47 protein-coding genes (1 of these 47 running past the window's edge) are annotated in these 57,671 nt (G+C 68.4%); 26 read left to right on the forward strand and 21 right to left on the reverse strand.

Annotated elements, in window-relative coordinates:
* Positions 1 to 169: 169 nt before the first annotated feature.
* On the reverse strand, positions 170 to 853 hold the full coding sequence (locus tag WT97_RS29730; protein WP_059501050.1) for a DedA family protein: 684 nt from the start codon (positions 851 to 853) through the stop codon (positions 170 to 172).
* Between the two features lie 183 nt (positions 854 to 1,036).
* Between WT97_RS29730 and mutL the strand changes: the two genes are divergently transcribed.
* Together mutL and miaA are read left to right on the forward strand one after the other, a co-directional pair.
* Positions 1,037 to 3,022, forward strand: coding sequence for a DNA mismatch repair endonuclease MutL (mutL, locus tag WT97_RS29735; protein WP_060354926.1), 1,986 nt, complete (start codon positions 1,037 to 1,039; stop codon positions 3,020 to 3,022).
* On the forward strand, positions 3,019 to 3,993 hold the full coding sequence (miaA, locus tag WT97_RS29740) for a tRNA (adenosine(37)-N6)-dimethylallyltransferase MiaA (protein ID WP_060354927.1): 975 nt from the start codon (positions 3,019 to 3,021) through the stop codon (positions 3,991 to 3,993). Before mutL ends, miaA begins: the two co-directional genes overlap by 4 nt.
* 5 nt (positions 3,994 to 3,998) lie before the next feature.
* Here miaA and tetR read toward each other — a convergent pair whose 3' ends face one another.
* A complete protein-coding gene (gene tetR, locus WT97_RS29745) occupies positions 3,999 to 4,631 on the reverse strand; it encodes a tetracycline resistance transcriptional repressor TetR (protein ID WP_060354928.1) in 633 nt (210 codons plus the stop codon).
* A gap of 62 nt (positions 4,632 to 4,693) precedes the next feature.
* Here tetR and tet point away from each other — a divergent pair, with 62 nt between their 5' ends.
* Positions 4,694 to 5,881 (forward strand): Tet(A)/Tet(B)/Tet(C) family tetracycline efflux MFS transporter, encoded by a 1,188-nt coding sequence (tet, locus tag WT97_RS29750; protein WP_082751510.1) that lies wholly within the window; start codon positions 4,694 to 4,696, stop codon positions 5,879 to 5,881.
* Between the two features lie 28 nt (positions 5,882 to 5,909).
* Here tet and WT97_RS29755 read toward each other — a convergent pair whose 3' ends face one another.
* Positions 5,910 to 6,305: an SgcJ/EcaC family oxidoreductase gene (locus WT97_RS29755; RefSeq protein ID WP_060354966.1), complete on the reverse strand. Its 396-nt coding sequence runs from the start codon at positions 6,303 to 6,305 to the stop codon at positions 5,910 to 5,912.
* A 112-nt stretch (positions 6,306 to 6,417) separates the two neighbouring features.
* Positions 6,418 to 7,473 (reverse strand): phosphoribosylformylglycinamidine cyclo-ligase, encoded by a 1,056-nt coding sequence (purM, locus tag WT97_RS29760; RefSeq protein WP_059501045.1) that lies wholly within the window; start codon positions 7,471 to 7,473, stop codon positions 6,418 to 6,420.
* A gap of 250 nt (positions 7,474 to 7,723) precedes the next feature.
* Between purM and hda the strand changes: the two genes are divergently transcribed.
* Genes hda through panB form a run of 6 tightly spaced genes read left to right on the forward strand, consistent with a single transcriptional unit; the run spans position 7,724 to position 12,808 of the window.
* Positions 7,724 to 8,458: a DnaA regulatory inactivator Hda gene (gene hda / locus WT97_RS29765; RefSeq protein WP_034206485.1), complete on the forward strand. Its 735-nt coding sequence runs from the start codon at positions 7,724 to 7,726 to the stop codon at positions 8,456 to 8,458.
* 11 nt (positions 8,459 to 8,469) lie between these two features.
* The gene (locus WT97_RS29770) at positions 8,470 to 9,147 is read left to right on the forward strand and encodes an HAD family phosphatase (RefSeq protein WP_060354929.1); all 678 of its coding nucleotides are present in this window, start codon (positions 8,470 to 8,472) and stop codon (positions 9,145 to 9,147) included.
* A 5-nt stretch (positions 9,148 to 9,152) separates the two neighbouring features.
* Positions 9,153 to 10,688, forward strand: a complete 1,536-nt coding sequence (gene pcnB, locus WT97_RS29775; protein ID WP_060354930.1) for a polynucleotide adenylyltransferase PcnB — start codon at positions 9,153 to 9,155, stop codon at positions 10,686 to 10,688.
* Between the two features lie 35 nt (positions 10,689 to 10,723).
* Complete coding sequence (gene folK / locus WT97_RS29780) at positions 10,724 to 11,266, forward strand: 2-amino-4-hydroxy-6-hydroxymethyldihydropteridine diphosphokinase (RefSeq protein ID WP_006476832.1); 543 nt, start codon at positions 10,724 to 10,726, stop codon at positions 11,264 to 11,266.
* Positions 11,263 to 11,949: a deoxynucleoside kinase gene (locus tag WT97_RS29785; protein WP_059501043.1), complete on the forward strand. Its 687-nt coding sequence runs from the start codon at positions 11,263 to 11,265 to the stop codon at positions 11,947 to 11,949. The genes folK and WT97_RS29785 overlap by 4 nt, the downstream gene beginning before the upstream one ends.
* 43 nt (positions 11,950 to 11,992) lie before the next feature.
* On the forward strand, positions 11,993 to 12,808 hold the full coding sequence (gene panB / locus WT97_RS29790) for a 3-methyl-2-oxobutanoate hydroxymethyltransferase (protein ID WP_059501042.1): 816 nt from the start codon (positions 11,993 to 11,995) through the stop codon (positions 12,806 to 12,808).
* Positions 12,809 to 12,950: 142 nt separating this feature from the next.
* Here the strand turns inward: panB and WT97_RS29795 are convergent, their stop codons facing one another.
* From WT97_RS29795 to grpE, 5 genes are all read right to left on the reverse strand, one after another.
* On the reverse strand, positions 12,951 to 14,858 hold the full coding sequence (locus WT97_RS29795) for a chorismate-binding protein (protein WP_060354931.1): 1,908 nt from the start codon (positions 14,856 to 14,858) through the stop codon (positions 12,951 to 12,953).
* A gap of 4 nt (positions 14,859 to 14,862) precedes the next feature.
* The gene (gene dnaJ / locus WT97_RS29800) at positions 14,863 to 15,999 is read right to left on the reverse strand and encodes a molecular chaperone DnaJ (protein WP_034206478.1); all 1,137 of its coding nucleotides are present in this window, start codon (positions 15,997 to 15,999) and stop codon (positions 14,863 to 14,865) included.
* A 253-nt stretch (positions 16,000 to 16,252) separates the two neighbouring features.
* Positions 16,253 to 18,205: a molecular chaperone DnaK gene (dnaK, locus tag WT97_RS29805; protein ID WP_059501040.1), complete on the reverse strand. Its 1,953-nt coding sequence runs from the start codon at positions 18,203 to 18,205 to the stop codon at positions 16,253 to 16,255.
* A gap of 148 nt (positions 18,206 to 18,353) precedes the next feature.
* Positions 18,354 to 18,794: a thioredoxin family protein gene (locus WT97_RS29810; protein WP_060354932.1), complete on the reverse strand. Its 441-nt coding sequence runs from the start codon at positions 18,792 to 18,794 to the stop codon at positions 18,354 to 18,356.
* Positions 18,795 to 18,804: 10 nt separating this feature from the next.
* Complete coding sequence (gene grpE / locus WT97_RS29815) at positions 18,805 to 19,350, reverse strand: nucleotide exchange factor GrpE (RefSeq protein ID WP_034206475.1); 546 nt, start codon at positions 19,348 to 19,350, stop codon at positions 18,805 to 18,807.
* A 352-nt stretch (positions 19,351 to 19,702) separates the two neighbouring features.
* Between grpE and WT97_RS34720 the strand changes: the two genes are divergently transcribed.
* Positions 19,703 to 19,864 carry a hypothetical protein gene (locus WT97_RS34720; RefSeq protein WP_006476841.1) on the forward strand — a complete coding sequence of 54 codons (162 nt, stop codon included), beginning with the start codon at positions 19,703 to 19,705 and terminating at the stop codon, positions 19,862 to 19,864.
* Here WT97_RS34720 and WT97_RS29820 read toward each other — a convergent pair.
* The 3 genes from WT97_RS29820 to hrcA form a co-directional block, all read right to left on the reverse strand.
* Complete coding sequence (locus WT97_RS29820; protein ID WP_034206474.1) at positions 19,836 to 20,243, reverse strand: RNA-binding S4 domain-containing protein; 408 nt, start codon at positions 20,241 to 20,243, stop codon at positions 19,836 to 19,838. The two genes, WT97_RS34720 and WT97_RS29820, sit on opposite strands and share 29 nt — an antisense overlap.
* An 89-nt stretch (positions 20,244 to 20,332) precedes the next feature.
* On the reverse strand, positions 20,333 to 21,397 hold the full coding sequence (gene hemH / locus WT97_RS29825) for a ferrochelatase (protein WP_059791790.1): 1,065 nt from the start codon (positions 21,395 to 21,397) through the stop codon (positions 20,333 to 20,335).
* Positions 21,398 to 21,532: 135 nt separating this feature from the next.
* The gene (gene hrcA / locus WT97_RS29830) at positions 21,533 to 22,555 is read right to left on the reverse strand and encodes a heat-inducible transcriptional repressor HrcA (RefSeq protein WP_011544637.1); all 1,023 of its coding nucleotides are present in this window, start codon (positions 22,553 to 22,555) and stop codon (positions 21,533 to 21,535) included.
* 131 nt (positions 22,556 to 22,686) lie between these two features.
* Here hrcA and WT97_RS29835 point away from each other — a divergent pair, with 131 nt between their 5' ends.
* Both WT97_RS29835 and recN read left to right on the forward strand, forming a co-directional pair.
* On the forward strand, positions 22,687 to 23,589 hold the full coding sequence (locus tag WT97_RS29835; RefSeq protein ID WP_034206472.1) for an NAD kinase: 903 nt from the start codon (positions 22,687 to 22,689) through the stop codon (positions 23,587 to 23,589).
* Between the two features lie 19 nt (positions 23,590 to 23,608).
* Complete coding sequence (recN, locus tag WT97_RS29840) at positions 23,609 to 25,258, forward strand: DNA repair protein RecN (RefSeq protein ID WP_059501037.1); 1,650 nt, start codon at positions 23,609 to 23,611, stop codon at positions 25,256 to 25,258.
* A gap of 93 nt (positions 25,259 to 25,351) precedes the next feature.
* Here recN and glnE read toward each other — a convergent pair whose 3' ends face one another.
* Positions 25,352 to 28,153 (reverse strand): bifunctional [glutamate--ammonia ligase]-adenylyl-L-tyrosine phosphorylase/[glutamate--ammonia-ligase] adenylyltransferase, encoded by a 2,802-nt coding sequence (gene glnE, locus WT97_RS29845; RefSeq protein ID WP_060035438.1) that lies wholly within the window; start codon positions 28,151 to 28,153, stop codon positions 25,352 to 25,354.
* Positions 28,154 to 28,382: 229 nt separating this feature from the next.
* On the opposite strand from glnE, the gene WT97_RS29850 reads away from it, so the two are divergent.
* The 4 genes from WT97_RS29850 to aroG all read left to right on the forward strand — a co-directional run bounded on the left by WT97_RS29850 (position 28,383) and on the right by aroG (position 36,496).
* Complete coding sequence (locus WT97_RS29850; RefSeq protein WP_060354933.1) at positions 28,383 to 32,582, forward strand: YhdP family protein; 4,200 nt, start codon at positions 28,383 to 28,385, stop codon at positions 32,580 to 32,582.
* A gap of 62 nt (positions 32,583 to 32,644) precedes the next feature.
* Positions 32,645 to 33,472 carry a carbon-nitrogen hydrolase family protein gene (locus WT97_RS29855; protein ID WP_060354934.1) on the forward strand — a complete coding sequence of 276 codons (828 nt, stop codon included), beginning with the start codon at positions 32,645 to 32,647 and terminating at the stop codon, positions 33,470 to 33,472.
* Between the two features lie 85 nt (positions 33,473 to 33,557).
* Positions 33,558 to 35,024, forward strand: coding sequence for a metalloprotease TldD (gene tldD / locus WT97_RS29860; protein WP_059791796.1), 1,467 nt, complete (start codon positions 33,558 to 33,560; stop codon positions 35,022 to 35,024).
* Between the two features lie 398 nt (positions 35,025 to 35,422).
* Positions 35,423 to 36,496, forward strand: coding sequence for a 3-deoxy-7-phosphoheptulonate synthase AroG (aroG, locus tag WT97_RS29865; protein ID WP_034206466.1), 1,074 nt, complete (start codon positions 35,423 to 35,425; stop codon positions 36,494 to 36,496).
* Between the two features lie 126 nt (positions 36,497 to 36,622).
* Here aroG and hmpA read toward each other — a convergent pair whose 3' ends face one another.
* Complete coding sequence (gene hmpA / locus WT97_RS29870; RefSeq protein WP_060354935.1) at positions 36,623 to 37,831, reverse strand: NO-inducible flavohemoprotein; 1,209 nt, start codon at positions 37,829 to 37,831, stop codon at positions 36,623 to 36,625.
* Between the two features lie 93 nt (positions 37,832 to 37,924).
* Entirely contained in the window at positions 37,925 to 38,476 is a 552-nt protein-coding gene (locus WT97_RS29875) for a cob(I)yrinic acid a,c-diamide adenosyltransferase (RefSeq protein ID WP_059501031.1), read from the reverse strand.
* Between the two features lie 136 nt (positions 38,477 to 38,612).
* On the opposite strand from WT97_RS29875, the gene WT97_RS29880 reads away from it, so the two are divergent.
* The 6 genes from WT97_RS29880 (at position 38,613) to proC (ending at position 45,722) form a co-directional block, all read left to right on the forward strand.
* Positions 38,613 to 40,022, forward strand: coding sequence for an FAD-binding oxidoreductase (locus WT97_RS29880; protein ID WP_060354936.1), 1,410 nt, complete (start codon positions 38,613 to 38,615; stop codon positions 40,020 to 40,022).
* A 38-nt stretch (positions 40,023 to 40,060) separates the two neighbouring features.
* Positions 40,061 to 41,554 (forward strand): FAD-linked oxidase C-terminal domain-containing protein, encoded by a 1,494-nt coding sequence (locus WT97_RS29885; protein WP_034206461.1) that lies wholly within the window; start codon positions 40,061 to 40,063, stop codon positions 41,552 to 41,554.
* 152 nt (positions 41,555 to 41,706) lie between these two features.
* Complete coding sequence (gene glcE, locus WT97_RS29890) at positions 41,707 to 42,795, forward strand: glycolate oxidase subunit GlcE (RefSeq protein WP_059501028.1); 1,089 nt, start codon at positions 41,707 to 41,709, stop codon at positions 42,793 to 42,795.
* A gap of 7 nt (positions 42,796 to 42,802) precedes the next feature.
* Positions 42,803 to 44,029 (forward strand): glycolate oxidase subunit GlcF, encoded by a 1,227-nt coding sequence (gene glcF, locus WT97_RS29895; protein ID WP_034206459.1) that lies wholly within the window; start codon positions 42,803 to 42,805, stop codon positions 44,027 to 44,029.
* Between the two features lie 128 nt (positions 44,030 to 44,157).
* The gene (locus WT97_RS29900) at positions 44,158 to 44,856 is read left to right on the forward strand and encodes a YggS family pyridoxal phosphate-dependent enzyme (protein ID WP_060354937.1); all 699 of its coding nucleotides are present in this window, start codon (positions 44,158 to 44,160) and stop codon (positions 44,854 to 44,856) included.
* A gap of 53 nt (positions 44,857 to 44,909) precedes the next feature.
* Positions 44,910 to 45,722, forward strand: a complete 813-nt coding sequence (proC, locus tag WT97_RS29905; RefSeq protein ID WP_060354938.1) for a pyrroline-5-carboxylate reductase — start codon at positions 44,910 to 44,912, stop codon at positions 45,720 to 45,722.
* Positions 45,723 to 45,831: 109 nt separating this feature from the next.
* On the opposite strand, the gene ubiA is transcribed toward proC, so the two are convergent.
* The 6 genes from ubiA to recG form a co-directional block, all read right to left on the reverse strand.
* Positions 45,832 to 46,695, reverse strand: a complete 864-nt coding sequence (gene ubiA, locus WT97_RS29910) for a 4-hydroxybenzoate octaprenyltransferase (RefSeq protein ID WP_060354939.1) — start codon at positions 46,693 to 46,695, stop codon at positions 45,832 to 45,834.
* Positions 46,696 to 46,901: 206 nt separating this feature from the next.
* Positions 46,902 to 47,390, reverse strand: coding sequence for a non-specific DNA-binding protein DpsA (dpsA, locus tag WT97_RS29915; protein ID WP_034206455.1), 489 nt, complete (start codon positions 47,388 to 47,390; stop codon positions 46,902 to 46,904).
* A 120-nt stretch (positions 47,391 to 47,510) separates the two neighbouring features.
* Positions 47,511 to 47,681 carry a hypothetical protein gene (locus WT97_RS34725; protein ID WP_179949373.1) on the reverse strand — a complete coding sequence of 57 codons (171 nt, stop codon included), beginning with the start codon at positions 47,679 to 47,681 and terminating at the stop codon, positions 47,511 to 47,513.
* 110 nt (positions 47,682 to 47,791) lie between these two features.
* Entirely contained in the window at positions 47,792 to 49,978 is a 2,187-nt protein-coding gene (gene katG, locus WT97_RS29925; RefSeq protein ID WP_059791805.1) for a catalase/peroxidase HPI, read from the reverse strand.
* A gap of 625 nt (positions 49,979 to 50,603) precedes the next feature.
* On the reverse strand, positions 50,604 to 51,563 hold the full coding sequence (locus WT97_RS29930; protein WP_006754461.1) for a LysR substrate-binding domain-containing protein: 960 nt from the start codon (positions 51,561 to 51,563) through the stop codon (positions 50,604 to 50,606).
* A 126-nt stretch (positions 51,564 to 51,689) separates the two neighbouring features.
* Positions 51,690 to 53,999, reverse strand: coding sequence for an ATP-dependent DNA helicase RecG (gene recG, locus WT97_RS29935; RefSeq protein ID WP_060354940.1), 2,310 nt, complete (start codon positions 53,997 to 53,999; stop codon positions 51,690 to 51,692).
* 167 nt (positions 54,000 to 54,166) lie between these two features.
* On the opposite strand from recG, the gene queA reads away from it, so the two are divergent.
* From queA to secD, 4 genes are all read left to right on the forward strand, one after another.
* Positions 54,167 to 55,234 (forward strand): tRNA preQ1(34) S-adenosylmethionine ribosyltransferase-isomerase QueA, encoded by a 1,068-nt coding sequence (gene queA / locus WT97_RS29940; RefSeq protein ID WP_059501021.1) that lies wholly within the window; start codon positions 54,167 to 54,169, stop codon positions 55,232 to 55,234.
* A 188-nt stretch (positions 55,235 to 55,422) separates the two neighbouring features.
* The gene (gene tgt / locus WT97_RS29945; RefSeq protein WP_059791811.1) at positions 55,423 to 56,628 is read left to right on the forward strand and encodes a tRNA guanosine(34) transglycosylase Tgt; all 1,206 of its coding nucleotides are present in this window, start codon (positions 55,423 to 55,425) and stop codon (positions 56,626 to 56,628) included.
* A gap of 257 nt (positions 56,629 to 56,885) precedes the next feature.
* Positions 56,886 to 57,209: a preprotein translocase subunit YajC gene (yajC, locus tag WT97_RS29950; RefSeq protein ID WP_006476868.1), complete on the forward strand. Its 324-nt coding sequence runs from the start codon at positions 56,886 to 56,888 to the stop codon at positions 57,207 to 57,209.
* A gap of 105 nt (positions 57,210 to 57,314) precedes the next feature.
* A protein-coding gene (gene secD, locus WT97_RS29955) for a protein translocase subunit SecD (protein WP_059501019.1) crosses the window boundary here: on the forward strand, positions 57,315 to 57,671 show its beginning. 1,665 nt of this gene lie beyond the right edge of the window; only the first 357 of its 2,022 coding nucleotides appear in the window; it begins with the start codon at positions 57,315 to 57,317; its stop codon lies off the right edge, out of view.

Below are 57,671 nucleotides of genomic sequence, written 5' to 3' on the forward strand. Positions count from 1 at the left end.
TTCGGCCTACGGCCGAAGGCTCATGAAAGACCGAACACTAACGCTCGGCACTGTCCAAGAAATCCAAGCGGTTCACAAGCCCTTGGGCGCCTAGTGTTTAACCGTCCAACTTTGCGGGGTCAGTTCATCGCACGCTTTTTCATTTCCCCGAAGAGGAACGAACCCGCGTTCAGCGCCCACCCGCCTTCGGCACGTTATCCGACTGCTTCCCGCGCACGAGCTTCCACACCGCGCCGAGCGCGACCGGCACGATCGCCGCGCCAATCCCGACCAGCACGATCACGTTCAGGTACTGGCGAATGAACGGGATGTTGCCGAAGAAATAGCCGAGCAGCACGAGCAGCAGCACCCACACCAGCGCGCCGATCACGTTGAACAACTGGAAGCGCGCGGCGCTCATCGACGACGCGCCCGCGACGAACGGCGCGAACGTGCGCACGACCGGAATGAAGCGGGCGAGCACGATCGTCTTGCCGCCGTGCTTGTCGTAGAACGAGTGGGTCTTCTGCAGCGCGGCGCGATCGAGGAATCGCTCGAGCACCGGAATATGCGTATTGAACACCTTCGGGCCGATCCAGCGGCCGATCAGGTAGTTCACGGTGTTGCCGGAAATCGCCGCGACGAGCAGCAGCACGATCAGCAGGCCGACGTTCATTTCGCCCGTCGCCGCGAACGCGCCGCCGATGAACAGCAGCGAATCGCCGGGCAGGAACGGGAACACGACGAGCCCCGTCTCGCAGAACACGATCAGAAACAGGACGAGATAGACCCACGCGCCGTACTGCCGGATGAAATCGCCGAGGAAAGCGTCGATATGCAGGACAAGGTTGACGAAATGCAGCAGCGTATCCAAATGCGATTCCTCGAAGGCGATGGGGCCGGAACGGCCGGAACAGGCCAGGGATGGCCGAGGCGCCCGCCAGCCAAGGCGGCGCGCGCAACTGGGTGATGATACCGAAACTACCTTAAGGCTCCGTGAAAAAACGTAACGGCCGGCCGCCCCGGCACGCGTTCGCCGCCTCGCTATAATTCGGCCATGTCCGATATCACCGAAACGGCCGCGGGCGCCGCGCCCGCCCCCGCCGCGCGCCCGCTGCGCGCGATCCAGCCCCTGCCCGACCAGCTGATCAGCCAGATCGCCGCCGGCGAGGTCGTCGAACGCCCGGCGTCGGTCGTCAAGGAACTGCTCGAGAACGCGATGGACGCCGGCGCGACGACGCTGCGCATCGTGCTGGAAGAAGGCGGCGTCAAGCGCATCTCGATCACCGACGACGGCTGCGGGATCCCGCCCGACGAACTGGCGCTCGCGCTGATGCGCCACGCGACCAGCAAGATCCGCTCGCTCGAGGAGCTCGAAGCGGTCGCGACGCTGGGCTTTCGCGGCGAAGCGCTCGCGTCGATCGCGTCGGTGGCCGAGATGTCGATCACGAGCCGGACGGCCGATGCCGCGCACGCGACGAAGATCGACGCGCAGACGGGCGTGCTGTCGCCCGCCGCCGGCTCGATCGGCACGACGATCGAGGTGCGCGAGCTGTATTTCAACACGCCCGCGCGGCGCAAGTTCCTGAAGAGCGAGCAGACGGAATTCGGCCACTGCCTGGAAATGATCCGCCGCGCGGCGCTCGCACGGCCGGACGTCGCGATCTCGGTGCTGCACAACGGCAAGGCCGTCGAGCACTGGAATGCGACCGAGCCCGCGCAGCGCGTCGCGAAGATTCTCGGCGAAAGCTTCGCGACGGCGCACCTGCCGCTCGACGAGCAGGCCGGCCCGCTCGCCGTCTACGGCTGCGCCGGCCTGCCGACCGCGAGCCGCGGGCGCGCCGACCAGCAGTATTTCTTCGTGAACGGCCGCTTCGTGCGCGACAAGCTGCTGACGCACGCGGTGCGGGCAGCCTACGAGGACGTGCTGCACGGCGACCGCTACCCGTCGTACGTGCTGTTCCTCGACCTGCCGCCCGAAGCCGTCGACGTGAACGTGCATCCGTCGAAGATCGAAGTGCGGTTCCGCGATTCTCGCTCGATCCACCAGTATGTGTTCCATGCGGTGCAGCGTGCGCTTGCCCGCCATGCGGGCGCATCGCCGGAAACCACCGCGGGCGGCCATGCCGCGCATATCGAACCCGCGCCGCGTGGGCCGGCATCGTTCCTCGATACGCCGCTCGGCCAGAGCCCGGGCGGCGCGACTGGCGGCAGCGGCGGCAGCGGATTCTCGGCGCCGTCGTCCTCGTCGTCGGCGGGTAACACGTGGATGCGCCAGGCGCGGATGACGCAGGGCACGCTGCCCGTCGCGCAGCCGCTCGCGCTCTACGACGCGCTGTTCGGCCGCAAGGACAGCGGTGCCGGCACGCCGGACGGCACGACGCTCGTGGCGCGCGATGCTGCCGACGCCCCGGCCGCGCCGCTGCCGGGCTTCACCGCGTCGCCGCTCGCGCACGACGAGCAGCCGCTCGGTTTCGCGCTCGGCCAGATCCACGGGATCTACGTGCTCGCGCAGAACGCGTACGGTCTCGTGATCGTCGACATGCACGCGGCGCACGAGCGGATCCTGTACGAGCAATTCAAGAACGCGCTCGCGGATCGCTCGGTCGCCGTGCAGTCGCTGCTGCTGCCGATCTCGATGACGGCCACGCCGGTCGAGATCGGCACGGTCGAGGAAGAGCGCGACACGCTCGAATCGCTCGGCTTCGACCTCGCGGTGCTGTCGCCGACGACGCTCGCGATCCGCGCGGTGCCGGCGCTGCTGAAGGATGCCGACCTGCAGTCGCTCGCGCGCGCGGTACTCGCCGACCTGCACGCGTTCGGCGGCTCGCGCGTGCTCACCGAGCGCCAGCACGAACTGCTCGGCACGCTCGCGTGCCATCACGCGGTACGGGCGAACCGGCGCCTGACGCTCGACGAGATGAACGCGCTGCTGCGCCAGATGGAGGCGACCGAGCGCGCGGATCAGTGCAATCACGGCCGGCCGACCTGGTATCAGCTCACGCTGAACGATCTCGACCGTCTCTTCATGCGCGGGCAATGAGCGCTTCTTCGCAGTCCCGCCCGACGACGATCGCCTGCCTGCTCGGCCCCACCGCTTCCGGCAAGACGGCCGCGGCGCTGGCGCTCGCCGCGCGCCGCCCGATCGAGATCGTCAGCGTCGATTCGGCGCTCGTCTACCGCGACATGGATATCGGCACCGCGAAACCGTCGCACGACGAGCGCGCGAGCGTGCCGCATCACCTGATCGACATCATCGACCCGGCCGACGCGTATTCGGCCGCGGAATTCCGCGCGGACACGCTGCGCCTGATCGGCGAGATCGTCGCGCGCGGCCGCACGCCGTTGCTCGCGGGCGGCACGATGCTGTACTACAAGGCGCTGACGCAAGGGCTCAACGACCTGCCGGGCGCCGACGCGGAGATCCGCGCCGCACTCGATGCCGACGCCGCGCGCGACGGCTGGCCCGCGCTGCACGCACGGCTCGCGCAGGTCGACCCCGACACGGCCGCGCGGCTCGCGCCGAACGATTCGCAGCGGATCCAGCGTGCGCTGGAAATCTTCATGCTGAGCGGGCAGCCGATGTCGGTGCTGCTCGCCGCGCCGCGCCGCACGGACGATGCGGCCGCCGCATACCGCTTCGTGCCGGTCGCGCTCGAGCCGTCGGATCGCGCGGTGCTGCACGCACGGATCGCGCAGCGCTTCGACGCGATGCTCGACGCGGGCTTCATCGACGAAGTCGAACGGCTGCGGCGCCGCGACGATCTCCATCCCGACCTGCCGTCGATGCGCTGCGTCGGCTACCGGCAGGCGTGGGAATTCCTCGACGGCGTCACCGACTACCGGACGATGCGCGACAAGGGCATCTTCGCGACACGCCAGCTGTGCAAGCGCCAGATCACGTGGCTGCGCGCGATGCCGGAGCGGATCGTGGTCGACTGCGTCGCGCCGGATTCGACGGCCCGCGCGCTCGACGCACTCGAGCGCGTCCTCGACGGCCGCTCGCCGGGCTGACGCGGTCAGTCCGCCCGCCGCGCCGCCAGGCGCGCGCGGGCGCCGTCGACGATCCACGCGATGCCGCGTTCGAACGCTTCGTCGCCGCTGCGCGCCCGCAGCGCGGCCCAGCCTTGCGCGAGCCGCGGGTACTCGGCCGCGTCCGGCAGCGGCGCATCGGCGTCGCCGTCCGGCGCCGCCTGCTCTTCCAGCACCCATCCGACCACGAAGCGGCCGATCGCGACCATCACGTCGACCGCTTCGTCCGGCGTGAACCCCGCGTCGCCGAGCAGCGCGACCTTGCGTTCGATCGAGCTGAAATGCAGGGCGCGCGGCCGCGTGCCGGCATGCAGGCGTGCGCCGTCGCGATAGGCCAGCAGCGCTCGGCGAAAACTGCGCGCATTCTCCGCGAGCCATGCATCCCATACGTCGCCCGGCTCCGGCAGCGACGCACCGTGGCGCTCCAGCATGATCGCCTCGGCCATTGCGTCGAGCAGCTCGGCCTTGTTCCTGAAATGCCAGTACAGCGTCGGCGATTGCACGCCGAGCCGCTCGGCGAGCCGTCGCGTCGACAGTCCGTCGATTCCCACCTCATCCAGCAATTCGAGCGCCGCGCGCAATACCGTGTCGCGCGTCAGCCGCGCTCCCATGTCCTTCATCTCTATCACCGATAGGGAAACTGTGAAATACTCCTCACTCTATCATCGATAGAGTAATCCTCTTGAACCCGTCCCTGATTGCCATCCTGGCTACGGTCCTGCTCGACGCGATCGGCGTCGGGATCGTGATGCCGATCCTCCCCGGGCTGCTGCGCTCGCTCGCCGGCGCGGGCAGCACCGACACCCACTACGGAATCCTGCTCGCGCTGTACGCGTTCGCGCAGTTCCTGTGTGCGCCGCTGCTCGGCGCGCTGAGCGACCGTTTCGGCCGCCGCCCGGTGCTGCTCGCATCGCTCGCGGGCGCCGCGCTCGACTATCTGCTGATGGCGCTCGCGCCGACGCTCGCGTGGCTTTACGTCGGGCGGCTGATCGCTGGCATCACCGGCGCGAACGTCGCGGTCGCGACCGCGTCCGTGACCGACGTGACGGCCGAACCGGATCGCGCCCGGCGCTTCGGCCAGCTCGGCGCGATGATGGGCATCGGCTTCATCGCCGGCCCGCTGATCGGCGGGCTGCTCGGCGTGCTGCACCTGCGTGCGCCGTTCGTCGCGGCCGCGTTGCTCAATGCGCTGAACCTCGTGCTCGTGTGGCGCGTGCTGCCGGAATCGCGGCCTGCCCGGGAAGGCCGGACGGTCGGCGCGCTGAACCCGTTCGCGAGCCTGCGCCGGCTGAGCGGCGCGCCCGCGCTCGCGCCGCTGGTCGGCATCTACGTGATCGTGGCGCTCGTGTCGCAGGTGCCCGCGACGCTGTGGATTCTGTACGGCCAGGAACATTTCGGCTGGTCGACGCCGGTCGCCGGGCTGTCGCTCGCCGGTTACGGCGCATGCCACGCGCTCGCGCAAGCGTTCGCGATCGGGCCGTTGATCGCGCGGCTCGGCGAGCGGCGCGCGCTCGCACTGGGCCTGGCAGGCGACGCGCTCGGGCTGGCGATCATCGCGTGCGCCACCGCCGCCTGGGTGCCGTTTGCGCTGCTGCCGCTGTTCGCGGCCGGCGGCATGACGCTGCCCGCGTTGCAGGCGATGCTCGCCCGGCAGGTCGACGATGCGCGCCAGGGCGAACTGCAGGGCACGCTGGCGAGCGTGGCGAGCCTGATCGGTGTCGCGGGGCCGCTGGTCGTCACCGCGACCTACGCGGCGACGCGCGCGACCTGGCCGGGGTTCGTGTGGGCTGCGGCCGCGCTGCTGTACCTGCTCGTGCCGCCGTTGCTGGCCGGCGCGCGCCCGGCGAATGCGCCGCGGGCATCCGCGTAAGCGTAAGCGCGAGCGTGCGCCGTCGCGCTCAGCTCGCGAGCGTGACGAGATTCGCGTCGCGCACGAGCTGCCAGCGGCCGTCGGCCTTGCGGAAGATCGTCAGCGTGTGGCCCGACCGGCGGATCGTCTCGCCGCCCGGCGGCGTCGCGTCGATCTCGATGAAATTGCGCATGTATGCCCAGTCGCCGATCACACGCAGCTCGTCGATCCGGTAGCGGCCGTCGATCTTCGGCGGGTGGTCCGCGCCGGCGTTCGCGTCGCGCGACGCGGCCGCGAACGCCGCCTTGTCGAACGGCGGCTTGCCGGCCACCATGAAGATCGCGTCGTCGGCGATCAGGTCGAGCACGATCGCCAGATCGCCGCGCCGGCTCGACACGAACCAGGTTTCCACGAGCTCGCGGATCGCGCGTTCATCTTCGGTCATCGTCGCCCCTCCTTCATCGGCGCGCGTCCGTACGCACGCGGCGCCCGAAAAAAAACCGCCCGGAGCGATGCCGGGCGGCTTTCCATACTGCATTCTGCGCTGCTGCCGTGCTTCAGACCACGACCGTCTGCGCCTCGCCTTCGCGGGTCGCACGCACGGTGCCGATCTTCCACACCTGTTCGCCGGCGGCGGTCAGGTCGGCGATCGCTGCGTCGGCGTCGGCCGCCGAGACGATCACGGCCATGCCGATCCCGCAGTTGAACACGCGGTGCATTTCCGCGTCGGCGACGCCGCCGTGCTCCTGCAGCCACTTGAACAGCGGCGGCAGCGGCCATGCCTGCTGGTCGAGCTCGGCGGTGAGGCCTTCGCGCAGCACGCGCGGGATGTTCTCGACGAGGCCGCCGCCCGTGATGTGCGCCATGCCCTTCACCGTCAGCTTCTGCATCAGCGCGAGCAGCGGCTTCACGTAGATGCGCGTCGGGGCCATCAGCGCGTCGGCCAGCGAGCGGCCGTGGAAATCCGCCGACAGATCGGGATTCGCGCGCTCGATGATCTTGCGCACGAGCGAGAAGCCGTTCGAGTGGATGCCGCTCGATGCGAGGCCGAGCACCACGTCGCCTTCGGCGATCGTGCTGCCGTCGATGATCTTGCTCTTCTCGACCGCGCCGACCGCGAAGCCGGCCAGGTCGTATTCGCCGTCCGGGTACATGCCCGGCATTTCGGCGGTTTCGCCGCCGATCAGCGCGCAGCCCGACAGTTCGCAGCCCTGCGCGATGCCCTTGACGACGGTCGCGGCCGTGTCGACGTCGAGCTTGCCGCACGCGAAGTAGTCGAGGAAGAACAGCGGCTCGGCGCCCTGCACGAGGATGTCGTTCACGCTCATCGCGACGAGATCCTGGCCGACGGTGTCGTGTTTGTTCAGATGAAAGGCCAGCTTGAGCTTGGTGCCCACGCCGTCGGTGCCCGAGACGAGCACGGGCTCCTTGTACTTCTTCGGCACTTCGAACAGCGCGCCGAACCCGCCGATGCCGCCGAGCACGCCGTCGCGCAAGGTTTTCTTCGCAAAAGGCTTGATCTTGTCGATGAGCGCGTCGCCTGCGTCGATGTCGACGCCTGCGTCGCGGTAGGACAGACCCTGAGCGTCGGGAGCGGATTTCGGAGGATTCATGGGGGAATGCGAGAAGGTCGGTAAAATGCGATTTTACCCGAAGCCGGCCCGTTGGCCGGAATTCCCAGCACCGAATCGTCAGGGATCGCATCTTGGTCAACACGTCCCCGTTTTCATCGCCGGGCGAAGCGCGCCGAAAGCCGCGCCGCGCCGTGCGTACGGTCGCGCGTGAAGCCAGCCGGGGCGCCTTCCCTCGCGCGTGCCCGGCGTACGGCACGCGTTTTTTCAACCGACCCGCATTGTGACTGCTGTGTCCCGTCAACTGACGCTCGATCTCGGCACGCCGCCGCCCGCCACGTTCGACAACTTCATCATGAGCGACGAGAACGACGAGCTCGTCACGCGCCTGCAGAAGCTCGATCTCGCGCTCGCGGCCGGCCCCGTGCCGGATCGGTCGTTCTATATCTGGGGCGAACCGGGCAGCGGCCGCACCCACCTGCTGCAGGCGCTCGTGAGCGACGCGTCGTACGGCTACGCGCGCTACCTGACGCCGCAGAGCCCGCTCGGCGCGTTCACGTTCGACCCGCGCATCGGCATCTACGCGATCGACGACTGCGACCGGATGAGCGACACGCAGCAGGTCGCGCTGTTCAACCTGTTCAACGAAGTGCGCGCGCACCCGTCGAGCGCGTTCGTCGCGGCGGGCCCGGCGGCGCCGCTCGCGCTCGACGTGCGCGAGGATCTGCGCACGCGGCTCGGCTGGGGGCTCGTGTTCCACCTGTCGCCGCCGTCCGACGCCGGCAAGATCGCCGTGCTCAAGCTCGCGGCGAAGGAGCGCGGAATCGCGCTCACCGACGACATCGCCGCGTACCTGCTGACCCATTTCCGCCGCGACATGCCGAGCCTGATGGCATTGCTCGACGCGCTCGACCGCTTCTCGCTCGAGCAGAAACGCGCGGTCACGCTGCCGCTGCTGCGCCGGATGCTCGCACGTCCCGGCGACGACATCGCACCACCGGGCACGGGCCCGAACCGCTTCGAGTAAAATGCGCTTCCATGACTAATCTGGCACTCTTTGACCTCGATCACACGCTGATCCCGACCGATAGCGACCACGAATGGGGTCGCTTCATGGTGAAGCTCGGCATCGTCGACGCGGAAAGCTTCTCGCGTCAGAACGATCAGTTCTTCGCTGACTACAAGGCCGGCAAGCTCGACATCCACGCGTACCTGTGCGCGATGCTCACGCCGCTCGCGAAGTATTCGCGCGCGCAGCTGGCCGAATGGCACGAGCAGTACATGCACGAGGTGATCCGCCCCGCGATGACGCCCGGCGCGCTCGAACTCGTGCGCAAGCACGTCGACGCCGGCGACCTGTGCTGCGTCGTGACGGCCACCAACGAATTCATCACGCGCCCGATCGCGACCGCGTTCGGCGTCGACACGCTGATCGCGTGCGAGGTCGAAACGACCGACGGGCATCCCGATTCGCCGTACACGGGCCGGCCGACCGGTACGCCGAGCTATCGCGAAGGCAAGATCGTGCGCACCGAAGCGTGGCTCGCGTCGCTCGGCAAACACTGGGACGACTTCGAACACAGCTATTTCTACAGCGACTCGCACAACGACATTCCGTTGCTCGAGAAAGTCACCGACCCGATCGCGACCAACCCCGACGACACGCTGCGTGCGCACGCAAGCAACCGCGGCTGGCGCATCCTGGATCTCTTCTGAACGTCGTGATCAAAAAATTCATTCGCAAGTTGCTCGGGCAGGACGAAACCGAGCAAACGCCCCCCGCCGCGGCCCCGGCCGACAAAGCGGCCCCTGCTGCCCCGCGCGCGCCGAAGGGCGCCCGCGGCGGTGCGAAGCAATCGCGCAGCAACCATGAGCCGACCGTCGTGCCGGCCAGCGTGCACGGCATCAACCCGGCGCTGATCTCGAGGAACGCGGTGCGCGTGACCGACACGCTGCAGCAGGCGGGCTTTCGCGCGTTCATCGTCGGCGGCGCGGTGCGCGACCTGCTGCTCGGCATCGCGCCGAAGGACTTCGACGTCGCGACCGACGCGACGCCGACCGAGGTGCAGCGCCTGTTCCGCCGCGCGCGCCTGATCGGCCGCCGCTTCCAGATCGTCCACGTGCAGTTCGGCCAGGAACTGATCGAGGTATCGACGTTCCGCGCGCTGGTCGACGCGCCGCCCGAGGCGGCCGCGGCCGAGCCGCCGAAGCGCCTGAAGCGCGACGAACTCGATCGCCGCACGCACGCGGTCGATGCGAGCGGCCGCGTGCTGCGCGACAACGTGTGGGGCGAGCAGCACGAGGACGCCGCGCGCCGCGACTTCACGATCAACGCGATGTACTACGACCCGTCGACGCAGACGGTGCTCGACTATCACGACGGGATGGCCGACGTACGCGCCCGCCTGTTGCGGATGATCGGCGACCCCGCCACCCGCTTCCGCGAGGATCCGGTGCGGATGCTGCGCGTCGTGCGCTTCGCGGCGAAGCTCGGTTTCGAGATCGAGCCGCATACGCGCGAGCCGATCCACGCGCTCGCCGACCTGATCAACAACGTGCCGGCCGCGCGCCTGTTCGACGAAATGCTGAAGCTGCTGCTGTCGGGGCACGCGCTCGCGTGCCTGCAGCGGCTGCGCAAGGAAGGCCTGCATCACGGGCTGCTGCCGCTGCTCGACGTCGTGCTCGAACAGCCGCAGGGCGAGAAGTTCATCACGCTCGCGCTGAACAACACCGACGCGCGGGTGCGCGCCGGCAAGCCGGTGTCGCCGGGCTTCCTGTTCGCGACGCTGCTGTGGCACGACATGCGCCAGCGCTTCGAGCAGTACACGGCCGCAGGCGAAATCCCGGTGCCGGCGCTCCATCGCGCGATGGACGACGTGCTCGACATGCAGACCGAGAAACTCGCGATCCACAAGCGTTACTCGGCCGACATGCGCGAGATCTGGGGCCTGCAGTTGCGCCTCGAGAAGCGCTCGGGCCGCAGCGCGATGCGGCTGCTGGAACACCAAAGGTTTAGAGCGGGGTATGATTTCCTCCTGTTACGCTGCGAATCCGGCGAGCTCGATGCGGAAGTCGGACAGTGGTGGACGGATTTCATCGAAGGCGACGCGGCCGCTCGCGAGGCATTGCTCACGCAGGGCGGCTCGAAGGAAAAATCGCCCCGCAAGCGGCGCCGCCGCGGCGGTGCGCGAAACCGCAATCCGGGTGAAGGCGCCGCCGCGCAGGCGCCGGATACCGCGAGCGGTTCCGACGACTGACGCATGCGCCGGCGAACGACGTAGGAAGTGATGCCATGACGGTTGCATATATCGGATTGGGGGCGAATCTCGGCGATGCGCGCCAGACCCTGAAGGACGCGGTGGTGTGCCTCGCGCAGCAGCGCACCATCTCGATCCTCGGCAAGTCGAGCCTGTATCGCACGGCGCCGTTCGAAGCCGGCGGCGACGACTACTACAACTGCGTCGTCAAGCTCGACACGACGCTGTCGGCCCGCGAGCTGCTCGCGCTCTGCCAGAAGATCGAACATCACTTCGGCCGCGAGCGCCCGTATCGCAATGCGCCGCGCACGCTCGACCTCGACATCCTGCTGTTCGGCGCCGATTCGATCGACGAACCCGACCTGATCGTCCCGCACCCGCGCCTCACCGACCGCGCATTCGCGCTCGTGCCCCTCGTCGAAATCGAGCCGGCGCTCGACATCCCCGCGCGCGGCCGTGCCGACGCCTTTCTCGCCGCGGTCGCGGATCAGCGCGTCGAAAAGGTGCAAACCTGCCAGTGCCTGATGCAAAAGGCGCTCGCTGCCGGCGAAGACGCCGACAAGACCCGCTGCCGATGAACTCGACTCCGCTGACCGTCACCGCGCCCGACCTGCGCGCCCCGCACCGCTATCTCGTGATCGAAGGCCCGATCGGCGTCGGCAAGACGACGCTCGCGCGCCTGCTCGCCGAGCGCTGGTCGATGCAGACGCTGCTCGAACGCCCGCAGGACAACCCGTTCCTCGAACGCTTCTATCGCGACACCGCACGCTACGCGCTGCCCGTCCAGCTGTCGTTCGCGCTGCAGCGCGCGCAGCAGGCGCGCGAGCTGATCGGCGCGCTCGACACGGGCCGGCCCGTGATCGCCGATTTCATGCCGCAGAAGAACGACATCTTCGCGCGGCTGAACCTGCCGGAAGACGAATGGCAGCTGTATCGCTCGGTCGCCGCGCACGTCGACGTGCCGCAGGCGCCGTCGCCCGATCTCGTCGTCTACCTGCAGGCCAGCCCCGAAGTGCTGTTCTCGCGCATCCAGAAGCGCGGGACGCCGATGGAGCTGCAGATCAGCGACGCGTACCTGCGCTCGCTCGTCGATGCGTACAACGAATTCTTCTACCACTACGACCGCACGCCGGTGCTGACGGTCGCAGCCGAACACCTGAACCCGCTGGATTCCCCCGAGGATCTCGCCCTGCTGGTCGAGCGCATCGAGACGATGCGCGGCCGCAAGGAATTCTTCGTCAAGGGCGAGACGGCGCGTTGACGCGTCCCGCCCGTCGTTCCTCCCCCATCGACCCGGATTTCCCATGACCTATCTCCAGGAATCGAGCCGGCCTGCCGTGACGGTACCCAAGCTGCAGGCAATGCGCGACGCCGGCGAGAAGATCGCGATGCTCACGTGCTACGACGCGAGCTTTTCGGCGCTGCTCGATCGCGCCGGCACCGACGTGCTGCTGATCGGCGATTCGCTCGGCAACGTACTGCAGGGCCATACGACCACGCTGCCCGTGTCGCTCGACGACATCGCTTATCACACTGCCTGTGTCGCACGTGCGCAGCCGCGTGCGCTCGTCGTCGCCGATCTGCCGTTCGGCACGTACGGGACGCCGGCCGACGCGTTCGCGAATTCCGTCAAGCTGATGCGCGCGGGCGCGCAGATGGTCAAGCTCGAGGGCGGCGAATGGCTCGCCGATACGATCCGCTTCCTCGTCGAACGCTCGGTACCCGTGTGCGCGCACCTCGGCCTCACGCCGCAGTCGGTGCATGCGTTCGGCGGCTTCAAGGTCCAGGGCAAGACCGAAGCGGGCGCCGCGCAACTGCTGCGCGATGCGCGCGCGGTCGAGGAAGCCGGTGCGCAACTCGTCGTGCTCGAAGCCGTGCCGACGCTCGTCGCATCCGAAGTCACGCACATGCTGAAGATTCCGACGATCGGCATCGGCGCGGGCGTCGACTGCTCGGGGCAGGTGCTCGTGCTGCACGACATGCTCGGCGTGTTCCCCGGCAAGCGGCCGCGTTTCGTGAAGGACTTCATGCAAGGACAGCCGAGCATTCAGGCGGCCGTCGAAGCCTACGTGAGCGCGGTGAAGGACCAGTCGTTCCCGGGCCCGGAACACTCGTTCTGACGCGTACCCGGCGGCTCGTTCGCCGGTGCCCTGCCGATAAAAAAGCGCGGCGCCCGTAAAGGGCGCCGCACTTTTTTCCGGAAGCCGCGTGGCCGATGCTCGGCGGCCGCGGCTCGGGCAAGCTACCCGAGCCGCCACCCCGTCACTTCAGCACCGCGTCGAGCGCCCCGCGCAGTGCGTTGGTCAACAGCAACGCCTGCGCGCGCGCCAGATCGTCGCGCATGACGACCCGCTCCACGGCGCCGAACGCGCGATCGTCGAGCAGCACGCCGCGCATCACGCCCGGCAGCACGCCGCTCGTCAACGGCGGCGTCACCCACTGGCCGTCGAGCTTCACGAACAGGTTCGAGCGCCCGCCTTCCGTCACCTCGCCGCGCTCGTTGACGAACAGCATGTCGAACCCGCCGAGCGCCTCCGCCGCCTGCCACGCGCGGTCGTATTCGGCACGGCGCGTGGTCTTGTGCAGCAGCAGCGCATCGCTCGCGAGGGTCGGCGCGAAGCCGTGCGCGCAGGCCAGCAGCACGCCGACCGGCCCCGCCGGCAGCGGCTTGAGCGGCGCCGCGACGATCTCGATCGTGCCTTCCTTCGCCAGCGCGAGCTTCATCCGGTACGCGCCGTCGCCGTCGAGCGCCGCGCAGCGCGCATCGATCTCGCGACGCAACGCGTCGGCATCGAAACGGAAGCCGAACGCATCCGCGCTGCGTTGCAGCCGCGCGAGATGGCGATCGAGATGGCGGATTCCGTCCGCCCGCGTCGCGGCCGTCGTTTCGAACAGCTGGAAGCCGGGGTCGGCGTCCGTCAGGAATCGCGCTTTCAATTCGCACTCCGCGTATTCATCGGCCGCGACGCTGTCGAGCACGATGCCCGCGCCGACACCCATCGTGCCGCGCCGCCGGCCGGCGGCGGCCGTTGCCGCGTCGCGCGTGGCGCTCGTCGCGGCGGGATCGGCTGCGACCGCATCGAGCGTCAGCGTCCGGATCGCGACCGACAGGCAGAAATCGCCGCACCCGGCCGCAGCGCCTGCCGACGCGGCCTCGTCCTTCGGCGCGTCGAGCCAGCCGATCGCACCGGTATACAGCCCGCGCGGCGTCGACTCGATCGCATCGATCAATTGCATCGTCTTGTACTTCGGCGCGCCCGTGATCGACCCGCAAGGAAACAGCGCGCGCAGCATCTGCGCGAACGTCGTGCCGTCGCGCCAGCCGGCCTCGACCGTCGACGTCATCTGCCACACCGATGCATACGGCTCGACGGAGAACAACGCCGGCACCTTGACGCTGCCCGTGCGCGCAATCCGCGACACGTCGTTGCGCAGCAGGTCGACGATCATCACGTTTTCCGCGCGGTTCTTCGGGTCACTCGCGAGGAACGCGGCCGCCGCCGCGTCTTCACGTGGGTCGGCCGAGCGCGGCGCGGTGCCCTTCATCGGCCGCGCGCGCAGCACGTCGCCATGCTTCTCGACGAACAGCTCCGGCGAGCACGACACGACCCACGCACCGTCGGGCCGCGCGATCAGCGCGCCGTAACGCACCGGCTGCCGCGCGCGCAGCCGCCGGTACAGCGCGAGCGGCGTGCCGAACACGTCGAAATTCAGCCGGTACGTGTAGTTGACCTGATACGAATCGCCCGCGCGCAGCGCGTCGTGCACCGTGGCGATCGCCGCGTCGAACGCATCGCGCGACACGCTCTTCGCGACATGCGCGACGCCCGCGATCGACGGCGCGGCGCCGCCGTCCTGCTGCGCGAGCCACGCGTCGACGTCGTCGCGCGACAGCCGCTCGCAGCGCGTATACAGCAAAAAGCGCAGCGGGGCATGGCCCGGCTGCGCCCGTTGCAGGTTGCGTCCGAATTCGTAATCGCCGACGACGACCGCATGCAGCCCGTCGCGCAGATCCTGCGCGAGCGCCGCGTCGATGGCGTCGAGCTGCGCCGGGTCCGTGCACACGCGTTCGCGCACGAAGCCCGAATACAAACGACTCGACCGCGCGGACGCGGTCGAGTCGCAATCGTCCAAGAGCGCGAACGACGCGCTCTCGTTGCCTTCAGTCATGCCGTTACTCGAAGAAGCTCTTCACCCGGTCGAACCAGCTCTTGCTCTGCGGGCTGTGACGCGCGCCGCCCTCAGCCAGCGATTTCTCGAACTGCTTGAGCAGGTCGCGCTGGTGATCGGTCAGCTTCACCGGTGTCTCGACCTGCACGTGCACGTACAGATCGCCCGCAATGCTCGAACGCAGCCCCTTGATGCCCTTGCCGCGCAGGCGGAACGTCTTGCCCGACTGCGTGCCTTCCGGCACCGGGAACGACGCCCGGCCGGCCAGCGTCGGCACCTCGATCTCGCCGCCGAGTGCGGCGGTCGTGAACGGAATCGGCATCTGGCAGTGGAGATCGTCGCCGTCGCGCTCGAACACCGCGTGCGGCTTGATGTGGATCTCGACGTACAGGTCGCCCGGCGGCCCGCCGTTGATGCCCGGCTCGCCGTTGCCGGCCGAGCGAATCCGCATCCCGTCGTCGATCCCGGCCGGGATCTTCACTTCGAGCGTCTTGGTTTCCTTCACCTTGCCCGACCCGTGGCAATGCGCGCACGGTTCCGGGATATAGGTGCCCGTGCCATGGCACTTCGGGCAGGTCTGCTGGATGCTGAAGAAGCCCTGCGACATGCGCACCGTGCCCTGGCCGTGACAGGTCGGGCAGGTTTCCGGCTTCGTGCCGGGCTTCGCCCCCGACCCGTGGCAGACTTCGCACGACACCCAGCTCGGCACGCGGATCTGCGTGTCGTAGCCGTGCGCGGCCTGCTCGAGCGTGATTTCCATGCTGTAGCGCAGGTCGGCGCCGCGATACACCTGCGGGCCGCCGCGGCCGCCGCGCGCGGCACCGCCCGCGGCCTGGCCGAAGATGTCGCCGAAGATGTCGCCGAATGCATCGGCGAAGCCGCCGAAGCCCTGCGCGCCCGCACCGCCCATGTTCGGATCGACGCCCGCGTGGCCGTACTGGTCGTACGCGGCCCGCTTCTGGCCATCCGACAGCATTTCATAGGCTTCCTTCGCCTCCTTGAAATGCTCTTCCGCATCCTTGCTGTCCGGATTGCGGTCAGGGTGATACTTCATCGCAAGCTTGCGATATGCCTTCTTGATTTCGTCGTCGCTCGCGTTCTTCGCGACGCCCAGAACCTCGTAGTAATCCCGTTTCGCCATATCGATTCACTGTGCCGCCACGCTTCGCGCACGCGGCGGCTCCTTTCGCCCGCAGTAAAGTCTCTCGACTCGTCTGGCGCTGCACCGTCCGCGGACGGCTCACGCAGCACCCGCCAAAAAACAAATGTGCCCGGAGGGCCGCAAGGCCCGCCAGGCGTGGAGTCGATCCGGCCATCCGGAAGGAAAGACAGACCGCTTGTCAGCCGCGCCGCGCGCGTTTCGCGCGCGGCGTACGGTGCCATGGCAACCCGGCTCAGTCCTTCTTCACTTCCTTGAACTCGGCGTCGACGACGTCGTCGGCAGCCTGTTGCGCACCACCCGCATGGGCCGCGCCTTCCGCCGCACCGGCCGCGCCGGCCGCACCCGCCTGCTGGGCCTGCATGTCGGCGTACATCTTCTCGCCGAGCTTCTGCGACACCTTGCCGAGCTCCTCGACCTTCGCGTCGATCGCAGCCTTGTCGGCCGACGTGTCCTTCAGCACGTCCTCGAGCGACTTCAGCGCCGCTTCGATCGCTTCCTTCTCGCCCGCGTCCAGCTTGTCGCCGTACTCGGTCAGCGCCTTCTTCGTGCTGTGGACCAGCGCGTCGCCCTGGTTGCGCGAATCGGCCAGCTCACGCAGCTTGTGGTCTTCCGCTGCGTTCGCTTCCGCGTCCTTGATCATCTGGTCGATTTCAGCCTCGGACAGGCCCGAGTTCGCCTTGATCGTGATCTTGTTTTCCTTGCCGGTCGCCTTGTCCTTCGCGCCGACGTGCAGGATGCCGTTCGCGTCGATGTCGAAGGTCACTTCGATCTGCGGCACGCCGCGCGGTGCCGGCGGGATGCCTTCGAGGTTGAACTCGCCGAGCAGCTTGTTGCCCGCCGCCATTTCGCGTTCGCCCTGGAACACCTTGATCGTCACGGCGCTCTGGTTGTCGTCGGCCGTCGAGTACACCTGGGCGTGCTTCGTCGGGATCGTCGTGTTCTTGCTGATCATCTTCGTCATCACGCCGCCGAGCGTCTCGATACCGAGCGACAGCGGGGTCACGTCGAGCAGCAGCACGTCCTTGCGGTCGCCCGACAGGACCTGGCCCTGGATCGCCGCGCCAACCGCGACGGCTTCGTCCGGGTTCACGTCGCGGCGCGGATCCTTGCCGAAGAACTCCTTCACCTTCTCCATGACCTTCGGCATGCGCGTCTGCCCGCCGACCAGGATCACGTCGTCGATGTCCGACACCTTGACGCCTGCGTCCTTGATCGCGATGCGGCACGGTTCGATCGTGCGCTCGACGAGGTCTTCCACCAGCGCTTCCAGCTTCGCGCGGGTGATCTTCAGGTTCAAGTGCTTCGGGCCCGACGCGTCCGCCGTGATGTACGGCAGGTTGATTTCGGTCTGCTGGCTCGACGACAGCTCGATCTTCGCCTTTTCGGCGGCTTCCTTCAGGCGCTGCAGCGCGAGCACGTCCTTCGACAGGTCGACGCCCTGCTCCTTCTTGAACTCGCCGATGATGTAATCGATGATGCGCTGGTCGAAGTCTTCGCCGCCGAGGAACGTGTCGCCGTTGGTCGACAGCACTTCGAACTGCATTTCACCGTCGACGTCCGCGATCTCGATGATCGACACGTCGAACGTGCCGCCGCCGAGGTCGTACACGGCGATCTTGCGGTCGCCCTTCTCGGCCTTGTCGAGGCCGAACGCGAGCGCGGCTGCCGTCGGCTCGTTGATGATCCGCTTGACTTCGAGGCCCGCGATGCGGCCGGCGTCCTTGGTCGCCTGGCGCTGGCTGTCGTTGAAGTACGCCGGCACCGTGATCACGGCTTCCGTGACCGGCTCGCCGAGGTAGTCTTCCGCCGTCTTCTTCATCTTGCGCAGCACTTCGGCCGACACCTGCGGCGGCGCGAGCTTTTCGCCGTGCGCTTCGACCCATGCATCGCCGTTGTCGGCCTTGATGATCGAGTACGGCATCAGGCCGATGTCCTTCTGGACTTCCTTCTCTTCGAAGCGGCGGCCGATCAGGCGCTTCACGGCGAACAGCGTGTTCTTCGGGTTGGTCACCGACTGGCGCTTGGCCGGCGCGCCGACGAGGACTTCGTTGTCGTCCATGTAGGCGATGATCGACGGCGTGGTGCGCGCGCCTTCCGAGTTCTCGATGACCTTGACCTGGTTGCCTTCCATGATGGCGACGCACGAGTTCGTGGTGCCGAGGTCAATACCGATGATCTTTCCCATTTTTTCCTAATCTCCAGAAATGCTTGTTTGCTGTACGAAACACCGCGTTTTTCGGCGGTTTCGCACGCCAGAATTCAACTCTGTTCCCGAAATGCGTCCGTCCGATCCGTTTTCAAGACCCGACGAGCGATGCGGATATTAAATTTTTTCAATCGCCGCCGGCTAGCGGATCGTGCCGGCCACCGGTGCTTTCGCCGGACGGCGCACCCGCCGCGGCCATCTTCGCGCGTGCCGCCGCGACGGCTGCCTGGAACTGCGCGAGGCCATGCCAGCCGGTCGCGCGGCCCAGCTGCTTGCCGCGGTGGAAGAAGAACCACGTCGGCACGCCGTGCAGCCCGAAGCGGCGCCCCAGCTGATGGTGCTCGTACACGTTGCAATGGAACCACTTCAGGCCCAGCGCGCGGATGGCGCCGGGCTGCGCGAGCATCGCCTTCTTCGCGATCTCGCAGTTGAAGCAGTCGACGCCCCAGAAGAACACCACGGCCAGCGCATCGCCCGCGCCGTCGATGGCCGCGTCGAACGTGCCGGCGTCGAGCGCCTGCATGTCGAATGCGTCGAACGCGGCCGGATCGACGCCGGCGGGCACCATGTCGGCCGCCTTACTTCGGCTGGGCGACGGTGACGAGCGCCGGACGCAGCACGCGATCGGCGATCATGTAGCCCTTTTGCAGCACCGTGACGACGGTGTTCGGCTCCTGCTCGGCCGGCACCATCGAAATGGCCTGGTGCTGGTGCGGATCGAACTTCTCGCCGACCGGGTTGATCGCGACGACACGGCCCTTCTCGAGTGCGCTCGTCAACTGGCGCAGCGTCAGCTCGACGCCTTCGCGCACCTTCGCGATATCGCCGGAGGTATCGCTGACGGCCGCTTCCAGGCTGTCCAGCACGGGCAGCAGGTGTTCCGCGAAGCTCTCGATCGCGAACTTGTGCGCCTTCGACACGTCATCCTGCGCGCGGCGGCGCACGTTCTCGGTCTCGGCCTTCGCCCGCAGGAAGCTCTCCTGGAGCTCGGCGACCTTGGCTTGAGCCTCCGCGAGCGCCGCGTCGGCGGCTTCGGCGGCGGGCGCGGCGCCTTGCGCCGCCTGCTTTTCGCTACCGATGTCTTCGGCCGATTGGGTAGCCGGGTTCTCTTGCGTGTTTTCCATGTCGCTGAAAGTCGATTAGAGGTTGAAGCCAAATCGGCAACCGTCGGACGTATACCCGGCGGCACCGCACATTGATGGTGTAAATAAGGGCGAAAACTGCGATTTCAAGAGGGTCATTCGCCGGCATTCGCCAATGCCGTGAAACAACCGCGCGTTTCCTGGTGCAGGCGTCGCATAGTTCGCCGGATCGGGCGAAACGGCCTGTAACAACGCTTACCCGGCAAGTACTAGCTCCGCACAGGCCCGCTGCACTACACTCCACTCAAGCGTCGGAAAAGCGTGTTTACCCTAGCTGACCGCCGCACGACATCCACCTGGCGCCGTTTTCACCCTTGTTCTCGAGGGGAGTACCGTGAAACTGACCTTTGCGATATCGGTGGTCGCGCTGGTACTCATTGCCGGCACCACCACCATCTGCCTGTCGGGAGCCGTCACCGACCGCACGACCGAATACGGAAGCGCGCGGGCGACGTTCGACCAGATGTTCAGCTCCCACCAGAAAATCTGTCGATGATGCGCCGGTCGCGCTTCGTTGGCCGGCCGTGCAGCCCGGCCGCCGGCTCGCGATACGTGCGGCGCCGCTCCAGTTCGGCGAGCCGCGCGGCCCGCCCCGCTTCCGTTTCCTCATAGAGCGTCTGCGCGACGCTCGCGGGGCCGCGCACGTCGCACACGCCCAGCACGGCAATGTGCCAGACGATGCCGTCGATCGCAATCTCGACCTCGTCGCCCACCCGCACGTCCTTCGCCGGCTTGACCGCTGCACCGCCGATCTTCACGTGTCCCTTGTCGACCGCATCGGTCGCGAGCGAGCGCGTCTTGAAGAACCGGGCCGCCCACAGCCATTTGTCGATGCGCAGCTTCGCGCCCGGTTCCGTGGAAATCTTGTAGTTCATGTCAGCCTCCGCCGGGCAGTCCCAAGGAGGCTGACCGCCCCCTCGGGGGGCAGCGAACGAAGTGAGCGTGGGGGTCGTTTCATCTCGTCTCAACCGACCGTTTCGGGCTGCGCGGCCTTGACGGGCCAGCCCTGCAGATTCTCCGCGACGATCTCGCCGAGCGCGCCGATCCACGCGGACGCGCCGTTCAGACACGGAATGCGGTGGAAGGTCTTGCCGCCGCCGGCGAGGAATTCGTCGCGCACTTCCATGCCGATTTCCTCGATCGTCTCCAGGCAATCGGCCGTGAAGCCGGGACAGAACACGTCCGCCCGCCGCACGCCCGCCTCGCCGAATTCGCGCAACGTCGGCGCGGTGTACGGCTGCAGCCATTCGGCCTTGCCGAAGCGCGACTGGAACGTGACGCGGCATTCGGTACCCGACAGCCCGAGCGCGGCCATCAGCAATGCGCCGGTCTGCTGACACTGATCGTGATACGGGTCGCCGAGGTCGAGCGTGCGCTTCGGCACGCCGTGGAAACTCAGCACCAGCTTGTCGCCGGCCGCGAAATCGGGCCGGCCGTGCTGCGCCCAGTACTGGCGCACCTGTTCGGCCAGCGCATGGATATAGGCCGGATGGTCGGCGTAGTGCCGCACCGTGCGCACTTCCGGCTGATTGCGCATGCGCGCGAGTGCGTCGAACGCGGCATCGAACGCGGTGGCCGTGGTCGACGCCGAGTATTGCGGATACATCGGCATCAACAGCACGCGCTCGACGCCCGCGCGCTTGAACTGCGCGAGCGCGTGCGCAATGTTCGGGCTGCCGTAGCGCATCGCGTAGTCGACCGTCACGTGATAGCCGTTCGACACGAGCAGGTGCCGCACGCTGTCGGTCTGACGCTCGGTGTACACGCGCAGCGGCGAGCCCTCGGGCATCCAGACGGCCGCGTATTTCTTCGCGGATGCACGGCCGCGCAGCGGCAAGATCAGCGTGCGCAGCAGCACCTGCCAGACGGCCTGCGGGATTTCGACGACCCGTGGATCCGACAGGAATTCGGCCAGGTAGCGCCGCACTGCGCGCGGCGTGGGCGCGTCGGGCGTGCCGAGATTGATCAGCAGCACACCGATGCGATGGGCGGCCGCGATATTCGAAGGCGGCTCAAGATCGAAACGCATGGGCAAGGACGTGCTCGAGGCACGGGACCGGATGGCCTTCAATTATAACGGGCCGCCCCGTGCCGTTCGGCCGACTGTCGCCGCAAGCGGCGCCGCGGCACGATAGCGGGGCGGGATCGGGCTGGCGGTCGCCGGTTATTGCTGGCTCAGCGTGAGAGACAGCAGGCGCGCGGTGATGTCGACGATCGGTATCACGCGGTTGTACGCCATCCGGGTCGGGCCGATCACGCCGAGCGTGCCGACGATCTGCCCGTTCACCTCGTACGGCGCGGTGACGACGCTCATTTCCTCGATCGGCACGAGCGTCGATTCGCCGCCGATGAAGATCTGCACGCCCTGGGCGTGGCTCGACACGTCGAGCAGTTGCAGGAGGCCCGTCTTTTGGTCGAATACGTCGAACAGCTTGCGCAGCCGCGCCATGTCGGACGACAGGTCCGCCACTTCGAGCAGGTTGCGCTCGCCGGAAATCAGCACGGTGTCCTCGGTGTCGGGCACCTCGGTGCTGGCCGTCACGGCCGCGTGCATCAGCGTCGTCATGTCGCCGCGCAACTGGTCGATCTCGTCGCGCAGGCGGCGGCGCACCTCGTCGAACGACAGGCCGGCGAAATGCGCATTGATGTAGTTGGACGCCTCGGTCAGCTGCGACGGCGAATAGTCGCGCGGCGTCGCGAGCATGCGGTTCTGCACGTCGCCCTCGGGCGTGACGATGATCAGCAGGATGCGCTTGTCGGACAGGCGCATGAACTCGATCTGCTTGAACACGTGGCTGCGGCGCGGCGTCAGCACGACGCCCGCGAACTGCGACAGGTTCGACAGCACGCTCGCGGCGGCGGCGACCACCCGCTGCTGCGGCTCGCCGGCCTGCAGCGTGTTCTGCACCTGGCGCGCGACGGCCTCCGCGTCGATCGGCGCCTCGACCGTCAGCATCGTATCGACGAACAGCCGGTAGCCGCGCGGCGTCGGCACCCGGCCGGCCGACGTGTGCGGGCTCGACACGAGGCCGAGCTCCTCCAGGTCGGACATCACGTTGCGGATCGTCGCCGGGCTCAGCTCGAGCCCGGAGTAACGGGACAACGTGCGCGATCCGACTGGCTGACCGTCGGCGATATACCGTTCGATCAGGGTTTTCAGGAGGGTTCGTGCGCGAGGATCTAGCATGGTGGAAAATTTTAGCGCAACCGCGCGAGCGCGGCGAGTGGCGTCGTCCACCGTTGCGCGGGCCGGCCCGATCCGGCCCCGTCGGCGCACAGCCGGTTCTTTTCGTCAACGAGCTATGGTGTAATGCCGGCATGAAAACCGGTAATCAGTTCAATACTGTCGCGCTCGTCGGCCGGAGCAACACGCCCGGCATCGCCGAGCCGCTCGCCACGCTGGCCGACAGCATCGCCACGCTCGGCTTCGAGGTCGTGTTCGAAGGCGAGACCGCGCGCGAAATCGGCATCGCCGGCTACCCGGCGCTCACCCCGGCCGAAATCGGGGCGCGAGCGGACGTGGCGATCGTGCTCGGCGGCGACGGCACGATGCTCGGCATCGGCCGCCAGCTTGCGCCCTACCGGACACCGCTGATCGGGATCAACCACGGGCGGCTCGGCTTCATCACCGACATCGCGGCATCCGACATGCAGGCGCTCGTGCCCGTGATGCTGGCCGGCAAGTTCGAGCGCGAGGAGCGCTCGCTGCTCGAGGCGCGGATCGTGCGCGACGGCGAACCGATCTACCACGCGCTCGCGTTCAACGACGTCGTCGTGAACCGCAGCGGCTTCTCCGGGATGGTCGAGCTGCGCGCGTCGGTCGACGGCCGCTACATGTACAACCAGCGCTCGGACGGCCTGATCGTCGCGACGCCCACCGGCTCGACCGCCTATGCGCTGTCGTCGGCCGGCCCGATCCTCCATCCGCAGCTGGCGGGCATCGTGCTCGTGCCGATCGCGCCGCACGCGCTGTCGAACCGGCCGATCGTGCTGCCCGACGATTCGAAGATCGCGATCCAGATCGTCGGCGGCCGCGACGTCAACGTGAACTTCGACATGCAGTCGTTCACGTCGCTCGAACTGAACGATACGATCGAGGTGCGCCGCTCGAAGCACACGGTGCCGTTCCTGCACCCGATCGGCTACAGCTACTACACGACGCTGCGCAAGAAGCTGCACTGGAACGAACACGCATCGAACGAAGACGACAAGGCGTCCTGACGCCGCTCCGCCCGACACCATGCTCCGCCACCTCTCGATCCGCGACTTCGTCATCGTCGCCGCGCTCGATCTCGAATTCGACAGCGGCTTTTCCGTCTTTTCCGGCGAAACCGGCGCCGGCAAATCGATCCTGATCGACGCCCTGGCCCTCGCGCTCGGCGAACGCGCCGACGCGAGCGTCGTGCGCACCGGCTGCGGCCGCGCCGACATCACCGCCGAATTCACGCCGCACGACCGCGTCGCGCGCTGGCTCGACGAGCACGCGTTCGACGCCGAGGACACCGTGATGCTGCGCCGCGTGATCGACGCGAACGGCCGCTCGCGCGCATTCATCAACGGCACCAGCGCGACGCTCGCGCAACTGCGCGAACTCGGCGAGATGCTCGTCGACATCCACGGCCAGCACGCGCACCAGTTGCTGATGCGGCCCGACGCGCAGCGCGAGCTGTTCGACACGCACGCAGGGCTCGTCGCCGATGCCGCGAACGTCGCGCGCGCGTGGCGCGTGTGGCGCGACGCAACGCAGGCGATCGACGCCGCGAAGGCGCACGAGCGCGAATTGCAGCTCGAACGCGAAAAGCTCGCGTGGCAGCTCGCCGAACTCGACAAGCTCGCGCCGCAAGCCGGCGAGTGGGACGAAGTCAGCAACGAACACAAGCGCCTGTCGCATTCGGCGAACCTGATCGAAGGCGTACGCGGCGCGCTCAACGCACTGTCCGAGTCCGACGACGCGATGCTCGCGCAGCTCGGCGCGATCGTGTCGAAGCTGCGCGGCCTGGCCGACTACGACACCGCGCTCGGCGATGCGCTCGCGTCGCTGGAGCCGGCCGAGATCCAGTTGCAGGAAGCCGTCTATTCGCTGTCGCACTATGCACAGCGCGTCGATCTCGACCCCGAGCGGCTCGCGCAGGTCGAAACGCGTCTCGACGCGCTGCACTCGACCGCCCGCAAGTTCCGGCTGCCGCCCGACACGCTGCACGAAGAGCATGCGGCGCGCCGCGCGCAACTCGCCGCGCTCGACGCGGCCGCCGATCTCGGCGCGCTCGAGGCGGCTCAGGCCAAGGCGAGGGAAGCCTATCTCGCCGACGCCAAACGCCTGTCGAAGGCGCGCGCGCAGGCTGCCAAGGCGCTCGGCACGGCCGTCACGGCCGGCATGCAGGAATTGTCGATGGCGGGCGGAAGCTTCGAAGTCGCGCTCGTGCCGCTCGCGGACGGCGGCCCGCACGGGCTCGAGCAGGTCGAATTCCGCGTGGCCGGTCACCCGGGCGTGCCGCTGCGGCCGCTCGCGAAGGTCGCGTCGGGCGGCGAACTCGCGCGGATCAGCCTCGCGCTCGCGGTGATCGCCAGCGCGGCGAGCCCGACGCCGACGCTGATCTTCGACGAAGTCGATACGGGAATCGGCGGTGGCGTCGCCGAAGTGGTCGGCCGCCTGCTGCACCAGCTCGGGCGCGACCGCCAGGTGTTGTGCGTGACGCACCTGCCGCAGGTCGCCGCGCGCGGCGACCATCATTTCCAGGTGGCGAAGGGCGCCGACGAACGCGGCGGCACGGTATCGACCGTGGTTGCGCTCGACCGCGCGAGCCGGATCGAGGAAGTCGCGCGGATGCTCGGCGGGCTCGAAATCACGGCCACCACGCGCAAGCACGCGAAGGAAATGCTGGCGGCCTGACATTGCCGCCGCCTGTCCCGCTCGAGTCGAACGGGCTCGCCCATTCGATTCAGGGCGGTATGCGGATCGATGCCGCGCTCGCCCTGCCTTCGTTCAAACGCCCGTTTCAACCGCGCCGAACACACGCGTCCACAGCGCCGTCACGGCCGCGCGCTCGTCCGCCACCACCGCCGGATCGACGCGCGCCTTCTCCATCCCGTCGAGCCGCAGCTTGTGCTGCAGCTTCCGGTATTTGCGGTACGCCGCGCCGACGCGCTCGGCCTCGTCCTCGCTCATCAACCCGAAGCGCGCGACTTCGCGCAGCAGCGCGATGTTGCCGGTATTGCGGATCAGCTCGGCGTCGCTCGACGCATGCAGCAGCACCCAGTACTGGACGATGAATTCGATGTCGACCATCCCGCCGCGATCGTGCTTCAGGTCGAACAGCTCGGTCTGGTTCGGGTGGCCGGCGAACACCTTGCCGCGCATGTCGACGATCTCCTTCGCGAGCACGCCGCCGTCGCGCGGCGTCGTCAGCACCTGCTGGCGAATCGCCTCGAAATCCGCGCCGATTTGCGCGTCGCCCGCGCTGTAGCGGGCACGCGTCAGCGCCTGGTGCTCCCACACCCACGCGGTGTTCGCCGCATCGCCCTCGCGCAACTGATAGCGGCGGAACGCATCGAGATCGGTGACGAGCAGGCCTGCCTCGCCGTTCGGCCGCAGCCGCAGGTCGATGTCGAACAGCGCGCCCGCGCCGGTCGCGGTCGTGAGCCACGTGATCAGGCGCCGCGTGAAAGTCGTGTAGACGTCCGCCGAGCGCTCGTCCGGATCGTCGTACAGGAAGATCAGGTCGAGATCCGACGCATAGCCGAGCTCCTTGCCGCCCAGCTTGCCGTACGCGATCACCGCGAACTTCGGCACGTCGCGGTGACGCTTCGCGAGCTGCGACCAGACGACTTCGATCGTCACGTCGAGCACCGCGTCGGCCAGCTCGGACAGCCGGTCGCTCACGTGCTCGACCGACAGTTGCCCGGCCAGATCGATCAGCAGGATCCGGAACACTTCCGCGTGCTGCGCGTGACGCAGCAGGTCCATCTGCTGCTCGGGGCCGTCGGCCGCCGCGAGCCGCGCACGCAGCGCATCCTTGAACGCGGGCCAGTCGAACGGGCTCGCGATCGCCTCGTCGTCGAGCAGCTCGTCGAGCAGCTGCGGGTGGCGGATCAGGTAGCCGCCGCCCCAGCGCGTCGCGCCGAGCACCGACAGCACGCGGTCGAGCGCGGCCGGATATTCGGTCAGCAGCGCGAGATAGACGCCGCGCCGGCTGACCGTCTCCAGCAGGTCGAACAGGCGCACGATCGTGTCGTCGCGGCGCGCGGCGTCGATCTTCGGCGCGGCGTCGAGCGCGCGCTGCGCGACGCTGTCGAAGCGCTGCCGGCTCTTTTCCGGCAGCCCGGTGTAGCGCGACGATTGCCAGATCGCGCGCAGCCGCGCGAGCACGGCGGCCGGATCGGCGAAGCCCAGGCCGTCGAGGCGCGCGACCAGCGCGTCGTCCTCGCCGTCGTCGGCCAGCGCGCCGCTCCAGATCCACGCGGCGGCCGTGTCGTCGCCGGCCGCGCACGGCGCGCCGCTCGCCTTGTCGGCGAAGATCTGGTCGAACTGCGCTTCGACGAACGTGCGGTGACCGTCCAGCACCGTCATCAGCGCCGCGTAGTCGGCAAAACCGAGCGACGCGGCCAGCGCCGCGCGCTCGTCGGGCTCGACCGGCATCGCGTGCGTCTGCGCGTCGTTGCGGTACTGCAGCCGGTGCTCGAGCGTGCGCAGGAAGTTGTAGGCGTCGGTCAGGCGGGCACACACGTCGTCGCCGATCAGCCCGCGCGCCTGCGCATGCCGCAGCACCGCGAGCGTCGGCCGCACGCGGAATCCCGCATCCTGGCCGCCGCGGATCAACTGGAACACCTGCGCGCTGAACTCGATCTCGCGGATCCCGCCGCGCCCGAGCTTGATGTCGTCGGCCTTGTCCGGCCGCATCGACGCGCGCCGCGCGGCTTCGTGCCGGATCTGCTGGTGCAGCGAACGGATCGCGCCGATCACGCCGAAATCGAGATAGCGGCGGTAGACGAACGGCTTGACGATCGACTCGAGCTGCGACGCCAGCCGCCGCGCCGCATCGCTGTCGCCCTCCGACACGAGCCGTCCCTTGATCCACGCATAGCGCTCCCACTCGCGCCCCTGCACGTAGAAATATTCCTCGAGCATGCCGAGGCTGCACACGAGCGGCCCCGAATCGCCGTTCGGGCGCAGCCGCATGTCGACGCGAAACACGTAGCCGTCGGCCGTGACCTCGGACAGCACGCCGATCAGGCGCCGACCGAGCCGCGTGAAGTATTCCTGCGTGGACAGCGGCGAACGTGCGCCGCCGGTGGTCTCGCCGTCGTCCTCGTAGACGAAGATCAGGTCGATGTCCGACGACACGTTCAGTTCGCGGCCGCCGAGCTTGCCCATCCCGACCACGCCGAGCACGACGCGCTGGCCGTCGGCGCCGCGCGGCTCGCCGTACAGCGCCTCGAGTTCGGCCGACAGCAGCGCCAGGGAGCGCTGCACGGCCACTTCGGCAAGATCGGTCATCGCGCCCGTCACCTCGGCGACGTCCGCCAGCCCGCGCAGGTCGCGCTCCGCGACCGCACCGAACGCCTCGGCGCGCAGTTGCCGCAGCGCGCGCTTCAGTTGCTCGTCGCCCGGCGCGGCCGCGCCGGCCGGCGTCGCGAGCAGCTCGGTCAAGCGCGCGTCGAGCTGCGCGCGGCCGAGCGGCGCGGCCGCCCACGCGGCGACCTGCTCGGCCAGCGCGGGTCGAGCGGCAGCCGCGCGGGCCAGGTATCGGGAGTAGGACGTGCTGATCAGGGCGGAAGCGTCGGTCATCGAGAAGCGGGCCTGGCGGAAAGGCCGGGGGCAGCGGGCCGGCGCGTGCGCGCCCCGCTGCCCCCGGCCTCATGGACTCGGCGCGGCCTCGCCGGACGCTCGTGCGCCCGTCGCGACACCGCGCGCCGGAAAGCCCGTGCCGCGCTGCCCCAACGGCCGCCGGCACGAACCCGTGTGATACATTTCAACGTCAGTCTGCAAAACTACCATATCGCCGCCCGTCCGCCGCATGTCCGACCGTCAGGAATCCGCCGTAGCTGCGCCCGAAGCGGGACCTCCGAAGCACGATCATCCGGTCCTGCGTCGCGTGTTCAGGGTGACGCTGGCAGTCGGGATCGGCACCTACTTCGTCGCGTCCGGCGCCCTCCTCGGGCTGCGCTACGTGCTGCTGCCGCGCATCGACGAATTCCGCCCGCGCATCGAGCGCGCCGTGTCCGACAAGCTCCACGCGCAGCTTTCGATCGGCAAGCTTTCCCCGAACTGGTCCGGCATGCAGCCGGGCGTCGAACTCACGAACCTGACGATTCGCGGCCGTGACGGCCAGATCGCGCTGTCGGTGCCGCACGCGACGGCCGCGCTGTCGTGGATGTCGCTGCTGCGGCTGTCGCCCGCGCTGTCGAGCCTGATCGTCGATCAGCCCGACCTCGTCGTCGCGCGCGCGGCCGACGGCTCGCTGAGCGTCGCGGGCGTCGGCGTGGCCACCACCCACGGCGGCAACGACACGTTCGGCACCTGGTTGCTGAAGCAGGAGGCGATCGTGCTGCGCGGCGGCACGCTGCGCTGGCGCGACGCGCTGCACGACGCACCGGAGCTCGTGCTGTCGGGCATCCGGCTCGCGGTGCTCAACGACGGCCGCGTGCACAAGGCCGCGCTGCAGGCGCCCGCGAACGGCACGCTGCTGCTCGGCCCGCTCGATTTCCGCGCGCGCTTCAGGCACAAGCCGCTCGCGCCGATCGGCAAGCCGGCGAACTGGACCGGCGACGCCTACCTGTCGACCGGCCCCGTCGACCTGCAGACGCTCACGCGCTATCTCGACGTGCCGCTCACGATCCACGCGGGCCGGATCGACAATGCGATCTGGGCGACCTTCGGCGACGGCCACCTGCGCTCGGCGGGCGGCGACCTGCAAGGCGCCGACGTCGCGCTGCGCGTGCGCCCGACGCAGCCGCGGCTCGACGTGCCGACGGTCGGCTTCGGCTGGGACATGGTGCTCGACGCGGGCCACGACTACACGCTGCACCTGACGCGCTTCAATGCGGAGCTCGGCCAGCCACCGCTGCCGGACGGCACGCCGCTCGCCCGCTCGCTCGCGCTGTCGACGCTGACCGCGCGCTACCGCGTGCCGACCGCGAACCAGGGGCAACTGCTCAGCGTGGTCGGCGACCGCGTCGATCTCGGCATCCTCAGCGAATTCATCCGCGGGCTGCCGCTGCCGGCGCGCCTGCGCAACGAGCTGATCAAGATCGACCCGCGCGGAATGGTGTCGAACTATCACATCGAAGTCGAGCGCGCGAAACCCGCGCACGCCGATCTCGCCGACGAGGAGCGGCGCATGGGCGCCGCGCCGATCGTCCGCTACCGCTTCCTCGGCGATCTGCAAGGCATCAGTTTCGCCGCGCAGGAGCCGCCGCCCGGGCTCTCGCCGCGCGGCCACCCGCGCGCCGGCTGGCCGGGCGTCGAGAATCTGTGGGGCCGCGTCGATGCGAACGAGACGGGCGGCGCCGCGCATATCGACACGGTCAACGCGGCCGTCACCGTGCCCGGCGAATTCGACGAGCCGCGCCTGACGTTCGACCGGCTGCGCGGCAATGCCAAATGGACGATCACGCCCGCGCCCGGCGACAAGCACGCGCGCGTCGACGTGTCGCTGCCCGACCTGCTCGTGTCGAACCCCGATGCCGAAATCGCGGTGTCGGGCTCGTACACGAACCCCGGCCACGGCCGCGGCTCGCTCGACCTGCGCGCCGATTTCGCGCGCGCGTCGGTCGCGCGCATTCCGCGCTACCTGCCGACCGGGATGTCCGAACACCTGCGCGACTATCTCGGCCACGCGCTGCAGGACGGCAAGGTGACCAAGGGCGCGTCGATCGTCGCGCGCGGCCCGCTCGAGAAATTCCCGTTCGAACACGAGCCGGACGCCGGCGTGTTCCACATCGTCGCGCCGTTCACCGGCGGCCGCTTCGAGCCGACGCCGTACCCGCCGCGCAAGCTCGCGAACGGCACGCCGAGCGTCTGGCCCGCGCTCGACGGCATCGACGGCGTGTTCGAACTCGCGCAGAACAAGCTGCGCTTCGACATCGCGCGCGCGCACTACAAGCGCGTCGCGCTGACGAAGGTCGCGGGTCGCATCGACGATCTCGGCAACCCGTCGCACTCGCCGCTGATCATCGACGGCCATGCCCAGGGCCCGCTCGCCGACCTGATCGACTACGCGGACAACAGCTCGCTCGGCACGATGAGCGACCACATCGGCCAGCGGATCGATGCGCAGGGCCCCGCGTCGCTCGCGCTCAAGATCACGATTCCGCAGCACGTCCCCCATCCGCACACGCACATCGAAGGCGCGCTCGCGTTCGGCGGCAACACGCTGTCGACGAGCGGCGTGCCGCCGCTGTCGGCCCTGCGCGGCACCGTCGGCTTCACCGAGGCCGGCGCGTCGCTGCACGCGCTGTCGGGGCGCTTCCTCGGCGGCCCGGTGCGCGCGAACGGCAACTTCCAGTCGCATGGCCCGTACGCGGTGAACGTCGACGGCCGGCTCGCGCTCGACGCCGCGCGCGGCCTGAACCTGCACGGCGCGGCCGCCGCGCTGCTCGAGCACGTGGTCGGCGACGCGCCGTACAAGGTCGCCGTGCGCGGTGCGCCGGGCCGCCTGCCCGACGTCAGCGCGCAATCCGACCTGACCAGCGTGGCGCTGAACTTCCCGGCGCCGTTCGCGAAGCCGGCCGGCACGCCGATGCCGTTCCGCTTCACGCTGCAGCCGGCGCCGCAGGCGGACGGCAAACGCCTCGAACACGCCGACCTGACGCTCGGGCCGGTGAGCGCGACCTACCTGCTCGACGCGACGCGCGGCCAGCCGCTGCGCGCGGTGCGCGGCGCGATGGGCATCCACCGGATGCCCGACATGCCGCAGGACGGCGTGAGCGCGGCCGTCGACGTCGGCGAACTGGACGCCGACGCGTGGCTCGCCCTCGCCCACACGCTGCAGCCCGACACGCCGCGCGCGCCGGCGCCACAGGCCGCGCCGCGCGTCGATTTCGCGAGCTTCGCGCCGAAGCGCTTCGCGTTCCATTTCGGCACGCTGAAACTGCTCAAGCGCAACTGGGAGAACGTGATCGTCGGCGCGTCGCACGTCGACGACCTCTGGCAGGCGAACATCGCGTCGAACCAGGTCTCGGGCTACCTGTCGTGGGCGCCGGGCGGCGGTCACAACGGCGCGGGCGTGCTCAACGCGCGGCTCGCGAAGCTCGTCGTGCCGCAGAGTTCGCAGCACGACCTCGTCGGCCGCGCGATGAACCTGCCGACGCCGGCCGACCGGCCGATGCCGTCGATCGACCTGATCGTCGACCAGGTCGTCGCGCGCGATCACGACATCGGCCGGCTCGTCGTCAACGCACGCAACATCGACGAAGACGGCACGCCCGTGTGGCAGCTCGACAAGCTGGAACTGTCGAACCCGGCCGCGAAGCTGACGGCGACCGGCAACTGGCGCACGTCGCGCCGCGCGCTCGCCCGCGGCGCCGACGAACCCGACGCGCCGCGCCGCACCGTGTTCGACTTCAAGCTCGACATCGACAACGCGGGTGCGCTGCTCGACCGCGTCGGCCTGCCGCGCACGCTCGCGGACGGTCACGGCTCGGTCACGGGCAAGGTCGGCTGGCGCGGCGGCCCGACCGCGCTCGACTTCCCGTCGCTCGGCGGCCAGGTCGCGGTCGACCTGGAACACGGGCAGATCCTGAAGGTCGATCCGGGCGCGGCGAAACTGCTCGGCGTGCTGAGCCTGCAGAGCCTCGCGCGCTTCCTGACGCTGAACTTCCGCGACGTGGTCGGCAAGGGGCTGCCGTTCGACAAGATCACCGGTACCGGCCGGATTTCGAACGGGATCGCGCGCACCGACGACTTCTCGATGATGACGGGCCCCGCGAACGTCACCGTGCGCGGCGCGGTCGATCTCGGCGCCGAAACGCAGGATCTGCATGCGCACGTCGCACCGAAAATCAGCGCGGGCGCAGCCGCGATCGGCGCCGCCATCATCAACCCGCTGCTCGGCGTCGGCGTGCTGGCCGCGAACTATGCGCTGTCCGAGACGCTGTCGCGCGCGTTCGCGCTCGACTACGCGATCACCGGCTCGTGGGCGCACCCGCACATCGAGCGGGTGCGCAGCGATCAGGGTAAGATGAATCACGGTCCGGCCGATGCAGCGAGCCATTGAGCGCGCATCGAACCGCGCAGGGCGCCGGGCCGCACCCCATTTATGACGCAACCGATTCCGCGATGACCGACCACGCCCGTTCCGCCACGCCCTTCCGGGTCGCCGCGCTGCAGATGGTGAGCACGCCGGACGTCACACGCAATCTGGCCGAAGCGCGCCGCCTGATCGCGGAAGCCGCCGGCGAAGGCGCGCAGCTCGTGCTGCTGCCCGAGTATTTCTGCTTCATGGGCCACCGCGACACCGACAAGCTCGCGCTCGCCGAACCGTACCGGGACGGCCCGATCCAGCAGTTCCTCGCCGACGCCGCGCGCCGCCACGGCATCTGGGTGATCGGCGGCACGCTGCCGCTGAAGGCGCCGGAGCCCGATCGCGTGCTGAACACGACGCTCGTGTTCGATCCGTCCGGCAACGAAGCCGCGCGCTACGACAAGATCCACCTGTTCAACTTCGAGAAAGGCGACGAATCGTTCGACGAGGCACGCACGATCCGCGCGGGCGACACGGTCGTCGCGTTCGACGCGCCGTTCGGGCAGGTCGGCCTGTCGGTCTGTTACGATCTCCGCTTTCCGGAGCTGTACCGCCGCATGGGCGACTGCGCGCTGATGGCCGTGCCGTCGGCGTTTACGTATACGACGGGCCGCGCGCACTGGGAAACGCTGCTGCGCGCGCGGGCCGTCGAGAACCAGTGCTACGTGCTCGCGGCCGCACAGGGCGGCAAGCACGTGAACGGCCGGCGCACGTGGGGCCACAGCATGCTGATCGACCCGTGGGGCGAGATCGTCGCGGTACGCGACGAGGGCGCCAGCGTCGTGCTCGGCACGATCGATCCGCAGCGCATCGCCGACGTACGCCAGAGCCTGCCCGCATGGCGACACCGCGTACTGACCTGAATCCGCCGCACCGCTTGACACGCCGTGCGGCCCACCCGTCTGCCCGGCAGCACCCGACAACTTTTTGAGAACTCCCGATATCCGCATGAACATCATCGAACCCGGCATCCGCAACCTCGCGCTGGCGAAGGACATCCTGCTCACGCCGTACGGCCTCGACGAAAGCCTGCTCACGCGCACGATCGCCGACATCTTCACGCATCGCGTCGACTACGCGGACCTGTACTTCCAGGCGACCCGCAGCGAAGCGTGGAGCCTCGAGGAAGGCATCGTCAAGTCGGGCAGCTTCAGCATCGACCAGGGCGTCGGCGTGCGCGCGGTCGCGGGCGACCGCACCGCGTTCGCGTATTCGGACGATCTGTCGCCCGAAGCGATCGCGCAAGCCGCCGCCGCGACCAAGGCGATCGCGGCGGCCGGCGGCGGCCGCCAGAAGATCAAGGCCGCCACGTCGCTGACGGGCATCTCGGGCCGCGACCTGTACCTGCCGTCCGACCCGCTCGCGTCGCTCGACGCGACGGCCAAGGTCAAGCTGCTCGAACGCATCGAGCAGATGGCGCGCGGGCGCGACCCGCGCATCACGCAGGTGATGGCCGGCCTCGCCGGCGAATACGACGTCGTGCTGGTCGCGCGCAGCGACGGCGCGCTCGCGGCCGACATCCGGCCGCTCGTGCGCGTGTCGGTCACCGTGATCGCCGAACAGAACGGCCGCCGCGAGATCGGCTCGGGCGGCGGCGGCGGCCGCTTCGACTACGGCTACTTCACCGACGAGGTCCTGTCGCGCTATGTCGACGACGCCGTGCACGCGGCGCTCGTCAACCTCGATGCGCGCCCTGCGCCGGCCGGCGCGATGACGGTCGTGCTCGGGCCGGGCTGGCCGGGCGTGCTGCTGCACGAGGCGATCGGCCACGGTCTCGAAGGCGACTTCAACCGCAAGGGCTCGTCCGCGTTCGCGGGCCGAATCGGCGAGCAGGTCGCCGCGAAGGGCGTGACCGTCGTCGACGACGGCACGCTGCCGAACCGCCGCGGCTCGCTGAACATCGACGACGAAGGCAACCCGACGCAGTGCACGACGCTGATCGAGGATGGCATCCTGAAGGGCTACATCCAGGACACGCTGAACGCGCGGCTGATGAAAATGCCCGTCACGGGCAACGCACGGCGCGAGTCGTACGCGGCGCTGCCGATGCCGCGCATGACGAACACCTACATGCTGAATGGCGACAAGGATCCGCAGGAAATCATCGCGTCGGTGAAGAACGGCCTGTACGCGGTGAATTTCGGCGGCGGCCAGGTCGACATCACGAACGGCAAGTTCGTGTTCTCGGCGTCCGAGGCGTACATGATCGAGAACGGCAAGATCACCTACCCGGTGAAGGGCGCGACGCTGATCGGCAGCGGCCCGGAATCGCTGAAGTACGTGAGCATGATCGGCAACGACATGTCGCTCGACACGGGCGTCGGCGTATGCGGCAAGGAAGGCCAGAGCGTGCCGGTCGGCGTTGGCCAGCCGACCCTGCGGATCGACAAGATGACGGTCGGCGGTACGGCATAACCGCATCGCGGCGCACATGATCCGCGTATTTTGACGAAAACGCGCGGATTATCCGCATTTTCGACGGTCCCCGGTTGCCAGCCGCTCGGGGACGGGGTATAAATTCCGAATCAACTTTTTTGACGAGCCGAATTTCCGTCATGTCCGCCAAGTTTTACTTTTACTTTTTTTGGTATCTCAGACCGCTGGCGGATCGAGAGGGTTGATGGCGCGTAAAGCGCAACCGAAATTCCCGAAAAAACCGCCGGCGAACCCGGCGGTTTTTTTTCGCCCTTCGCCAGCCGGTCGCCGCCGCAGCGGTCCCGCGGCCCCGACCGGCAGCACCGAATTGCCCGCATCGATGAATCCGCCGCACGCGCACTGACCGAACGGCGCCCCGGAAAACCAGGAGAAACAGCATGCCCCCGCACAACACCGACGACGTCCGCATTCGCGAACTCAAGGAACTGACGCCGCCCGCCCACCTGATCCGCGAATTCGCGTGCTCCGAAGCCGCGTCCGAGCTGATCTACCACTCGCGCCAGTCGATGCACCGCATCCTGCACGGGATGGACGACCGGCTGATCGTCGTGATCGGGCCGTGCTCGATCCACGACACGAAGGCGGCGATCGAATACGCGGGCCGGCTCGTGAAGGAGCGCGAGCGCTTCAAGGGCGAACTGGAAATCGTGATGCGCGTGTACTTCGAAAAACCGCGCACGACGGTCGGCTGGAAGGGGCTCATCAACGATCCGCACCTCGACAACAGCTTCAAGATCAACGAAGGGCTGCGCACCGCGCGCGAGCTGCTGCTGCAGATCAACGAAATGGGGCTGCCGGCCGCAACCGAATACCTCGACATGATCAGCCCGCAGTACATCGCCGACCTGATCTCGTGGGGCGCGATTGGCGCGCGCACGACCGAGTCGCAGGTGCACCGCGAGCTCGCATCGGGGCTGTCGTGCCCGGTCGGCTTCAAGAACGGCACCGACGGCAACGTGAAGATCGCGGTCGACGCGATCAAGGCCGCGTCGCAGCCTCATCATTTCCTGTCGGTGACGAAGGGCGGCCATTCGGCGATCGTGTCGACGGCCGGCAACGAGGATTGCCACGTGATCCTGCGCGGCGGCAAGACGCCGAACTACGACGCGGACAGCGTGAACGCCGCCTGCGCGGACATCGGCAAGGCCGGCCTCGCCGCGCGCCTGATGATCGACGCGAGCCACGCGAACAGCTCGAAGAAGCACGAGAACCAGATCCCCGTGTGTGCCGACATCGGCCGCCAGATCGCGGCCGGCGACGAGCGGATCGTCGGCGTGATGATCGAGTCGCACCTCGTCGAGGGTCGCCAGGACCTGAAGGAAGGCTGCGCGCTGACCTACGGCCAGAGCATCACCGACGCGTGCATCGCGTGGGACGACAGCGTGAAGGTGCTCGAAGGCCTGGCGGAAGCCGTGAAGGCGCGCCGGGTCGCGCGCGGCAGCGGCAACTGATAGCCGGCGGATCTCCGGCCGGCGCTTGACGCACGCGGCCCCGGTCTAGCGCCAAAAAGAAAAGCCCGGCTCGCGCCGGGCTTTGTCATTGCGTCGTTGCGTTGGCCGAAACCGGCCGTCGAATCTTCACTCGAGCGCACCCGACCCGAAGATCTCGGTATTCACGCGTTCCGGCGCGACGCCGAGCGCGACGAGCGCATCGCGCTGCGCCTTCATGAACGCGACCGGGCCGCAGATGTAGTAGTCGGCGTCCGGCACCAGCGCGTACTGCTGCACGCGTTCCGGCGTGAGGCGCCCTTCGAGGTCGTGGTCGATGCCGACGCGATCGTTCGGGCCGACCAGTTCGTACAGCACCGTACGCTTGACGTTCACGTGCTCGCCGACGGTATCGTTCAGCCAGTCGCGGAACGCGTGCACCGCGCCCGAACGGCATGCGTGGATGAACCGCACGTCGCGCTTGCAGCCTTCGGCGATCAGCGTCGACGCCATCGACATCATCGGCGTGATGCCGACCCCGCCCGAGATCAGCACGACCGGCGTATCCGCGTCGCGCTTCAGCGAGAAGTCGCCCATCGGTGCGGTCACCTCGACGATCGCGCCCTCTTCCACGCCGTCGTGCATCAGCGTCGACACCTTGCCGGCCGGAATCGCTTCGGCCTTGCCGGCCTCGCGCTTCACCGAGATGCGCAGCCACTTGCCGTGCGGCGCATCGGACAGGCTGTACTGGCGCGGCTGATCGACGCCGAGATCGCCGACGAAGCGCTTCACCGTGATGTACTGGCCCGGCTCGAACGTCGGCGCCGCGCCGCCGTCGGCAGGCGTCAGGTAGAACGACGTGATCTCGTCGCTTTCACGCACCTTGCGCGCGACCTTGAACGGGCGGAAGCCGCTCCACGCGGCGTTCGCGTACAGATCGGCCTCGGCGCCGATCATGATCTGCGCGAGCTGGCCGTACGCGACGCGCCACGCTTCGAGCGTGTCGGCATCGACCGCGTCGCCGAGCACTTCGACGATCGACGCAAGCAGGTTCTCGCCGACGATCGGGTAGTGCTCGGGGCGGATGTTCAGGCTCGCGTGCTTGTGCGAGATGCGCGACACCGCGCCGCCCAGCGCGCCGAGGTTGTCGATGTTGGCCGCGTACGCATAAACGGCCTTCGCGAGCGTCTCGGGCTGACTGCCGGTCTTCTGGTGCGTCTGGTTGAACAGGTTCTTCAGTTCCGGATGACGCGCGAACATGCGCTGATAGAAATGCTTCGTGATCGTCGCGCCGTGCTCGGCGAGGACGGGGGCGGTGGCCTTCACACGGGCCATCTGGTCAGCGGTGATATGGGTCATGTTCGTTCTCCGTTAAACATGCTCATACAATACATGTTTAAAAACGGGCGCCTGCCGGACAAATTGTCGCAGTGCGCAAAAACGTGGCGGCTGCTAGCGGACGCGTCCGCGCTCCCACAGCACGTCGGCGCCGCCGCCGGCGCGGTTCAGCACGCGCGCCAGCACGAACAGCAGGTCGGACAGCCGGTTCACGTACCGCCGCGGGGCATCGTTGAGCGTATCGCAGCGCCCGAGCGCGACGATCGAGCGCTCCGCGCGGCGGCACACGGTTCGGCAGACGTGCGCGAGCGATGCGGCGCGCGAGCCGGCCGGCAGGATGAATTCCTTCAGCGGCGGCAGCGTCGCGTTGTAGTCGGCGAGCCACTGGTCGAGGCGCGCGAGATGCGTATCGTCGAGCACCGTGTGGCCGGGAATGCACAGCTCGCCGCCAAGATCGAACAGGTCGTGCTGGATCGTGACGAGCGCCGTGCGCACGTCGTCAGGCAATGCCTCGGCCAGCAGCACGCCGAGATTCGAGTTCAGTTCGTCGACGTCGCCGATCGCGGCGATCCGCGCGTCGTCCTTGCCGATGCGCCGTCCGTCGCCCAGCCCGGTGGTGCCGTCGTCGCCCGTGCGCGTCGCGATCTTGCTCAAGCGGTTGCCCATGCGAATGTCCTCTCGTGCGCGGCCGCCACGCGGCCCGGTTGGCTGGAACGCGATTATCGCAGCCCGCGGCGGGAGGCGCAGCGGACGTTACAGCGTAGAATGAGGCGACAGTATGACAAGCAGTCAGGAGACATTCGTGAATCACCCTGCCCCGCCGGCCGCCACGCGCCGCCCGCTGCCCCCCGCCATGCTCGATGCGCTGCGCGCCGCTTTCGGCGAGCGCGTGTCGACCGCCGACGCGGTTCGCGCCCATCACGGCCGCGACGAATCCCCGTTCGATCCGCAACTGCCCGACGCCGTCGTGTTCGCGCGCAGCACCGACGACGTGCGCGAAGTCGTGTCGCTGTGCTCGCTCTACGGCGTGCCGCTGATCCCGTACGGCGCCGGCTCGTCGCTCGAAGGCCACCTGCTCGCGGTGCGCGGCGGCGTGTCGCTCGACCTGTCGGAAATGAACCGCGTGCTGTCGATCAACGCCGAAGACCTGACCGTGACGGTCGAGCCGGGCATCACGCGCAAGGCGCTCAACGAAGCGCTGCGCGACACCGGCCTGTTCTTCCCGATCGATCCGGGCGCCGACGCCAGCATCGGCGGGATGACGGCGACCCGCGCGTCGGGCACCAACGCCGTGCGCTACGGCACGATGCGCGAGAACGTGCTCGGCCTGAGCGCGGTGCTCGCGGACGGCCGCGTGGTCAAGACCGGCTCGCGCGCGCGCAAGTCGTCGGCCGGCTACGACCTCACGCGGCTGTTCGTCGGGTCCGAAGGCACGCTCGGCGTGATCACCGAGATCACGCTGCGCCTGCATCCGCTGCCCGAGGCCGTATCGGCCGCGATCTGCACGTTCCCGACGATGGGCGACGCAGTCCGTACGGTGATCGAGACGATCCAGATCGGCGTGCCGATCGCGCGCGTCGAATTCGTCGACGCGCTCGCGGTACGCTCGATCAACCGTCACTCGAACCTGACGCTCACCGAAGCGCCGACGCTGTTCTTCGAATTCCACGGCACCGACGCCGGCGTGAAGGAACAGGCCGAACTCGTGCAGGCGCTCGCCGGCGAGAATTCCGGCCAGGGCTTCGAATGGGCGACGCGCCCCGAGGATCGCACGCGGCTCTGGTCCGCGCGCCACAACGCATACTTCGCGATGCTGCAGTTGAAGCCCGGTTGCCGCGCGGTGACGACCGACGTGTGCGTGCCGATCTCGCAGCTCGCCGCGTGCGTCGAGGAAACCGAGGTCGACCTGCGCGCGTCGTCGCTGCCCTGCCCGATCGTCGGCCACGTCGGCGACGGCAATTTCCACGTCGCGATCCTGATCGATCCCGACAAGCCCGAGGAACTCGCCGAAGCCGAACGCATCAACGACCGGATCGTCGAGCGCGCGCTGCGCCTGGGCGGCACCTGCACGGGCGAGCACGGCGTCGGGCTGCACAAGATGCGCTTCCTGCCGAAGGAACACGGCGACAACGCAATCGACACGATGCGCGCGATCAAGCTCGCGCTCGATCCGCGCAACCTGATGAATCCGGGCAAGATTTTCACGTGCTGACACGGCGGCGCGGCACCGCGCCCCACGCAGGAGACCTCATGAACGCTCCCGTCGAACTGTCGAGCGCCGCGCGCGCGCAGCGCCAGCGCGAAGTCGTGCAGGCGCTGATGGCCGTGCTGCCGACGCACTGCCTGCTGTACCGCGACGAGGACACGGCGCCGTACGAATGCGACGGCCTGTCCGCGTACCGCCGGCTGCCGCTCGCGGTCGCGTTGCCCGAGACGGAGTCGCAGGTGCAGCGGATCGTGCAGATCTGCCGCCGCATGGAAGTGCCGATCGTGCCGCGCGGCGCCGGCACCAGCCTGTCGGGCGGCGCGCTGCCGATCGCGCTCGGCGTCGTGCTGTCGCTCGCGCGCTTCACGCGCATCGTCGAAGTCGACCCGTACGCGCGCACGGCGACCGTGCAGCCCGGCGTGCGCAACCTCGCGATCTCGGAAGCGGCCGCGCCGTACGGCCTGTATTACGCGCCCGATCCGTCGTCGCAGATCGCCTGCACGATCGGCGGCAACGTCGCGGAAAATTCCGGCGGCGTCCACTGCCTGAAATACGGGCTGACCGTGCACAACGTGATGCGCGTGCGCGCGGTGACGATCGACGGCGAGATCGTCGAATTCGGCTCGCTCGCGCTCGACATGCCGGGCCTCGACCTGCTCGCCGTGATGATCGGCAGCGAAGGGATGTTCGCGATCGTCACCGAGGTCACGGTGCGACTGATCCCGAAGCCGCAGACCGCGCAGCTCGTGATGGCGAGTTTCGACGACGTCGTCAAGGGCGGCGAGGCCGTCGCGGCGATCATCGCGTCGGGCATCATCCCGGCCGGGCTCGAGATGATGGACAAGCCGGCGACGCAAGCCGTCGAGGCGTTCACGCACGCGGGCTACGACCTCGACGCGAAGGCGATCCTCTTGTGCGAATCGGACGGCACGCCCGAAGAAGTCGCCGAGGAGATCGTGCGGATGACGGCCGTGCTGCGCGAACACGGCGCGACGCGCATCCAGGTGTCGCGCAACGAAAGCGAGCGGCTGCGCTTCTGGTCCGGCCGCAAGAACGCGTTCCCGGCCGCCGGCCGTATTTCCGCCGATTACTACTGCATGGACGGCACCGTGCCGCGCCGCGCGATCGGCCCGCTGCTCGCGCGCATCGAGCAGCTCGAAACGCGCTACGGGCTACGCTGCATCAACGTGTTCCATGCGGGCGACGGCAACATGCATCCGTTGATCCTGTACAACGCGAACGATCCGGACGAGCTGCACCGCGCCGAGCAGTTCGGCGCGGAGATCCTCGAATGCTGCGTGGAATTCGGCGGCAGCGTGACGGGCGAGCACGGCGTCGGTATCGAAAAGCTCAATTCGATGTGCGTGCAGTTCTCGCCGCAGGAGCGCGACGCGTTCTTCGCGGTCAAGCGCGCATTCGACCCGGCCGGGCTGCTGAACCCGGACAAGGGCATCCCGACCCGCGCGCGCTGCGCCGAATACGGGCGCCAGCACGTGCGCGGCGGGCTGCTGCCGCACCCCGACCTGCCGCGCTTCTGAGCGGCGCGCGCGGGTCTGCCGTGCCCGCGCGGCGCGTTCGCGTGCCGGCCCCCGCATGCCGGAAGCGGGACGGGGCTTAGGGATAGTCGCGATGTGGAATCGCGCCACCCCGGTACAATCGACCGGACAACGAGACGAGAAAGCAACGGAACATGGAAGAGGACGACATCGTCGCCGGATGGGCCGAGCGCATCCGCGCCGCCAGTGCCGACGGCCGGCCGCTGCGGATTCGCGGCGGCGGCACCAAGGACTGGTACGGCCAGGCGCTCGAGGGCGAAATACTCGACACGCGCGCGTTTCAGGGCGTCGTGTCGTACGACCCGGCCGAACTCGTCGTCACGGTCCGCGCGGGCACGCCGCTCGCGCAACTTGAAACCGTCCTCGCCGAGCGCGGCCAGATGCTGCCGTTCGAGCCGCCGCACTTCGGCCGTTCGGCCACCGTCGGCGGCTGCGTCGCCGCCGGCCTCGCGGGCCCGCGCCGCGCCACCTGCGGCGCACCGCGCGATTTCGTGCTCGGCACCACGCTGATGAACGGCCGCGGCGAAAGGCTGCGCTTCGGCGGCCAGGTCGTGAAGAACGTCGCCGGCTACGACGTGTCGCGGCTGATGGCCGGCGCGCTCGGCACGCTCGGGCTGATGCTCGACCTGTCGATCAAGGTGCTGCCGATACCTGTCGCCGAAGTCACGCTCAAATTCGAGATGACCGCGACCGACGCGGTGCGCAAGCTCAACGAATGGGGCGGCCATCCGCTGCCGGTCAGCGCGAGCGCGTGGCGCAACGGCACGCTCGTGCTGCGCCTGTCGGGCGCGGAAGCTGCCGTGAAATCCGCGAAAACGCTGCTCGGCGGCGAAGTCGTCGACGCGGTCGAGGCCGAGCGCTTCTGGTCCGGCCTGCGCGAGCATACCGATCCGTTCTTCAACGGCATCCCGCCCGGCTACGCGCTGTGGCGCCTGTCGCTGCCGTCGATCACCGAACCGATGCACCTGCCCGGCACCCAGTTGATGGAATGGGGCGGCGCGCAGCGCTGGTGGATCACCGACGCCGACGCGCAAACCGTGCGCATGAGCGCGAAGCAGGCCGGCGGCCATGCGACGCTGTTCCGCGCGGGCGACACCTACGACCGCAGCGCGGGCGTGTTCACGCCGCTGCCCGCGCCGATGATGAAGATCCACCGCGGGCTGAAGAGCGCGTTCGATCCCGCGCGCATCTTCAATCGCGGCCGGCTCTACCCAGACCTCTGAGGGATCGATGCAAACGAACCTCGCCGATTTCATCCGCAATACGCCCGACGGCGACGAGGCCGACGCGATCCTGCGCAAGTGCGTGCACTGCGGGTTCTGCACCGCGACCTGCCCGACCTATCAACTGCTCGGCGACGAACTCGACGGCCCGCGCGGACGCATCTACCTGATCAAGCAGATGGTCGAAGGCGCGCCCGTCACGCGCAGCACGCAACAGCATCTCGACCGCTGCCTCACCTGCCGCAGCTGCGAGACGACCTGCCCGTCCGGCGTGCAGTACGGCCGGCTCGTCGAGATCGGGCGCAAGCACGTGGAGGCGCAGGTGGAACGCCCCGCGCAGCAGCGGCTCATGCGCCGCGTGCTCGCGAGCGTCGTGCCGAACGCCGCGCTGTTCTCGCCGGCGATGCGGCTCGGCCAGCACGTGCGGCCGCTGCTGCCGAAGCGGCTGCGCGACAAGGTGCCGCCGCGCACGCGGCTGCTCGAATGGCCGCACCGCACGCATACGCGCAAGATGCTGATGCTCGGCGGCTGCGTGCAGCCGTCGATGCTGCCGAACATCAACATCGCGACCGCGCGCGTGCTCGACGCGCTCGGCATCGAGACGGTCGTCTCGCCCGACGCGGGCTGCTGCGGCGCGATCCGCCTGCACCTGAACTATCACGACGAAGCGCTCGACGACGCGCGCCGCAACATCGACGCGTGGTGGCCCCACGTCGAACAGGGCGCCGAGGCGATCGTGATGAATGCGTCGGGCTGCGGCGCGACGGTGCTCGAATACGCGCACCTGCTGCGCGACGATCCGGCCTACGCGGAGAAAGCGCAGCGCATCGTGTCGCTGACGCGCGACATCTCCGACGTGCTGCTCGCGTTCGAGGCCGAACTCGCGACGATCGCCCGGCGCCGTGCGATCCATACGGTCGCATACCACCCGCCGTGCACGCTGCAGCACGGGCAGCAGTCGCGCGGCAAGGTCGAGCGCCTGCTCGAGACGCTCGGCATCGACGTGCGGCTGCCGGCCGACAGCCATCTGTGCTGCGGCTCGGCCGGTACCTACTCGCTGACGCAGCCGTCGCTGTCGTACCGGTTGCGCAAGCAGAAGCTGCTGAAGCTGCAGGCGCTCGAACCGCAGATGATCGTATCCGGCAACATCGGCTGCATCGCACACCTGCAAAGCGGCACGCAGGTGCCGGTCGCCCACTGGATCCAGCTCGTCGAGCATTTGCTGTACGGCTAGTGCCTGTTCACGCGTAACGGGCGGGCGCGCGGCGTCCGTATAATGAGCGGATCGATGCGCCGCGGATCGCGGCGCATCGGCTTCATGCCCGTTTCCGCGCTGCCTGCGTGCCTGCTTCCGTGCCCGTCATGTCCGATCTCGCCGCCCGTCTCGACTCCGTTCACCGCCGCATCGCCGACGCCGCCCGCGCGGCCGGCCGCGATCCCGCCACCGTATCGCTGCTCGCCGTGTCGAAGACGTTTCCGGCCGACGACGTGCGCGCCGCGCATGCGGCCGGGCAGCACGCCTTCGGCGAGAACTACGTGCAGGAGTCGCTCGACAAGATCGACGCGCTCGCCGACTTGCGCGCGAGCCTCGAATGGCATTTCATCGGGCCGCTGCAATCGAACAAGACGCGCCCCGTCGCCGAGCGCTTCGACTGGGTCCATTCGATCGACCGGCTGAAGATCGCGCAGCGCCTGTCGGAACAGCGCCCCGCGCACCTGCCGCCGGTCAACGTGTGCGTGCAGGTAAACATCAGCGGCGAGGCGTCGAAGAGCGGCGTCGCGCCGGCCGACGTGGCCGAGGTCGCGCGTGCGGTCGCCGCGCTGCCGTCGCTGCGGCTGCGCGGCCTGATGGCGATTCCCGAACCGGCCGGCGACACCGACGCGCAGCGCGCGCCGCATCGCGCGCTGCGCGCGTTGTTCGACGCATTGCGCGCCGACGGCCTGCCGCTCGACACGCTGTCGATGGGCATGTCCGCCGATCTCGACGCGGCCGTGCTCGAAGGCGCGACGATCGTGCGCGTCGGCACCGCGATCTTCGGCGCGCGCGATTACGCGCGCTGAACGCCGCGCTCTTTTCCGCCTTTCCGTTCACTCACTCGCTCATTCCCGACATCATGAAAATCGCATTCATCGGCGGCGGCAACATGGCCGCGGCCCTGATCGGCGGCCTGATCAAGCGCGGCGTCGCCGCGGACGGCCTGTATGCCATCGACATCAACGAAGACGTCCGCGCGCGCGCCGCGCAGCAATTCGGCGTGCGCACCGGCGCGGCCGTCGACGCAACGCTCGCCGATTACGACGCGATCGTGCTCGCGGTGAAGCCGCAGGTGCTGAAGGACGTCGCGCAGGCGCTCGCGCCGCACCTGAAGTCGCAGCTCGTGATCAGCATCGCGGCCGGCATCCGCGGCACGGATCTCGCCCGCTGGCTCGGCGGCTACGCGCGCGTCGTGCGCACGATGCCGAACACGCCGGCGCTGGTCGGCATGGGCGTGACGGGCCTCGCCGCGCTGCCGGGCGTCGACGCGGCGGGCCGCGAACTCGCATCGAGCGTGCTCGGCGCGGTCGGCGAGATCGTGTGGTTCGACGACGAATCGCAGCTCGACGCGGTCACGGCGATTTCGGGCAGCGGCCCCGCGTACGTGTTCTATTTCATCGAAGCGCTGCAGGAAGCCGCGCGCCGTCTCGGCATGAACGACGAACAGGGCCGCGCGCTCGCGGTCGCGACGTTCGCGGGCGCCGCGCAACTGGCCGCGCAATCGGGCGAGCCGGCGAGCGTGCTGCGCGAACGCGTGACGTCGAAGGGCGGCACGACGGCCGCCGCGCTCGCGGCATTCGACGCACAGGGCGTGAAGGAAGCGATCGTGCGCGGCGCGCTCGCGGCCGAAGCGCGTGCGAAGGAAATGGGCGACGAGCTCGGCCGCGCGTAAGCGCGACAGCGGCGCCGGTTTGCGCCGGCGCCGGACGTAAAAAAAGCGACCGTCGGGTCGCTTTTTTCGTTGGCGCCGCCCGCAAAGGCGCGATATGTCGGGGTGTCGTTCAGCGAGCGGCCAGCAGGTAATGCGCGGCGATGCCCGCGAACAGCACGCCGCCGAGCCAGTTGTTGTGGCGGAACGCCGCGAAGCACGGCATCCGTTCGCGACCCTTGATCAGCGTGTAGTGATACAGCGCGCAGCCGACCGCCGCCGCCCAGCCGGCCCAGTATGCGAGGCCGAAGCCGAGCGTCACGCCGATCCACACGTAGATGCCGAGCGTCACCGCGTAGCACGTCATCACGGCCGCGACGTCGAAGCGGCCGAACGTCAGCGCGGACGTGCGGATGCCGATCTTGATGTCGTCGTCGCGATCGACCATCGCATATTCGGTGTCGTACGCGACCGACCAGAAGATGTTCGCGAGCAGCATCACCCACGCCAGCACCGGCACCGTGTCCTGCACGGCCGCGAACGCCATCGGGATGCCGAAGCCGAACGCGATGCCGAGATACGCCTGCGGAATCGCGAAGAAACGCTTCATGAACGGATAGGAGCCGGCGACGAACAACGCGACGACTGACAATTCTTTCGTCAGCGTATTGAGCGGCAGGATCAGCAGGAACGCGACGAACGACAGCCCGACCGCGATCGCGACGGCTTCCCATGCCCGGATCTTGCCCGACGTCAGCGGCCGGTCGGCCGTGCGCTTCACGTGGCGGTCGAAATCGCGGTCGGCGTAATCGTTGATCGCGCAGCCGGCCGAGCGCATCAGCAGCGTGCCCAGCGTGAAGATCACGAGCAGCGGCCAGCGCGGATGGCCGTCCGATGCGATCCACAGCGCGTTGAGCGTCGGCCACAGCAGCAGCAGGCTGCCGATCGGCTTGTCCATCCGGACGAGCCGCAGATACAGGGGAAAGCGGGCAAGCATGGCGAAGCACCAGGAAGAGAATCCCGGCATTTTAGAGCCGAGCGGCGCTGCGCGTCATGTCGGCGCGACCCGCGGCCGGCGGTCGCGGCGGGCCGGCCGGCCGCCGCGGCCCGCTGCGCACGGCCGTGCGGCGGCGGGCATCGATCCAGGGACAGATTCGGAGCCGGCCCGTCCGGGCCCGGCCCGACGCCCCGGCAGCGCTGGACTTACGCGAGCAGCGACCGCAGCATCCATGCGGTCTTTTCATGCGTCTGCAGGCGCTGCGTGAGCAAATCGGCGGTCGGCTCGTCGCTCGCCGCGTCGGCGATCGGGAAGATTTCGCGCGCGGTGCGCACGACCGTCTCGTGCCCTTCGACGAGCTGGCGGATCATCTCCTCGGCGGCCGGCACGCCCTTCGCTTCGGGCACCGACGACAGTTTCGCGAAATCGCCGAACGTGCCGGGCGCGACGACGCCCAGCGTGCGAATGCGCTCGGCGACGGAGTCGACCGCGAGCCATAGTTCGTTGTACTGCTCCTCGAACATCAGGTGCAGCGTGTTGAACATCGGTCCGGTCACGTTCCAGTGGAAATTGTGGGTCTTCAGGTACAGCGAAAACGTATCGGCGAGCAAGCGCGACAGGCCTTCCGCGATGTTCTTGCGGTCCTTGTCGCTGATGCCGATGTTGATCTGCGTGGCGTTGCCTTTCTTGGCCATCTTCGGGACTCCTCATTCGAAATGTTGAACCGGCGAAAATGCATCGGGCAATCCGCATGCCGCCTCGCGCGGCATCCGTTCGCGACTCGCCAGTCTAGCGTCGCGAATCCGTGGCCGCCCTCAACCGCCGGCGGCCGACACGACCGGCGCGAGCGCGTGCAGCGCCTGCGAGGCCAGCTCCGCCGCTCCGCCGACGACGATCGCGAAGCCGACGACGTAGCGCGCCAGCTCCACCGGCGATCGCAGAATGGGCGCCGCGGCAGCGCGCATGTCGAGCATCATTTGCGTCATGATCGTCACTCCTTTGACAAGACATCGTTCAGGGAAGAAACGGCCGGTCGCCGGACCGGCCGTTTCACGTTACTGCATCACCGCATCACCGCGTCGGGATGCGGCCGGGTTCACGCGAGGTCGAAGCGGTCGAGGTTCATCACCTTGTTCCAGGCCGCGACGAAATCGCGCACGAACTTCTCCTTCGCGTCCGCGCTGCCGTACACCTCGGCCAGCGCACGCAGTTGCGCATGCGAACCGAAGATCAGGTCGACGCGCGTGCCCGTCCACTTGAGCGCGCCCGTCGCGCGATCGCGCCCTTCGAACACGTCGTTCGCGGCCGACACCGGCTTCCATTCCGTGCCCATGTCGAGCAGGTTCACGAAGAAGTCGTTCGTCAGCGTTTCCGGACGATCGGTGAACACGCCATGCTTCGCATCGCCGGCATTCGCACCGAGCACGCGCAGGCCGCCGACCAGCACCGTCATCTCCGGTGCGCTCAGCGTCAGCAACTGGGCCTTGTCGACCAGCAGCGCCTCGGCCGGCGTCTTGTACGCGTGCTTCAGGAAGTTGCGGAAACCGTCGGCGAGCGGCTCGAGCACGGCCATCGCGTCGACGTCGGTTTCTTCCTGCGACGCGTCCATCCGGCCCGGTGCGAACGGCACGGTGACCGCGATACCCGCATTCTTCGCGGCCTGCTCGACGCCGGCCGCACCGGCCAGCACGATCAGGTCGGCCAGCGACACCTTCTTGCCGTCCGTCTGCGCGTCGTTGAACGCCTTCTGCACGCCTTCGAGCGTTTCGAGCACCGCCGCGAGTTCGGCCGGGCGGTTCACTTCCCAGTCCTTCTGCGGCGCGAGGCGGATGCGCGCACCGTTCGCGCCGCCGCGCTTGTCCGAACCGCGGAACGTCGATGCGGACGCCCAGGCGGTCGACACGAGCTGCGACACGCTCAGCCCCGTCGCCAGCACCTTCGCCTTCAGCGCGGCGACGTCGGCGGCGTCGATCAGCGGGTGATCGACGGCCGGGATCGGATCCTGCCACAGCAGGTGTTCCGCCGGTACTTCCGGGCCGAGATAACGGGCGCGCGGGCCCATGTCGCGGTGCGTGAGCTTGAACCACGCGCGTGCGAACGCGTCGGCGAATTCGGCCGGGTTCTCGTAGAAGCGGCGCGAGATCTTTTCGTAGGCCGGGTCGAAACGCAGCGACAGGTCGGTCGTCAGCATCGTCGGACGATGCTTCTTCGACGCGTCGTACGCGTCCGGAATGATCTCGTCGGCATCCTTCGCGACCCACTGGTGTGCGCCGGCCGGGCTCTTCGTGAGCTCCCATTCGTAGCTGAACAGGTGCTTGAAGAAGTCGTTGCTCCACTTCGTCGGCGTCGACGTCCACGTGACTTCGAGACCGCTCGTGATCGTGTCCTTGCCCTTGCCCGTGCCGAACGTGCTCTTCCAGCCGAGGCCCTGCTCTTCGAGGCCCGCGGCTTCCGGCTCCGGACCGACGTTGGAGGCCGGGCCGGCGCCGTGCGTCTTGCCGAACGTGTGGCCGCCCGCGATCAGCGCGACCGTTTCCTCGTCGTTCATCGCCATCCGCGCGAACGTCTCGCGGATGTCGTGCGCGGCGGCGACCGGGTCGGGGTTGCCGTCCGGGCCTTCCGGGTTCACGTAGATCAGGCCCATCTGCACCGCGGCGAGCGGGCTTTCGAGTTCGCGCTTGCCCGTGTAGCGGCTGTTCGGGCCGCCGCTCAGTTCCAGCCAGATCTTTTCCGAGCCCCAGTAGACGTCGTCCGGCTCCCACGTATCGACGCGGCCGCCGGCATAGCCGAACGTCTTGAAGCCCATCGATTCGAGCGCGACGTTGCCGGTCAGGATCAGCAGGTCGGCCCACGAGATGTTGCGGCCGTACTTCTGCTTGATCGGCCACAGCAGGCGGCGCGCCTTGTCGAGGCTCACGTTGTCCGGCCAGCTGTTGAGCGGCGCGAAGCGCTGCTGCCCGCCGCCCGCGCCGCCGCGGCCGTCGGCCGTGCGGTACGTGCCGGCGCTATGCCATGCCATGCGCACGAACAGGCCGCCGTAGTGGCCGAAGTCGGCCGGCCACCAGTCCTGCGACGTCGTCATCAGCGCGTGCAGGTCCTGCTTCACCGCGGCGAGATCCAGCTTCTTGAACGCCTCGGCGTAGTCGAAATCGTCGTCCATCGGATCGGACAGCGCCGAATGCCGATGCAGGACGTCGAGGTTCAGCCGGTTCGGCCACCAGTCCTTGTTCGTCGTGCCGCTGCCTGCGGTGTGGTTGAACGGGCACTTCGTTTCGTTCGACATGCTTTTTTTCTCCTTCACTGGCTCGTAGGCCCCCACGTGCCGGGCGCGGTTCGTGGAGCGTTGCGGGGGGTAAGAAACGGAACAGGCGGGTCCTCCTGTCGTACTACGGGATGTCGTGCGCGGCCCTGGACACGCGTTCCCGTTGCCGTGCGCCGCAGGCGGGGCACTCGGGGAAGCGGCTGCCGGCAGTCGTCGTACCGACGACGCGGGCGGCTTTTCGGATATCGGACATGCGATGCTCCCTCAAGGCTCGACGGCAGGTGATTCGGGGGAACACTGGACCGGCGTGCGGCGGCACTCATCCGCCATACACACGGTCCGCCAGGTACGCGAACGCAATCGGGCGCAGGCCGCGAACCGCCGCCCTGGCGCGATGTACGACCGTGTCGCGCGACGGGATGTTCCGCTGCGCGTGCTTCAATACCGACCGCATCATGACATCCTCCTTTGACGCTTGCATCCAACGTGCATCTCGCACGTCGGCTCGACATCGATCCATGTAGAGGATTCTATCTATATCTATCGATTATTTGAATTTGATAAATTTCATCTATGCAATAGGGAAAAATAAACGGGGTCGCACGACCCCGTTCATCACGCTGCCACACACGCCTGCATCGGCGCGTCAGTTCATCGTGGCCGGCATGTCGAGCTTCGCGACACCCGGCAGCTCGCAAGCGGCAATCGCGTCGCTGATCGCGTCGATCGCCGGCATCCGCGTGAAGCTCTTGCGCCACACGAGCACCACGCGGCGGTCGGGCACCGGTTCGTTGAACGGTACGTACGACAGCAGCTCGGCATCGGGGCCGTTCGCGCGCGGGCCGATCTCGGCGACCGACATCCGCGGCAGCACGGTGATGCCGACGCCACTCGCGACCATGTGGCGAATGGTCTCGAGCGACGAGCCCTCGAACGTCTTCTGGATGCCGTCGGCCGTCTGCGAGAAGCGCATCAGTTCCGGACACACGCCGAGCACGTGATCGCGGAAGCAGTGGCCGTTGCCGAGCAGCAGCATGGTTTCCTGCTTCAGATCCTCGGCGTCGATTTCGTCGCGCTTCTCCCATGGATGGCCGGCCGGCAGCGCGACGACGAACGGCTCGTCGTACAGCGGCCGCACCATCAGGCCGGTTTCGGGGAACGGCAGCGCCATGATCGCGGCGTCGATCTCGCCCTGCTTCAGCAGTTCGAGCAGCTTCAGCGTGTAGTTCTCCTGCAGCATCAGCGGCATCTGCGGGACACGCTGGATCATCTGCTTGACGAGCGTCGGCAGCAGGTACGGCCCGATCGTGTAGATCACGCCGAGGCGGAACGGGCCGACGAGCGGGTCCTTGCCCTGCTTCGCGATCTCCTTGATCGCGAAGGTCTGCTCGAGCACGCGCTGCGCCTGGGTGACGATCTGGTCGCCGATCGGCGTCACGCTCACTTCGCTCGCGCCGCGCTCGAAAATCTGCACGTTGAGCTCGTCTTCGAGCTTCTTGATCGCCACCGACAGGGTCGGCTGGCTCACGAAGCACGCTTCGGCCGCGCGACCGAAATGCCGCTCGCGCGCGACCGCGACGATGTACTTCAATTCAGTCAGGGTCATTGTGGGTCAATCAGAGATATACAGGCGATAGGTTTAATTTATACACCCTCTTACCCAGGTTCGCCAAGTTTCTCTGCATCGCGATGCGTCGAGTGGCGGCTTTCGATCCGGCCCCAAGCCGGTCGATCAGGCCTTCAGGTATTGCTCGCGCGCGCCGAGCCAGCGCGCGAGATGCTGCGTGACGACCTCCGGATACGCGGCAATCAGCCGCGCCGCGGCCTCGCGGGCAGGATCGATCAGCCAGCCGTCGGTCTCGAGGTTCGCAAAACGCAGCATCGCCGCACCCGACTGGCGCGCGCCGAGGAATTCGCCGGGGCCGCGGATTTCGAGGTCGCGCCGCGCGATCTCGAAACCGTCGGTCGTCTCGCGCATCGTCTTCAGCCGCTCGCGGCCGGCGATCGACAGCGGCCCGGTGTACAGCAGCACGCACACCGACGCCGCGGTGCCGCGCCCGACACGGCCGCGCAACTGGTGCAGCTGCGCCAGGCCGAACCGTTCCGCGTGCTCGATCACCATCAGCGAGGCGTTCGGCACGTCGACGCCGACTTCGATCACGGTCGTCGCGACCAGCAATTGCACTTCGTTGCGCGTGAACGCTTCCATCACGGCCGCCTTGTCGGCCGGCGACAGGCGGCCGTGCACGAGGCCGACCTTCAACTCGGGGAGCGCCGCGGCCAGCGTCTCGTAGGTTTCGACGGCCGTCTGCAGCTGCAGCGTCTCGCTCTCCTCGATCAGCGGGCACACCCAGTACACCTGGCGCCCGGTCAGCGCGGCCTCGCGCACGCGGGCGATCACTTCGTCGCGCCGCGCGTCGCCGACGAGGCGCGTCAGCACGGGCGTGCGGCCGGGCGGCAACTCGTCGATCGTCGATACCTCGAGGTCCGCGTAGTACGTCATTGCGAGCGTGCGCGGAATCGGCGTGGCCGACATCATCAGTTGGTGCGGCTGAAAGTCGCGCGCGCCGTTGGCGGCATTCGCGGCCTTGGCGCGCAACGCGAGACGCTGCTCGACGCCGAAGCGGTGCTGCTCGTCGACGATCACGAGGCCGAGCCGCGCGAATTCGACCGTATCCTGGATGATCGCGTGCGTGCCGATCACGAGCTGCGCGGTGCCGAGCGCGGCGGCCTCGATCGCCGCGCGTTTCTCTTTCGCCTTCAGGCTGCCCGCGAGCCATGCGACCGTGACGCCGAGCGGCTCGAGCCATGCACGCAGCTTGCGCGCGTGCTGTTCCGCGAGGATTTCGGTCGGCGCCATCAGCGCGGCCTGGTAGCCGGCGTCGATCGCCTGCGTGGCGGCCAGCGCCGCGACGACCGTCTTGCCGCTGCCGACGTCGCCCTGCAGCAGACGCTGCATCGGATGCGCGAGCGTGAGGTCGTGCGCGATCTCGTCGACGACGCGCGCCTGCGCGCCGGTCAACGTGAACGGCAGCGCCGCGTAAAGGCGCGTGGTCAACGCATCGGCATCGGTCGCGGCGCGGCGCGGCATCGCGGGCGCGGCGCGCGTGCGGCGCTCCTCGTGCGCCCGCTTGAGCGACAGCTGCTGCGCGAGCAGCTCCTCGAACTTGATGCGCGTCCATGCCGGATGCGAGCCGTCCATCAGCGCGGCTTCGTCGGAATCGACGCCCGGGTGGTGCAGGATGCGCACGGCCTGCGCGAGCGTCGGCACGCCGAGCGGCTTCAGGTAATCGCGCTCGATCTCGGGCGGCAGCAGTTCGGGCAGCGGCGTGCGCTCGAGCGCGTTCTCGATCGCCTTGCGCAGATACGCCTGCGACACGCCGGCCGTGCTCGGGTAGACGGGCGTGAGCACCTGCGGCAGCGGCGCATCGGCTTCGACGACGCGCACGGCCGGGTGCACCATCTCCATCCCGAAGAAGCCGCCGCGCACGTCGCCGCGCACGCGCAGCCGCTGGCCGACGGCCATCTGCTTGACCTGCGAGCCGTAGAAATTCAGGAACCGCAGCACGAGCTGCTCGCCGTCGTCGTCCCGGATCTTCACGACGAGCTGGCGGCGCGGCCGGTACGCGACCTCGTTGTCGAACACGACGCCTTCGGTCTGCGCGATGCCGCCCGGCAGCAGTTCGCCGATCGGCGTGAGCGTGGTTTCGTCCTCGTAGCGCATCGGCAGATGCAGCACGAGATCGATCGAGCGCGTGAGGCCGAGCTTCGTGAGCTTGTCGGCGGTTTTCACCGGCTTGTCGGCGGCCGGCTTCTTCTTGCGCTTCGCATCGGCCGCCCCTGCTTCGTCGCCGGCGGCGCCGTCGGCCTCGGGCGCGGCCGCCGCGGGCTGCGCAAGCCGCCCGTCGGCGCCGCGCTTCGGGCCGGCGCGGCGCGCGCCGGAGCCCGATGCGGACGGCGCGGACGAGGCGGCATCGTCCGCGTCGAACGGATCGGCGGAATCGGCAACGGCAGCGAGGGAACGGCGTGGTGACACAGGCATCGGATCGTCTGGGTGCTTCGCAAGGCAAGTACAATAGCGGCTTTCACGTCGTCCGAACGAACGACGCCGGCCAGGCCGCGCATCCCGTCATCATAGCGGCTCGCGCGCCCCGATTACGCGTTTGCGCGCTGTCGGCCACGCCCGCCGGCCGCTTCGAATCAACCCGCATGTTCACGCTTTCCGATTTCGATTTCAATCTGCCGCCCGAGCTGATTGCACAAACCGCGCTGCCCGATCGCACCGCGAGCCGCCTGCTCGAGGTCGACCGCGGCGTCGAGCCCGCACGCCTCGTCGACCGCCATTTCGCCGAGCTGCCGTCGTGCATCGCGCCCGGCGACCTGCTCGTGTTCAACGATACCAAGGTACTGAAGGCGCGGTTCTTCGGCCAGAAGGCCAGCGGCGGCAAGATCGAGGTGCTGATCGAGCGCGTGACGGGCACGCACACCGCGCTCGCGCAGATCCGCGCGAGCAAGTCGCCGGGCGCCGGCACGACGCTGCGCCTGGCCGATGCGTTCGACGTGACGGTCGGCGAGCGCGTCGAGCCGTTCTTCACGCTGCACTTCCCCGCGCCGTGCCTCGACCTGATCGAGCAGTACGGCCGCCTGCCGCTGCCGCCGTATATCGAGCACGATCCCGACGCAACCGACGAAACGCGCTACCAGACCGTCTACGCGAGCAACCCGGGCGCGGTCGCCGCGCCGACGGCCGGGCTGCACTTCGACCAGCCGCTGCTCGAGAAGCTCGACGCGATGGGCGTCGAGCGCGCGACGCTGACGCTGCACGTCGGCGCCGGCACGTTCCAGCCGGTGCGCGTCGAGAACATCGCCGAGCACAAGATGCACAGCGAGTGGTACGACCTGCCGCAGTCGCTCGTCGAGAAGATCGCCGCGACCCGCGCGCGCGGCGGCAACGTGATCGCGGTGGGCACGACGTCGATGCGCGCGCTCGAAGCCGCCGCGCGCTCGGCCGACGAAGCGGGCCGCCCGCTCGCGGCGACGCAGGCCGAAACCGACATCTTCATCACGCCCGGCTACCGTTTCCGCGTGGTCGACCGGCTCGTCACGAACTTCCACCTGCCGAAATCGACGCTGCTGATGCTGGTGTCCGCGTTCGCGGGCGTCGAGACGATCCGCGCCGCTTACCGGCACGCGATCGCCGAACGCTACCGCTTCTTCAGCTACGGCGACGCGATGCTGCTCACGCGGCGCGACACGCCGGAGGCGCCGCGCGCGTGAAGCGCGGCGGGGCGGCGGGCGCGACGGCCCGCACGCCACGCACTGCGCGGCCGCCGTTGCATCGCAGTGCCCGTATTCCCGCTGCGCGCGTCACGCTTTTGCGCGCACCCGCTTTTCCCCGCCGCCGGTTTCCCGGCGGCGTTTCCAACATGCGCCGGACTGTTTTCCGGTAGCAAGGAGCACTCACGATGACCGAAGGTTCATCCCACGATACGCACGCGAGCCACAACACGCCCGCTCCCGTGCAGAGCCGCCCCGCGAACGGGCTCGAATTCGAACTGCTGACGACCGACGGCCACGCGCGCCGCGGCCGCGTGAAGCTCAACCACGGCACGGTCGAGACGCCGATCTTCATGCCGGTGGGCACGTACGGCACCGTGAAGGCGATCCAGCCGCGCGAGCTGCACGAAATCAAGGCCCAGATCATCCTCGGCAACACGTTCCACCTGTGGTTGCGCCCGGGCCTCGACACGATCGACGCGCACGGCGGCCTGCACGGCTTCATGGGCTGGAACAAGCCGATCCTGACCGACTCGGGCGGCTTCCAGGTGTTCTCGCTCGGCGACCTGCGCAAGATCACCGAGGACGGCGTCACGTTCGCGTCGCCGATCAACGGCGACAAGCTGTTCCTGTCGCCGGAAGTGTCGATGCAGATCCAGAAGGTGCTGAACTCGGACATCGTGATGCAGTTCGACGAATGCACGCCGTACGCGACCAACGGCGTGCCGACCACGCACAAGGAAGCGGCCGACTCGATGCGCATGTCGTTGCGCTGGGCGAAGCGCTCGCTCGACGAATTCGACCGGCTCGGCAACCCGAACGCGCTGTTCGGGATCGTGCAGGGCGGGATGTTCGAGGACTTGCGCGACGAATCGCTCGCGGGCCTGTCCGAACTCGGCTTCCACGGCCTCGCGATCGGCGGGCTGTCGGTGGGCGAGCCGAAGGAAGACATGATGCGCGTGCTGCGCCACGTCGGCCCGAAGCTGCCGGCGAACAAGCCGCACTACCTGATGGGCGTCGGCACGCCGGAGGATCTCGTCGAAGGCGTGGCGAACGGCGTCGACATGTTCGATTGCGTGATGCCGACCCGCAACGCGCGCAACGGCTGGCTCTTCACGCGCTTCGGCGACGTCAAGATCCGCAACGCGACGCACAAGAACTCGCTGAAGCCGCTCGATGCGAGCTGCACGTGCTACACGTGCCAGAATTTCTCGCGCGGCTACCTGCATCACCTGCACCGGGTCGGCGAAATCCTCGGCGCGCAGCTCAACACGATCCACAACCTGCACTACTACCTGCAGCTGATGAGCGAGATCCGCGACGCGATCGAAACCCATACGTTCGACGCGTTCCGGCAGCGCTTCGCGGAGGATCGCGCGAGAGGGGTCGACTGACCGGCCGGCGGGCGGCCTGCCCCATAGGACACGACCTGAAAGAAAACCGTACCCAATGGGACACGCACTAAAAAACCCGGTCCACCCGCCGGACCGAGCCATCAAACATTACAATTGCCTTTCCAAGCAAGCCGCAACGGTATCGGTTCGCGCTTTAACAGCTTGATCCGAAAGCGCATTTGCCGCGCCGTTTGCGCATGGGGCCGGTGGTAGAATAACCGGCTTATTTTTCGATCTTCCCCTACGGAGAGACCAACGTGCCGTTCATTTCCAATGCCTTCGCGCAAGGTGCCGGTGGCGCCGAATCGAGCCTGATGAGCTTCCTGCCGCTCATCCTGATGTTCGCGGTGCTGTACTTCATCATGATCCGTCCGCAGATGAAGCGCCAGAAGGAACACCGCAACATGCTCGCGGCCATGGCGAAGGGCGACGAAGTCGTCACGAGCGGCGGCCTCGTCGGCAAGGTGACGAAGGTCACCGAAGGCTACATCGGCGTCGAAATCGCCGAAGGCACCGAAATCACCGTGCAGAAGGCTGCCGTCACGACCATTCTGCCGAAGGGCACGATCAAGTCGCTGTAAGGCTTATACCGAGCGTCCGGCCCCCGCGCCGTGCCCGCCTGAGAGAGCGGGCCGCCGCGGCGCCGGACGCGACGCTTTCACGCCAACCACCCGTTCGGCCCCCTCATGAATCGTTATCCACTCTGGAAATATGTCGTGATGGTCGTGGCGCTCGCCATCGGCCTTCTGTACACATTGCCCAACTTCTTCGGCGAAGCGCCGGCGGTGCAGGTGTCGAGCGGCAAGGCCACGGTCAAGCTCGACTCGACCACGCTGACCCAGGTCGAATCGGCGCTCGCGTCCGCGCAGATCACGCCGGACGACGTCACCTTCGAGAACACGGCGACCAACGCGAACATCCGCGTGCGCCTGAAGGACACCGATACTCAGCTGCGCGTCAAGGATCTGCTGCAGAAGTCGCTGAACGCCGACCCGAACGATCCGCAGTACGTCGTCGCACTGAACCTGCAGAGCGCGTCGCCG

Source organism: Burkholderia sp. MSMB1459WGS, assembly GCF_001534535.1.
GTDB lineage: Bacteria > Pseudomonadota > Gammaproteobacteria > Burkholderiales > Burkholderiaceae > Burkholderia.

Excerpts from the sequence above, each read along its gene's own strand:
- queA (WP_059501021.1), top strand. The coding sequence starts at position 54,167 with ATGTTCACGCTTTCCGATTTCGATTTCAATCTGCCGCCCGAGCTGATT.
- tgt (WP_059791811.1), top strand. The coding sequence starts at position 55,423 with ATGACCGAAGGTTCATCCCACGATACGCACGCGAGCCACAACACGCCC.
- WT97_RS29850 (WP_060354933.1), top strand. The coding sequence starts at position 28,383 with ATGTCCGACCGTCAGGAATCCGCCGTAGCTGCGCCCGAAGCGGGACCT.
- katG (WP_059791805.1), bottom strand. The coding sequence starts at position 49,978 with ATGTCGAACGAAACGAAGTGCCCGTTCAACCACACCGCAGGCAGCGGC.
- WT97_RS29785 (WP_059501043.1), top strand. The coding sequence starts at position 11,263 with ATGAACTCGACTCCGCTGACCGTCACCGCGCCCGACCTGCGCGCCCCG.
- WT97_RS34725 (WP_179949373.1), bottom strand. The coding sequence starts at position 47,681 with ATGACGCAAATGATGCTCGACATGCGCGCTGCCGCGGCGCCCATTCTG.
- WT97_RS29810 (WP_060354932.1), bottom strand. The coding sequence starts at position 18,794 with ATGGTGCCCGCCGGCGTCGATCCGGCCGCGTTCGACGCATTCGACATG.
- folK (WP_006476832.1), top strand. The coding sequence starts at position 10,724 with ATGACGGTTGCATATATCGGATTGGGGGCGAATCTCGGCGATGCGCGC.
- panB (WP_059501042.1), top strand. The coding sequence starts at position 11,993 with ATGACCTATCTCCAGGAATCGAGCCGGCCTGCCGTGACGGTACCCAAG.
- grpE (WP_034206475.1), bottom strand. The coding sequence starts at position 19,350 with ATGGAAAACACGCAAGAGAACCCGGCTACCCAATCGGCCGAAGACATC.
- dpsA (WP_034206455.1), bottom strand. The coding sequence starts at position 47,390 with ATGGCCAAGAAAGGCAACGCCACGCAGATCAACATCGGCATCAGCGAC.
- mutL (WP_060354926.1), top strand. The coding sequence starts at position 1,037 with ATGTCCGATATCACCGAAACGGCCGCGGGCGCCGCGCCCGCCCCCGCC.
- tldD (WP_059791796.1), top strand. The coding sequence starts at position 33,558 with ATGAACATCATCGAACCCGGCATCCGCAACCTCGCGCTGGCGAAGGAC.
- dnaK (WP_059501040.1), bottom strand. The coding sequence starts at position 18,205 with ATGGGAAAGATCATCGGTATTGACCTCGGCACCACGAACTCGTGCGTC.
- WT97_RS29795 (WP_060354931.1), bottom strand. The coding sequence starts at position 14,858 with ATGACTGAAGGCAACGAGAGCGCGTCGTTCGCGCTCTTGGACGATTGC.
- WT97_RS29755 (WP_060354966.1), bottom strand. The coding sequence starts at position 6,305 with ATGACCGAAGATGAACGCGCGATCCGCGAGCTCGTGGAAACCTGGTTC.
- WT97_RS29770 (WP_060354929.1), top strand. The coding sequence starts at position 8,470 with ATGACTAATCTGGCACTCTTTGACCTCGATCACACGCTGATCCCGACC.
- hrcA (WP_011544637.1), bottom strand. The coding sequence starts at position 22,555 with ATGCTAGATCCTCGCGCACGAACCCTCCTGAAAACCCTGATCGAACGG.
- WT97_RS29930 (WP_006754461.1), bottom strand. The coding sequence starts at position 51,563 with ATGACCCTGACTGAATTGAAGTACATCGTCGCGGTCGCGCGCGAGCGG.
- recG (WP_060354940.1), bottom strand. The coding sequence starts at position 53,999 with ATGCCTGTGTCACCACGCCGTTCCCTCGCTGCCGTTGCCGATTCCGCC.
- hmpA (WP_060354935.1), bottom strand. The coding sequence starts at position 37,831 with ATGACCCATATCACCGCTGACCAGATGGCCCGTGTGAAGGCCACCGCC.
- ubiA (WP_060354939.1), bottom strand. The coding sequence starts at position 46,695 with ATGCTTGCCCGCTTTCCCCTGTATCTGCGGCTCGTCCGGATGGACAAG.
- WT97_RS29855 (WP_060354934.1), top strand. The coding sequence starts at position 32,645 with ATGACCGACCACGCCCGTTCCGCCACGCCCTTCCGGGTCGCCGCGCTG.
- WT97_RS29835 (WP_034206472.1), top strand. The coding sequence starts at position 22,687 with ATGAAAACCGGTAATCAGTTCAATACTGTCGCGCTCGTCGGCCGGAGC.
- hemH (WP_059791790.1), bottom strand. The coding sequence starts at position 21,397 with ATGCGTTTCGATCTTGAGCCGCCTTCGAATATCGCGGCCGCCCATCGC.
- proC (WP_060354938.1), top strand. The coding sequence starts at position 44,910 with ATGAAAATCGCATTCATCGGCGGCGGCAACATGGCCGCGGCCCTGATC.
- glcE (WP_059501028.1), top strand. The coding sequence starts at position 41,707 with ATGGAAGAGGACGACATCGTCGCCGGATGGGCCGAGCGCATCCGCGCC.
- glcF (WP_034206459.1), top strand. The coding sequence starts at position 42,803 with ATGCAAACGAACCTCGCCGATTTCATCCGCAATACGCCCGACGGCGAC.
- WT97_RS29900 (WP_060354937.1), top strand. The coding sequence starts at position 44,158 with ATGTCCGATCTCGCCGCCCGTCTCGACTCCGTTCACCGCCGCATCGCC.
- glnE (WP_060035438.1), bottom strand. The coding sequence starts at position 28,153 with ATGACCGACGCTTCCGCCCTGATCAGCACGTCCTACTCCCGATACCTG.
- aroG (WP_034206466.1), top strand. The coding sequence starts at position 35,423 with ATGCCCCCGCACAACACCGACGACGTCCGCATTCGCGAACTCAAGGAA.
- dnaJ (WP_034206478.1), bottom strand. The coding sequence starts at position 15,999 with ATGGCGAAACGGGATTACTACGAGGTTCTGGGCGTCGCGAAGAACGCG.
- WT97_RS29875 (WP_059501031.1), bottom strand. The coding sequence starts at position 38,476 with ATGGGCAACCGCTTGAGCAAGATCGCGACGCGCACGGGCGACGACGGC.
- tetR (WP_060354928.1), bottom strand. The coding sequence starts at position 4,631 with ATGAAGGACATGGGAGCGCGGCTGACGCGCGACACGGTATTGCGCGCG.
- recN (WP_059501037.1), top strand. The coding sequence starts at position 23,609 with ATGCTCCGCCACCTCTCGATCCGCGACTTCGTCATCGTCGCCGCGCTC.
- miaA (WP_060354927.1), top strand. The coding sequence starts at position 3,019 with ATGAGCGCTTCTTCGCAGTCCCGCCCGACGACGATCGCCTGCCTGCTC.
- WT97_RS29885 (WP_034206461.1), top strand. The coding sequence starts at position 40,061 with ATGAACGCTCCCGTCGAACTGTCGAGCGCCGCGCGCGCGCAGCGCCAG.
- purM (WP_059501045.1), bottom strand. The coding sequence starts at position 7,473 with ATGAATCCTCCGAAATCCGCTCCCGACGCTCAGGGTCTGTCCTACCGC.
- WT97_RS29820 (WP_034206474.1), bottom strand. The coding sequence starts at position 20,243 with ATGAACTACAAGATTTCCACGGAACCGGGCGCGAAGCTGCGCATCGAC.